We start from the raw sequence: 57,671 nt of genomic DNA, 5'->3' as shown, positions 1-57,671 counted from the left end.
AGACCCATTTTTAGTCCTCAACTTATTGTTTATAGTAAAGTCATTAAACTGACCCTTATTGTTATACTTGAAAAAAGAGACAGCTCTGCTATCAATTGAGGTTGATCTTGTAAAAATATGTATCTCTTCTTTTATTTTGCTCAAATAAAAAAAAGCCACCTTCCGGTGGCCTTCTTTTTATTCAGCAATATGCGAATTAACCAAGTTTTTTAGTTACATAGTCAATTGCAGATTGAACTGTAGTGATTTCGTTAGAATCTTCATCAGGGATAGTGATGTCGAAGTCGTTTTCGAAAGACATTACAAGTTCAACTAGATCTAAAGAGTCAGCACCTAAGTCATCCATAAAAGATGCTTCGTTTTTAATCTCTTCAGCTTTAAGACCAAGTTGTTCTGCAACTGCTTGTTTAACGCGTAGTTCGATATCGCTCACAGGAATTCTCCTCATTGCTTGTGGCGTTTGATTTGCCACTAGTTTAATTGAATATAAAAAATTTTAAAAGTTTATACATCAGCCTTAGGCCATGTATAAACCACCATTTACATGTAATACCGTACCGGTAATGTAACCTGCTTTATCACTTGCAAGGAAACTCACCGCATTTGCGATATCTTGTGGCTCGCCTAAGCGATTTAAAGCCACTTGATCACTCATTTTTTTGCGAATGTCTTCACTAAGTGCATCTGTCATTTCTGTTGCAATGAAACCTGGTGCCACACTGTTCACAGTGATTTGGCGGCTACCCATCTCTTTTGCAAGACTACGGCTAAACGCTTCAATACCTGCTTTTGCAGCAGAGTAGTTCGCTTGACCTGGGTTTGCAAAGTGCGCAACAACAGAACTAATATTAATAATGCGGCCAAAGCGCGCTTTTGTCATACCTTTAAGCACACGTTTAGATAAACGATATACGGCTTTGAGGTGAATGTTGAGAATGTCATCCCAATCATCTTCTGACATGCGTAGCAATAAATTGTCTTTCGTGATACCCGCATTATTAACCAAAATAAGCACAGGGCCATAGTTTTGTTCAATATGAGAAACGACTGCTTCAATCTCATCGAGATTACGCACATCGAGAGCTAAACCTGCCCCTTGCTCACCAAAGCTTTCACTTAACTTTTGTGCGCCAGATTCAGATGTCGCAGTACCTACAACAAAATAACCGTCTTGAATAAGTTGCTGGGCAATAGCAGCGCCAATGCCCCGACTCGCGCCCGTTACTAATGCAACTTTGCGTTCTTGTGTCATGCAATTTTTCCTTCTGCCACTAAAACAGCATTTAGGGCATCTTCCATTTTACTCTTGCTATCGATAGCAAAAGCTTTTTCTATATTTGGTAAACGCTTCGCGAGATTACTCAATACTGTACCAGGTCCACACTCAACAACGTAGTGAATACCTTGGTCTTGTAAGAACTGCATCGTGTCTGTCCATTGTACAGATTGGTACAATTGAGCAGTTAACGCCTGACGCAATTGAGCAACATCGGTAGCTATTCCCGCGTTGACATTTTGTATTACAGGTATGGTAGGCAGCTCAATGGCAGTTTGTTCCAAAGCTTCTGCAAATTTTTCAGCAGCAGGTTTCATCAACGAACAATGCGAAGGAACTGACACAGGTAAAGCAATTGCCTTAGCAGACTGCTCTTTTGCCAAAGCCATTACTTGTTGTACAGATGCTGCACTTCCAGCAATTACGACTTGGCCTTGTGAATTATAGTTTGCAGCTTCTACTGAGCCTTGACCTTCTGCATTCACAATTTGACAAAGTTCAACTACTTTTTCATCAGCCAAACCAAGGATTGCAGCCATAGCTCCTTCACCTTGAGGAACAGCGCTTTGCATGAGTTTGCCACGCAAATTCACGAGTTTCACTGCATCTGCCAAGCTCATAGATCCTGCAGCAACCAAAGCGCTGTATTCACCTAGAGAATGTCCTGCAAGGTACTTAGGTGCCAGACCACCTAAATCAAGCCATACACGCCATAGAGCGATACTGGCAGTTAATAACACAGGTTGGGTATTTTCTGTTTGGTTGAGGCCTTCGCCACTTTGCGCAATATGCCACAGATCAAATCCAAGCGCATCTGAAGCTTCGGCAAAGGTTTGCCCAACCCCACTAAACTGTTCTGCTAGTTCAGCAAGCATACCGACTTTTTGTGAACCTTGACCAGGAAACACAAACGCAGTTTTTGTGGCTAAAGCTACTTGTTCAAGACGTTTAGCAGACATAAGAAATCCTTTTTTGGGTTTTCACTCATTTCTGGAGCGGAAATTTAACATGTTATTTATATTTTTATAATTGCGAAAAACAACAAAAAAAGGGAGCTTTCGCTCCCATTTTTTCTATACTTAAGCATCACGCTTAATGCATATCATACAATTATTCAGCATCAGCTGCTTTAGCGAATAATTGACGACCACGGTAGAAACCGTCTTTAGTAACGTGATGACGACGATGAGTCTCACCAGTTGCTTGGTCTACTGTTAATGCATTCTCGGTTAAAGCGTCATGTGAACGGCGCATGTCACGGCGAGAGCGACTTTTACGGTTTTGCTGAACGGCCATGATGGCTCCTTACAAAGATCGAAAAAATGGATCAGAACAAATTCAGTTGTCTTATCTCACAATTATATCACAAATTATGAGTTAAGTTTACCCTTCAAACCTGCCAAAACATCAAACGGATTATCCCGTTTTTCTTCAACAACATCTTGAACGGTAGGTTGATGTTTATTTTCACAAGCATCATGCTTGGGAGATAAAGGCACCAACAATAACAGTTCATCTTCTAGTAATGCGAGCAAGTTAATCGAGGCAGGCGTATCATAATCGCCTTTCGTCGAAGACTCACTTTCACCTAAAACGATGAAATCAGCATCCTCATCCAAGCGCTCTATCAGTGACTCATCATCTATTAATGCAATATGAAAGTCTAAGACAAGAGGTATTTCAACAGGTTCCAAACAACGTTGGCACTCCATTGGAACTATCGTGTCTATATGACCATCCATCCACACAATGCGATGATATGCATCCATTGATAGCTTACAGTCTATGTTGACCAATTGATTATCAATTGATCCAACAGCTTCACGAGCGATACGAGCAAAGCGAGACAAGGACAGTTGACCTGACCATGTAAAGCCTTGTTCAGCCCATTTAAACGGCTCAATCTGTGCCGGAAAGGTATTTGCTGACATAATTAAGGCGGCAATTCTACAAATTCATCGGTACTCTGTCAAAGATTAAGATACAATTTTGCACTTCTTTAGACAGAACTCGGGGTAAATTAAGCAATGCACCTGTTGCAGCCGCAACCTGAAGTTAACACTTCATTACTCGTTTGCACCCATTCAACTCATCAGAACACGCTTGTACCTGACATAGTGCAACTCTCACCATGGTCAAGCTCAAAATCAGAGTCTGAGCAAGTCGATTGGCTTATTTTACACTTTAATCACTGGTTTTCCCACCATAATGTGACATTAGTTCGTGGAGATTTTGAACCAGAATATTTCCCGGCAACAAATCAGGGTCCGGCTAAAATCCAATTCGCCCACGGTTTTTTGAACAGCGCCTTACATGAAATCAGTCATTGGACAATTGCTGGCGAAAAACGCCGCCTATTACCCGATCTAGGATATTGGTACGCTCCCGATGGCCGTACGCAAGAACAACAAAGTCTATTTGAACAAGTAGAAATTAAGCCGCAGGCAATTGAATGGTTATTTGCGCAGTCTTTTGGTAGGAAGTTTAGAGTCTCGCTTGATAACCTGACAGGTGATGGCGGAGACGGCAAAATATTTAAAGATAATGTTTATGCTCAAGTACAACGTTATTTTTCAGGTGAAGATAAGTTACCGTGTGATGCAGCAGCATTTATTGGTTTTATTTGCCAATGTACGCGTTCAGGCATAGCATTACAATCAAATGAATTTAAACGTGAACTCCTTGATTAATTGACAAAAAAACCACGTTAATCACTTGCATAGGTTATTTAAAAAGCCTAATAATTATTTTAACACTGGCGTGATGGAGTCTCTAAAATATGATGCATTTACATGTACATCCTGAAAATCCACAGCAACGCCTCATTAGCCAAGCGGTTGAACGCATTCGTGCCGGAGATGTTGTGGTTTACCCTACCGATGCTGCCTACGCAATTGGCTGTCAGATCGGTAATAAAAATGCTATGGAACGTATTGCGCAGATTCGTGGTTTAGGGCCAAAGCACCAATACGCAATTATGTGCTGTGATTTATCTGATATTGCAACTTATGCAAAAGTTGATAATGCAACTTATCGGTTATTGAAAGCGAACACCCCAGCCATTACGACTTTTATTTTACCGGCAACCAGCGAAGTTCCGCGTAGGTTAATGCATCCTAAAAAGAAAACCATTGGTTTACGTATTCCAAGCAACCCAATTTGTCAGGCTTTATTAAAAGAACTGGGTGAACCACTACTCACCAGTACATTAATTTTACCAGGCCAAGAAGATCCTCTAGATGATCCATACGATATTGAAAATCAGTTAGATAAACGAATTGATGTATTTATTGATGGCGGTTTCGGTACTTTAACAAGCACAAGTATTGTCGACTTATCGGGTGAACATCCTGAAATTATCCGCCGTGGTATTGGAGATGTAAGTGCTTTTGAATAAGCACTTACAATTTTTACCAACAGTTTTAAAAAAAGTATTATCACTCAAGAAAATACTCTTTATTTATTTTGGATTTTTTTTACACTTTAGTCGTTAAGTAATTTATTAAAAGGCACAATTCATTTAGAATGATTGCCACTATCTGCTGTTCTTCTATTTACAGCTCTCTTTGACTTGAATAACAAGTCTCATGCTTTTGAAAATTCGCGTGGCTTATAATCGTAATGAATCAATCACTTCATCAATCCATGGAAGACGCTCCACACATCCGTGTTTTAGATGAGTGGCATGACAAGATTCCAGAAGATCTCTATATTCCTCCTGCTGCATTTGAGATTTTGCTCGAACAGTTTGAAGGTCCGCTAGATTTTTTAATTTATCTGATTCAAAAAAACGGTTTTGATTTAATTCAAGTCGATATTGCTCCTATAGCAAGTCAATATTTAACCTATATGGATAGTATGAAGTCCTTAAATATTGAGCTAACAGCTGATTATATGGTGATGGCAGCCTTATTGGCTGATTTAAAGTCACGTTTACTTTTACCAAAGCCAACAACGATCAGTATTGAAAAAGATCCCAAGCAGGACCTGATTGATCGACTTGAAACCTATCTACGCATTAAGCAAGCGGCAGAACGTTTAGGTCAAATGCCAATTCTTGAGCGTGATACATTCAATGCAAATGTGAGCTTAGGTCATATCGCTCCTGTTTACGAAGGCTATGATATTTCAGCATTACATGATGCATTGTTCTGTATATTTAACCGCCCAGAACCTGTTGTTCATGTTGTAGCTCAAGAGCCTGTATTACTCGAAGAACGCATTGCATATATTGAAGAGAAATTAGAGTCTGGTGACGTGTTAAGTTTTAAAGAATTACTCAATCCTCTGCAAGGTCGCATGGGAATGGTTGTTACATTTATGGCTGTTTTAGAGTTAACCCGTCAACAGCGAGTTAAAATTATTGCCTCTGGTATTGAAGCTCCTTTAGCAATTCAAGGATCTTCAATATGAGTTTTGAACAAAATAATACTGATTTGTCATTAGCTGACATTCATCACGAAGTCTTATTACAACTTGAAGCAATTATTTTTGCCAGTGATGCGCCCGTTTCAATTGCCCGTTTAAAAGAAGCATTTAATAATCAATATAATAAACAACAGCTTCGTCAACTCTTACAACAGCTCGCGCTATTACAACACGGCCGATCTATTGAGTTAATTGAAACAGCGCAAGGGTTTCGCTTTCAGGTAAGATCTAAATATCGTAGTATTATTGCGCAAATTTGGCCAGAGCGACCAACTAAACTGTCGCCTTCATTACTAGAAACGCTGGCCGTCATTGCTTATCATCAACCCGTTACCCGCGCAGATATTGAACAAATTCGTGGTGTGTCTAATAATAGTCAGATTCTTAGAACACTATTTGACTGGAACTGGATTAAAGAAGCCGGTTTTAGAGATTTACCCGGAAGACCCGCGTTGTTAATTACAACGCCACAGTTTCTGAATGCTTTTGGTCTAGCTTCGATAGGCCAATTGCCTCCCCTACAGAACGCCAAGGAAGCCTTTATGGCTCTCGATGCAAATGCACCGAAATCATAAAGAGGTGGACTGTTGATCATTATGTCTAAGGTTGTGCTGTCATGAGTGAAAAATTGCAAAAAGTATTAGCGCGAATCGGATTAGGTTCCCGCCGATATATGGAAGAGGTTATTGCCGCAGGACGCGTGAGTGTAAACGGCCGTGTTGCCCAAGTGGGTGAACGTATTGAACCAGGCGATGAATTACGCATTGATGGCCGTAAAGTTCAGTTTCAAATTGAAGACGAAATTCGTCGTCGTGTATTGATTTACTATAAGCCAGAAGGCGAAATCTGTTCACGTAATGATCCTGAAAAACGCCCAACCGTATTTGATCATTTGCCACAAATTGCGAATGACCGCTGGGTAATGGTAGGTCGTCTAGATATTAACAGTACTGGTTTATTATTATTTACAAATGATGGTGAGCTTGCTAATCGCTTAATGCATCCATCAAATGAAGTTGAACGCGAATATGCTGTTCGAGTGATGGGTGAAGTAACGCCTAAAATACGCCAAAAAATGGTAACTGGTGTAGAGCTTGAAGATGGCCCAGCTAAATTTGAGTCTTTCTCGGAAATCGGTGGTGAAGGTATTAACCGCTGGTACCAAGTTGTCGTGAAAGAAGGTCGTAACCGTGAGGTTCGCCGTATTTTTGAATCACAAGAACTTAAAGTAAGCCGCTTATTACGTACGCGCTACGGTACTGTTATTTTACCACGCGAATTACGTACTGGTCGCTGGATGGAGCTCGATAAAACTGACATCGATAACCTAGCAAAATCTGTTGAGTTAAAACCACGTCAAGGTACAGGTCTATTTGGTATGGCAAAACGCCGTACTGACCGTATGACCGAAAAGCCAATGGCAGCTCGTCGTGGCGGTTACTTACGTCAACAACGTCGTGATGAAGAAAATGAAGCTCCTGTTAACACGGGTAACCAACGTAAATCGACTGGTTTTAACCGTGGTTCTAAGAAATTCTAAAATATTGAATAATATGTAAAAAAACCGCTCAAATTAGAGCGGTTTTTTTATAGCTTTTTTAAAATTAATTCATTTTTTCCAGCTCAATCCATTCAGCTTCAGGGAAATGAATTGCTAAATAGCCTTTCAAATAGTTTGAAGTATCTTGAGAAATTAATGGATCTTTTGATTCATCTTTTAAGTTATATACCAAGGCTTGCAATTTCAAACCACGAGACTTAAGTGCTTCAAGACTCAGTAAAGTATGGTTAATACTTCCTAAACGGCCCGATGTGACTAAAATAACTGGGAACTGGTGTTGAGCAACATAATCAATGCTAAGCAGACTGGTAGTTAGTGGCACCATTAAGCCTCCAGCACCTTCTAACAATACAATTTCAAAACGCTCTGCCAATGTTTGCGTCGCATTTTCAATTTTTTGAAAATCAATTTCTCGGTTATCTAGGCGTGTTGCAAGATGAGGCGAAGCAGGATAGCTAAAAATTTCAGGCATGGTGAGCTTGTCATAATCTTCTTGAAACCAGCCCTGCCCCATAATTTCACGATGCTTTTCAATATCTTCAGAAATATCAGTATTACCAGTCTGAATGAGTTTTTGGGTAATCACTTTTTTACCCTGCTCAGTCCATAATTTTGCTAAAAAGCCTGTAGCGTAAGTTTTACCAATGTCGGTATCAATCCCACTCACAAAATAGATCTGGCCACTCATTTACTTCACTCTCCGGGCAATACAATAAATCGGATGATATGTTAGGGAATATCCTTCAGCGTACTTAAACCGATCATAATCTTGATAAAATTGTTGTAAAGTTTGCTTTTTCCAACGATGCTGAGCAGTTGCCGTTACTCCTGTTGCTTTTAAATGCTGCAACACGGCTTTAGGCGAATCAAAATAGAGTTGAGTTTCTGACTCTGACAAATGCAAAATTTCAAAACCAGTATGAGTTAAGACACTATTCCAATTTTCAACTGACCAATAACTTAACCCCTGTCCTGTTAGCTCTTTAATTTCTCTTAAATTCTGAGAGCCGAATGTTGAAAAGCATAACCAGCCTTGATCAACTAAAGCCTCATTACAACGTTCGAGCAAACGCGGCAAATCCTGCATCCATTGCAAAGCAGAACCTGAAACAATCATATCGAGCTGCTGGGGAAACTCTAAAGTTTCAATGTCCCCAATTAAGCATTTCAAATCTTCTTGGTGAGTAAAATTTTCCTGCACATCTGCATACAGATCATTCAAAATTAATTCTTCAATCTGAAAATATGCAGTAATAAGCCGAGTTAAATTGCCAGAACCACATCCAATTTCAAAAACGCGTGACATCGTACTCGGGCAAAATTGCTGGAGTAACACCGTTAAATTTTGGCAAATTTGTTTTTGAACAATTGCATGCTCTGAATAGCTTTGCCCAGCTTTGGCAAAACGCTGGGCAACCAAGTTTTTATTCAAACTCACAGAAAACTCACCAATTCTTCAAGCTCATGTTGCTGCACCATTGACGTTAAAGAAATACGCAAACGGGAACTGTTTTTAGGGACTGTTGGTGGACGTACAGGCATCGCATAAAAGCCACTTTCTTGAACATGTTTCGCCTTATCGATCGCGGCCTGACTTTCTCCCACAATAACTGGAATGATATGACTGGTCGACGGGCTTACATAACCTTTTTCCACAACAGCTTGTTGAAGATATTGGCTAACATTTTTTAAGTGTTCACGCTGAGGTTGAGCAACCAATACTTTTTGAAATATAAAGTTTACCCAGGCTACAATAATAGGAGGTTGAGAGGTAGTAAAAATAAGCGGGCGCATTTTATTAATAAGATAGTCTTTAATAATTGGATCGCAAATAATGTAACCACCGACTGCTGCCAATGCTTTACCAAAGGTACCAACTAGAAAATCAATTTCCTGAATCACATTATATTGTTCAGCACATCCTAAGCCTTGCTGACCACGAACGCCAATTGAGTGTGCTTCATCGACATATAGCATGGTTTTAGCAAAACGTTTTTTAAGCTGGACTAATGCGGCTAAATCCGTTTCATCACCATCCATACTAAAAATACTTTCTGTGACCACAATGATTCGTTCAATTTTGTCATCATCATGATACTTTTGCAGAAGTTGTTCTAAATGCTGTAAATCGTTATGGCGATAACGCACATACTGTGCACCAGATAAACGTATACCGTCAATCATGCTCGCATGGACTAACTTATCTGCCAAAATTAAAGTTTTGCTATCAGAAACAGCGGGCAAAATACCAATATTCATGTGATAGCCACTATTAAATAGCAGAGCCGACCGGCCACCAAATGCATTACTTAGGCTATTTTCCAACTGCTCATATTCATCAAAGTTACCTGTCAATAAACGGGCCGATGAAGAACTAAAATAGCTCCGCTCTAACGGCAAGCTATCTAAAAACTCTTGGCGAAGATTAAGATCAGCCGCCAGTCCAAGATAGTCATTTGAAGCTAAGTTGAGCATTGTTTTATTCTGAATTGTAATGAAACGGCCATGCTGCACATTTTGGGTAAATTGTCTGAAATTACCTTGTTGTTTTAACTCATCTAACTCGGTAGCAAAATGATTAAGCAATGACATCTTAATGCGCTCCCTGCAACGTTTTAACAACTTCAACCAATTTTTCAAGCAAATCACTTAGCTCTTGTTGAGTGATGACATAAGGTGGCATCACATAAACCAGTTTGCCAAAAGGACGAATCCAGATTCCACGGTCTACAAACTCTTTCTGTAAAGTTTTCATATCAACATTAAAGGTAAATTCTACGACACCAATTGCCCCCAGCACTCGTACATCAGCAACATAATCAAGCTGATTCAAAGGCGTTAAATATTGGCTAAGCTGCTGCTCAATTCGCTTAATATTAGCTTGCCAATCTTGTTCAATTAACAATTGCGTACTTCTCAAGGCAACAGCACAAGCAAGCGGATTGGCCATAAAAGTTGGACCGTGCATAAATACCCCAGCCTGACCGCGACTAATCATTTCTGCAACATGCTTTGTGGTTAAGGTAGCCGACAAAGTCATATAGCCGCCTGTTAGTCCTTTACCTATGCACATAATGTCTGGCTCAACTTGTGCATGTTCCCACGCAAAGAGCTTACCAGTACGACCAAAACCAGTAGCTATTTCATCAAAAATTAATAACAGACAATATTTCTCACAAAGCGCTTTAGCCTGACGTAAATATTCTGGATGATAAAAACGCATGCCCCCTGCACCTTGAACAATTGGTTCGATAATGAGTGCAGCAAGGTTTTCATGATTTTGCTGAATAGCCTGTTCTAGCTCGGCAATATCTTGAGGATTCCACTCTTCATGAAATTTGGTTTGTGGTGCAGCCACAAAAAGACGGTTTGGTAAGCTTGTGCCAAAAATCTGATGCATACCTGTAACTGGATCACACACAGACATCGCATTCCATGTATCACCGTGATAACCCGAACGCGTAGTAATAAAATTTGTTTTTTGTGGTTGGCCTTGTGCTGTCCAAAATTGCACAGCCATTTTCAAAGCAACTTCAACGGCAACCGACCCTGAATCTGCATAGAAAATTTTGTCGAGACTTGGTGGTGTAATTTTTAAAAGAATTTTTCCAAGTTCAATCGCAGGATCATGAGTGAGTCCACCAAACATGATATGTGACATGTTCTGTAATTGGTCTGTCACTGCCTGATTGAGTTCAGGATGGTTATAGCCGTGAATCGCACACCACCAAGAAGACATACCATCAATTAAAGTTTTACCATCATCTAGTTCAATCGTTGCCCCATAGGCACGTTTCACTTTAAATGTCGGTAAAGGTTGGGTCATTGAAGTATAAGGATGCCAAATATGTTCCAAATCAAAATTATCGGTCATCCTATTTACCCTTTTACAGCGTTCAAATCTTTCATTGAACACATGTTAAACCTGTTAAGAATGAAAGAAAATTGCGATATCAATCAAAGCTTATTAACTTTGCTGATGAATTGTTAAAAATTGGCAGATTTCTTCAATTGTTCTTTCGACCTGTAGGTAAGGAAAAGCATGAGTAGCATCTTTTAATAGCTTATAACTCATGTTTTTTGTCGCTATATCTTTAAAATTTTCAATAATCTTGCAAGTAATGACGCCATCTAGCTCTGCGAATAAATGAAGCTGTGGACCAGAGTAATTTTTTAAGTTATCTACCAAGTTTAAATGCTCTAACATTTCTAAACCTTGTAATAACACCTCATAAGGAGGCGGGTTTGATATATTTTGCATGTTTAGCCAATCTTTTTTAGCTTGTGCTGAACCTTGAGTAATTAAATAATAAAAGCGTTTTAAAGTTGCTTGTTGGTTTTGCAAAAAAGAAGCCTTAAATTGACTGAACACATCAGCAGGCATTGCAGTTTGCCACGTGTTATTGGCAACAAAACATGGATTAGAAGCAAGCGTAATTAAAGTTTTAGTTAGACCAGTGCTGTTATAAAAAGAATCAACTAAGTGAGTCGCTAACTGACCTCCTAAGGACCAGCCCATTACAACATCAACCTCAGCCACTAAATCAAGCTGTTTCTGGAAACTACCAGTTAAAACATCAAATATATTAATAAGTTGTACATCACAACCCTTCTGTTGCAAATGTAATTTTAATGATTGCAGAGGTTCAATTCCTACACCCCAGCCTGTAATCAATAAAAGTTTATTTTGTAACTTCATATGCTTGCCCAGAGCTAGTTTTATAAAGATTATATATTAATATCAATTTAAAATATCTTTTAAAATCAACATAAAAAACAAATCCCAAAGTTTAAAATAAAGTATTTACACTTATTTAATATTCTGAAATATATTGATAAATAAGACCTGTATTATTAATAGGAAACATACAAAAAATTAATTATCTAAACATTGAAGCCACTCAAAAAACAACATAATCCACACTTCGCCTATAAATCCATTATGCAATGTAATTAATGTTAATACTTATGTTTTTTTATTAAAAGAAATGACTCATCAATTCATTTTAATGTTAGAAGATTAATTATTGAACAAAAAAATATTGGGAAGGCTAATATGAACAGTCAGAATACAATATCTGATGGGAGAGAAAAGAATACATATTTTGTTACACCAGACGATATTATAAATACTTTATCTTTAGATAAAAATTATTGCTTATTTTTGGATATTGATGGGACGTTAGCACCATTTCAAATTGATCCTGAGCAAAGTTTTATTCCAAACACTACATTAGAAATTATAAAAAAAATTATTAAATTAAATATACCCGTTATTGCTGTAACAGGTCGAGATGTAGATACAGCTTACAAGCTATTACAGCCTATTGAGATTCCTGTTGCTGGCTTGCATGGTTTAGATATTTATTTTGGTTCAGATCATTATATTCGACCAGATTTAAGTTCGATTAATTTTAAAAATTTAAAACAAGATATTATGAAATCTTGTGAGAAATATCCTGAATTATTAGTTGAGGATAAAGGATATTCTATTGCTTTACATTATCGAAAAAATCCTGAATTAGAAACTCATGCTATTAATATTATGCATCAAATTATTCCTAATTATCCCCAATTAAAAATAAATAATGGAAAATTTGTTGTCGAGTTAATTCCAAACCAAGCTAATAAAGGTAACGCAATTCAAACCATATTAAATCACCTTAATATATCTTCAGCTCACCCTATTTTTATAGGAGATGATTTAACAGATGAGTCTGGTTTTATTTGTATTAATCAGAAATTTGGAACTTCAATTAAAGTAGGTTCTGGTGAAACACAAGCTCAATATAGATTAAAAGATATAGATACCGTCGCTAATTTTCTTTTTTTATTTCAAGACAGAATAAAAAAATTATATGTCAAAAATAGTCAAAATCAGAATGGAGAAAAAATATGTCTAAATTAATCGTATTATCGAATCGAATAAGTATGCCTTCAGGTAAAGCTTCGGCAGGTGGTCTTGCTGTAGCTGTACAAGATGCATTGAATGATAGCAATGGTATTTGGTTAGGCTGGAATGGTCAGCAAATTACCGATAGCGAAGCACCAGAATTCGAACAAGCCTATTCTGAAGGAATTGACTACATTACCTGCCCTCTTACTCATCAACAATACGCTCAATATTACTGTGGTTTTGCCAACAAAGTTCTCTGGCCAGCAATGCATGCTCGAGAAGATCTGATTGAATATGATGCGCAAGAATATAATACCTATCAAAAGGTCAATCGCTTATTCGCTGAAAAATTAAAACAGCTTGCTCAGCCTGAAGATATGATCTGGGTACACGATTATCATTTTTTTAGTGTTGCTCGCTACTGTCGTGAATTAGGCATGCAAAATAAAATTGGTTTCTTCTTACATATTCCTTTTGCTAGCCTAAATATCTGGCGCAAAATTCCCGTGGCCCGCGAATTAATTCAAGACTTAAGCCAATATGATGTCATTGGTTTACAAACCCAGATTGATCAAAATGCATGTATACAAACATGTTTAAATTTACTTGAAGCTCAGAAAATTCGCCGCGATAGTATTAGCTACAAAAAACGTCAAATACTTATTAAATCTTACCCAATTGGCGTTCAACCAGAAATTATTCAAAAACAAGCACAACAAGATTTATCAAGCCCTTGTGTGTTTAATTTTGAAGAAATACCTCGTCAAAAAACAATCATTGGAGTTGACCGAATTGATTATTCAAAAGGTTTACTTGAACGTTTTAATGCATTTGCAACCTTTTTAGAAACTAATCCCGAATATCATGGTTTAGTTCGGCATTTGCAAGTTGCAACGCCATCACGTACGGATATTGCAGCTTATCAACGCTTATATGAACGTTTTAAAACCAAATTGGAACTGATTAATGAAGAGTTTGCACATGAAGATTGGAGACCTGTAGATTGCTGTTATGACACGGTTCAACATCACAATCTCATGCATATTTATCGTCATTCAGATATTTGCTGGATCAGTTCACTACGCGATGGGATGAACCTAGTCGCTAAAGAGTATATTGCAGCCCAAGATCCAGAAAATCCGGGTGTGCTTATTTTATCTAAATATGCAGGTGCTGCTGAGCAGATGTCTCAAGCCTTAATTGTCGACCCGCAAGATAGAGTGGCAATGATAGATACTTTAAAAATGGCTTTAGAAATGTCTAAAGCTGAGCGTATTAATCGTTATCAACAATTGATAGAGGGTTTATCAGCATCTGATCTTACTCATTGGAGAAACGATTTTTTAGATGATTTGGAAAAAACACCAACTTTACTGATGAAACCTCAGCGCTTATTACAAGATAATTATCAGTCTATCTATCAGGTTTTATAAATCTAAATAAAAGAACATCGAGAAATTAAATTCTCGATGTTCTTTAGATTGTTTCTATTATTTATAAATTAATTCGCCTTTGCGAGTGTAAAGCGATTAAGTAAAGCAATAATAAATAGCAATACAGCCACACCTGTTAAAACTGTACTTAAACCAGTCCATTCACCAATTAAACCAATTAAAGCTGGCCCACTTAAGGAACCTGTATAGGCAATCGTTGATACTAAAGAAAGTGCCGCTGCTTTAGGCATATCGTTTTGTCGACCTACGCGAGAAAACATAACGGGCACAATATTGGAACAGCCTAATCCTAAAAGTGCATAGCCTAATACAACCACTTGCCATACGGGTGCGGTCACAATAACAGCCATACCAATTGCTGCACCAATGGCACTATAAGTTACAACATTTTTTTCACCCCATTGCTTTAGCAAGATATGGCCCGTAAAACGTCCAGTCGTCATGCTCAGAGCAAAAAAGGTATAAGCAAGACCAGCAAAGGCTGGATTAAGCTGATACTTACTTGTTAAATAAATACCACCCCAATCCATTGCCGCACCTTCTGATAAAAAGGCAATAAAACACATCATGCCAATAAGTAAAATAATACCGTTAGGTCGATAGAATTTTTTAGGTATCTCAGTTTCTTGATGTGGCTTTTCATCTTGTTCATAAGACGTTAAACAAGGAGGAATAGCAACTGCACCAATGACAAGCAGAATCATGACAACTGATAAAGTACTCATTAATGGCGAAAGACCTACTGCCAATAATGCAGTCACAAGCATAGCGCCTGTTAAGCCACCAAGGCTGCACATTCCATGAAAACTAGACATGAGCGCTCGCAAGCTATGCTTTTCGACAACCACTGCTTGTAAATTTATAGCCACTCCAAGGCAGCCCGCTGCCGACCCAAATACAAATAATGCTACAGCCATCATCACGATACTGCTCCACATCGTGAGGCTTGGTAATAACACCATTAACAGCATCAATGCCAACCCAATTAATGGACGACATCCCCAGCGCTTGACTAAAGCACCAGTTGCAGGCATCGCAATCATTGAGCCAATCCCCATACAAAGCAAAAGCAAACCAAAATCGGCATGATTGAGGTTTAGGCGTTGCTGTGCAAAAGGAATGAGAGGTGCCCAAGCGGCGGTCGCAAAACCTAAGCTAAAAAAGCTGAGTCGTGTTGCAAGACGCTGTGTACTTAAGAGAGTAGCTGTATCTAAAACAGCAGGTTTGGTAAATAACATATTTCGCGAACTCACCATAAAATCATTGGCGATCCATACCAACCGATTTTCCATAGAAAAACCCTTGCCTCATTAGATTTCTAGGCAAGGGTTTTGTTGGCGAAATTATATCCAATTCCATAAAAAAAACAGGGGTGTGATACAATTTTTCTGACTTTTTTGTAACTACCAAAGCCTTATATAGTAAGGCTTTGAATATGTTCAATTTGAGAAAAATGTTTTCCTATCTATTTTATTAAAACTAAAAATCAGACAATAAAAAACCCAGCATTTGCTGGGTCATTTTATTAAATTTGAGATTGAATATAGTTTTGTAAACCAATCAATTCAATTAAACGTAATTGCTTTTCTAACCAGTATGTATGGTCTTCTTCGGTATCTGATAATTGTTGACGCAACATATCACGGCTAATGTAATCGCCTTTCTCTTCACAAAGTTTGATACCTGTCGCTAACTTTTCACGAACATGATATTCAAGCGCCAAATCAGCTTTTAAACAAGATACAACGTCTGTACCAACATTGATGTCTTCACGATGCATGTTTGGTTTAGCACCTAAGAACAATACACGGCGTATGATCGCATCAGCATGAGAAGCTTCTTCTTGCATCTCATGATCAATACGTTCATAAATTTTATTTAAGCCCCAATCTTCATACATACGAGAATGGATTAGATATTGATCACGGGCAGCCAATTCTCCGCCAATGAGCATATTTAAATAGTCTATGACTTCTGGATTGCCACGCATAATAAATCTCCTATCGTATGAAAACTATTATGGGCAATCTTAAAAATGATTGCAAAGTAAAAAATAGTTAAGTTTATGATTTTTATAAAATTAAAATGAGAAACATACGCATTTGCAGTTTAAGTTAATTAAATTTTCTCTGCAAAAAGAAACGCTTGTCTGATTTATAAGTTCAAACAAGCGTTAAAATATAACTAAAACCATCAATTTATAAATTTGTAACTAAAATCAATGGTTCTTATTTCGGTAGGGTTATTCGCTTAAGGTCTGCCCATAGCTTGCCATAAGTGATAAGAAATCAGTCTCATTCATAACAACAATACCGAGTTTTGCTGCTTTTTCTAGTTTCGAACCAGCCTTTTCACCCGCAACAACACATTTAGTTTTGCTCGACACGCTACCACTTACACGTGCACCTAATGCTTGTAGCATTTGAGTCGCTTGATCACGAGTCATTTGCTCTAATGTGCCTGTTAACACCCAACTTTCGCCATTTAATGGCTGACGCGTTGGAGCTGTTGGTGCATCCCAATGAATCCCTGCTGCAATTAAGCGATCAAGCACTTCAATGTTATGTGGCGCCAAGAAAAAGTCAGCAATCCATTCTGCAGTAATATCACCGACATCTGGGGTTTTCTTTAAAGCTTCAACATCAGCAGCTTTAAGCGCTTCTAAAGTTTGGAAAGTATTGGCTAACATTCTGGCAGTAGTTTCACCTACCCCACGTATTCCTAAAGCATAAATAAAACGTGCAAGCGTTGTCTTCTTACTGGCCTCAATGGCATCAATCAGATTTTGTACCGACTTCTCGCCCATTTTCTCAATACCGAGTAAAGTTTCTCGGTGCTCATGCAAATGGTAAATGTCGGCAACATCTTTAAGCAAATCGAGATGTAATAAAGACTCTACCCAACGATCGCCTAAACCTTCAATATCAAGCGCCTTACGTGACACGAAATGACGAATGGCTTCAATTCGCTGAGCAGCACAATAAAGACCACCAGAACAACGTGCTAAAGCTTCCCCTTCAGGCATTACAACGGGTGAGGCACAAACAGGACAGCTTTCAGGTAAATGTACAATTTCAGCGTCAGGTGAACGGAATTCTGGCCAAACTTTTTCTACTTTAGGAATAACATCTCCCGTACGATACACACTAACTGTATCGCCAACACGCACATCAAGACGATGGATTTCACCAATGTTGTGTAAAGTTACATTGGAAACTGTTACTCCCCCTACAAATACGGGGTTTAAACGTGCTACAGGCGTTAAAGTCCCTGTACGCCCTACTTGCCAATCAATCTGATCAACTGTAGTTAATGCAGCTTGTGCAGGGAATTTATAGGCCGTTGCCCAACGCGGCTCACGACTTAAGAAACCAAGTTGCTGCTGCTGTTTTAAGTCATCAACCTTTACGACCATTCCATCAATTTCAACTTGTAGATCTGGACGTTCTTTTTGAATTTGCTCATAGCGCTGCTGTACTTCTTGAATTGAATTACATAGATATTGACGCTCAGCAATTTCAAATCCAAGTTGTGTGAGCCATTGTAGGCTGTCGTGCATGGTCGTTAGGCTATGATTTGGTTCGCACTGGGCAATACCATACGCATAAAACGCTAAAGGTCTACTAGCAGCAATATTCGGGTCGAGCTGTCTTAAACTACCTGCTGCGGCATTACGCGGGTTGGCAAACGTTTTATCACCTTTTGCTTCCTGATCAGCATTAAGTTTCTCAAAGCCAGACTTTGGCATGAGTACTTCACCACGTACTTCAAGCAAACGTGGAATTTCAAAGTGATCTGAATGCAACACTTTAGGCAAGTTGCGAATCGTTTTGACGTTTTGAGTAATGTCTTCTCCGGTTTCGCCGTCACCACGTGTAACGCCACGTGTTAACACACCGTTTTCATACCAAAGCGAAATCGCAAGACCATCAAGTTTTAGTTCTACTTCATATTGTACTTTTTGGTTAGGCAAACGCTCTTCTACACGGCGAGCAAATGCAAACAAGTCTTCCTGATTAAAAACATTCCCCAAAGAAAGCATCGGAACGACATGAGTCACGCTTTGAAATTTAGAGAGTGCTTGGCCGCCTACTTTTGTTGTTGGAGAGTCTGGTTGAACCTGATCAGGATATTGCTCTTCTAAAGCTTTTAACTGGTGAAATAAATGATCGTATTCACTGTCCGAGATTGTCGGCTGATCCATTACATAATAGGCATGGTTATGCTTTGCAATCAGTTGAATAAGCTGACGCATCTGTTCGATCACGGAAGTTGTTGCCATTATGTTATTCACCATAAAAAAGGGTGGAAATTTCTCCACCCTGAGCTGCGACTAGATATGTTGCAATTATCGCAACGAACGTAAAAAATTAAAACTAGGCAGTCGCATGTGCCGGACGATAATCAATCACATGATGACGCCAGTGCTCTTTTAACTGTGGTGTAAATTCAAGATTATTTTCATCATAAACTTTGCCATCAATTTCACGAGCAATTAAACCTGCAATACTTGCCATCATGTCAAAACCAGTCACAGCTTTACTGTTTGGAAGCGCAAGGAAAAATGCTAACCCTTGAACTTGTTCACTAGATAAGGTTTCAAGATCAAACCCAGCTGGTCCATTGTCTGTCATACGCAGTACTGAAAACATGAGTACGCTCGGTTCATCCGTATTTTCATATCGATGGAAACATGACATTTCGCCATAACGTAAACCGTATTTTAATAATACTTTAAGTGCTTTATCGCCAGACAACGCGCGACGCGGATTCGGAAAGACATTTAATGCAATGATCTGTTCAGCGACCGCTAATGCACTTTCATCATCATAACGTTGCTGCTCATGCAAATGTACATCCAGAATATTACTCTCGCCTTCAAATTCAGCAATTTCGGTAGTTTCAATATTTGGGTTTAAACTCAACTCAGGCTCAGTTTTTTCGCTTTCAGATTTTAAGTTTTCTTCTGATAAAGCTTCAGCTTCTGATTTAACAGAAACGGTATTAACTAACTCAACTGAACTATCCGTGTTAATGGTAGAACTTTTTAGAGTTTCTTTAGATTTAATTTTATCTGAAGAGTTTTCAACAACTAGTTGAGTTGGTTCGCCTGAAATTGATTTAGCGGGTTCTACAGCCAGAGTTTCTGTTTGTTTTGTTTCACTGACTTGTACCGATGTAGATTCATTTAACGTCGGCTCTACTCGCTCTGCGCTAGTCGCAGATACACGCTCGGCTTCAACTTGCTCAAGCTGATCTCGCACATGTCTAGGTATAACTGGTTGATTACTATCAGGATTAATATGCAAATCACTATCTAATGAAGGTTCGGCATGGTTTGACTTTTTTAAAATCATTTTTAAGCCAATTAGCATAATAACAATGGCGACAACGATGCCAATAATCGTATTGATTTCCATTCTATGACTCCGAAACTAACCCGTATTCTTTTGCCTGTTCTAAATCGACAGTGACTAATTTTGATGTACCCGGTTCAGGCATGGTCACACCCAACAAATCAGTTGCCATGGTCATTGCCAGCTTATTATGTGTAATGTAAATGAATTGTACATGTTCAGAAAGCTCTTTTACCAAATTACAATATCTCTGAACATTCGCATCATCAAGTGGTGCGTCCACTTCATCTAACACACAGAACGGTGCCGGATTTAATCTAAAAATCGCAAATACTAATGCTAACGCTGTTAAAGCCTTTTCTCCACCGGAAAGTAATGCTAGAGAACTATTTTTCTTACCCGGTGGTCTTGCCATCAGTTTAACACCAGATTGCCAGTCATCTTCAAGACTTAAACTCGCTTCACCACCATTAAAGACCTTTGGAAACAGATTTTGCAACTCTTGATTAATCTGATCAAAGGTTGTCATAAACAACTTACGGGTTTCCTGGTCAATGCTTTTCATCGCATCTTTTAGTTGAGTTACCGTATTTTCCAAATCTTGGATCTGGTGACTCAACTCATCAAAACGCTGAGAAACCTCTTCAAACTCTTGTGAAGCCGCCAAGTTAACCGCACCGATTTTTTCAAACTGTTTCTGTACTTTTTCCAGTTTTTGCTGGTGCTCGGTTAAATCGATTTGTAAGCCTTTTTGGATTTCGGCATTTAGCTCTTTAAGCTGTTCTTGGTAATGTTCACGATCTGACTTAGCTGCTTGCCATGCCAAACGCTTCTCTTCAAGTTGTTCTCTGAGCTGTTCATCTTTTTGTTGATATTGATGACGCTGATCTGTCAGGGTTTGTTGTTTTTCCTGCACACTATTAAGTTCAAGCTGCCATTCATTCCAGTTCTTTTGCAACTTTTCAGTTTTGGCAAATTGTTGCTGAAATTCTGACTCAAGATTTGGTAACTCTAATTGAATAGGGTCAACAAATTTTTTCGCTTGTTCCATTTGAGCATTAATTTGCTGATATTGACTCTGCAAGAACGAAATATCTTTTTCAAGTAATTCGATCTGTTGGGTTGTTTGCGTGCTATTACGGCATAAAATTTCACGTTCTTGTTGCTGATGTTGCAAAGCTTGTTGCTGTTCTTCTAGCTGCTCTGTTAACTCTTCTACCCGAAATTGCAAAGTTTTATAATCAGGTAAAATGGTTTCAAGTTTGATTGCTAGAGCATGCAAATCAATTTCCAGATCATCTTTTTGCATTGCATCTTCTTCAAGCTGCATGTCTAACTGAGCTAACTGATCTTTCAATTGCTGTTTTTGCAGTAAAAATGCTTGTGCTGCGGTTTGCTGTTTAGCAATTTGCACATCAAGCTGTTGTAAGTCTTTTTGTTTTTGTTTAACAACTTGCTGTTTCTGCTGCAAATCAGACTGCAACTGCCCCAACTCATGTTTTTGCTGAACTAAAATTTGATCTAATGCTTGTAACTCAGGTTGCTGCTTTTCAAGAGCTTGTTCAATTTCATCTAGACGAATGCGATGGCTCAGCATACCTTGTGCACTTTGACTTTCGTCATCATACATAAGAGCAATCACCCAATCCTGCCCGACATGATAACCATCTAAAGTCAAAATAGACTGACCATGTTGTAGTTGCTTTTGCTCATTTAAAGCAGCAGTCAAATCTTGTGCAATCGCTACATTCGAAAAGATTGATAGCTGTGGCGAAGCAATCCAGTCATTTAGACAGGTTAAATTACCTTTAAATTGACTTGTTTGCTCTGAAGGTTTTAACTGGCGAGCAACGCCTTCTTGAAAAGTTTGTTCGGTCTCAAGAATATGAGCTTGTAACCATTTCGCTAAAAACTTTTCAACAATCTGCGCATGTGGTTTGCCTTGCTCAGTTAACTGTAAAGCCTGCATTAAACGTAGTGCATTTTGATGTTGCTTTGGGCTTTGCTTAGCAACAAGCTGGCTTAGATTTTTTTGCTCTGATAATAAAACCTGTATTTCTGTTTTTAGCGTTTGTTGCTGATTTTTTGTTGTCTGATGCGCTTGTTGAGACTGTTCAATCTGTTGCACATACTGCTCAATTTCAGCCTCTAACGTCGAGATTTCACGACAAAGCTGTTGTTGCTGTTGCTCAAATTCGCCCTGTTCATCTTCATGAACATGCGATTGAATCTGACTTGCTTGATGGTGCAACGTTTCTCTTTGCTGTTCAATGCGTTGAACATTTTTGCCTAACTGCTCAATTTGAGCAGACATCTGCATTTTTTGCTGCTGTTGTTTTTCAACCTGAGCTTTTACTTGTTCAAATTGTTGCTGTGCTTGTTTTTGCTGAGATTGTAAATCAGCAAAGTTTTGTTCAGCTTCCGTTGCAGTATGCTCAATTCCAGTTAATGATTCTGTTTGTTCATCTAGCTGATTATTGAGTGTTTCAAGTTGCAATTCAGAAAGCTTTAAACGTTCTTTAGTTTGGAATTTTTGCTGTTCTAACTGAACGAGAGTCATACTATTTTGCTGGTATAAACTCTGTTTTTGTTCCAGAGTCATTTTCAGTTCAGATAGTTTTTTCTCAGCTTGTTGCCACTCTTGTTGTAGTGGTGAAGATTGCTGAATAAGTCGCTGAAATAAAGCACTGGTTGCTTCTAAATCATGTTCAATCGTACTTAACTCTGAGCGAACCAATTTAAAAGTTTCACCCAGTTCATTCATTTGAACTGTATATTCTTCTTGTAAGCGTACGCTTTTATCTGCCTGAAAAGACAGAATTTCAATTTTCAGGGTACGAATCTGGCTTTCCAGAGTTTTATATTGAACAGCTGCTTCTGATTGACGTTTAAGCGTCTTCAGCTGTGATTTTAATTCGAGAGCAATATCTTCTAAACGTGAAAGGTTTTGCTCAGTGTGTTCAAGATGTTGCAACGTTTCGCGTCGACGAGCTTGGTAGCGTGAAACACCTGCTGCCTCTTCAATAAAGATACGCATTTCTTCAGGTTTGGCATCAACCAAACGGTTAATCATGCCTTGTTCAATCACCGCATATGAACGCGGCCCTAACCCTGTTCCTAAGAAAATATCGGTAATATCACGGCGGCGACAACGTGTGCCATTTAAGAAATATTCGGATTTACCTTCACGGGTGACCTGACGACGAACGGCGAGCTCATTATAGGCATTATAAGACCCGCCCAATTTGCCATAGGTATTATCAAAATATAGCTCAACACTCGCCACACCCACTGGCTTACGCTTGGAGGTTCCTGTAAAAATAACATCTTGCATGCTACCACCACGTAGCTGACGAGCATTTGATTCACCCATCACCCAACGAATGGCATCAATTACATTTGACTTGCCACAACCATTTGGACCAACCACTGCTGTGCGGTTAGCCTTGAAATTTAAAGTTGTACTATCTGCAAAAGATTTAAAGCCGGAAAGTTTTAAACTGCTTAAACGCATAATGCCCTAACTAGCGGCGTGAGCGTCTTGCCCAGGCCAATTCAATCTGTTTCATTCGTGTCAGCGATTCCAACACAAGGTTACGTAAGTGTCGACAAAAATCTTCCATAAATAAAGCGGCTTGTTGTGATTTTCGGATCAAAATTGCATCAGTCACGAGTTTAAATAATTCAAATGCTTCTTGTAGTTCCCGCTTAGAGGTATTTAAGGTCAAAAAATAACTGCGACGTAGTGAAGGTAGTAACTCTTTATAAAACTTCATTAGGTAAGGGTTACCCACCATATCTTGCTGTTCAGCGAGATATTGAAAAACACCATCATAAAATTTTTCGATATCACCTGCTTTTACATGCTCAAATAATTGTTCTAATAAGAGCTGCAATTGATCTGCTTCATGTGCTCGCCATGTTTCACTGATGCGTTGAACAATATGTCCCAATAACATCATATTTGTGTCAAACAGTGCTTTAACCTGCTGTGCAGACATTTCTGAAACGATTGCCCCGCGGCGTGGAAATATCTCAATTAAATGAGTACGCTCTAATAATAACAATGCTTCACGAACTGACCCTCGGCTCACATCAAGCTCTTTGGCAATACGTAATTCTTGAATACGCTCGCCTTCAACCAGCTCACCACTAATGATCTGTTCGCTAATATATTTGACAATTTGCTCAGAAAGACTTTCTGTCTCTTCGAGATTCATAAATCACCCGCTACTTTTTATATGCATTAATCCATGCTTTTCTTTCGCATCCTTGTTTTTAACTGATCGTACCGATTAAAAACTATGTCATTGTCTGACAATTTTATTGCATTTTAAGCCAACCCATTTAAAAACAACACCAAAATCTGATGAATAAAAGCCCCGAATGTTCTTCTTTTATTGAATAAAAAAAGCTCGAATTTCTAAAAACTCAAGCTCTTAAATCATAATTCTAGCAAGATGAATATTTTATTATTTAATGCATAATCCCTTTATAAATAAAGTAACTACCCACCACAACCAACAAACAGGCAAAGCATTTTTTTAACATTTGTGGTGACAATGCATGAGCAACTTTTGCGCCAAACTTTGCTGTAACAAAACTCATGACACTAATGCCAATAAACGCATAGATGTGCACATAACCAATCGTGTTAGGTACAGAGATATGTTCTTTTGCACCAAACCACATAAAGCCAATTGCACCCGCAACAGCAATGGGTAAACCACAAGCGGCAGAAGTCGCGACTGCTTTTTGCATGACAACACCATGACGGTTTAAATACGGAACAGTTAAGCTACCGCCCCCAATACCAAAAATTGCAGAGGCAACACCAATGCCACCACCCGCCATAAATTGCATAGGTGTTGAAGGAAGCTGACGTGTTGGGTCAACAACCACATTTGCCCCTTTAAACATGCGATAGGCCATCACAACCGCAAAAACACCAATAAGGAGCTGTAAATGCTGACCAGACATCAAATCGGCAATACCTGCTCCTAAAAATGAGCCAATAATCAGCCCAGGTGCCAAGTTACGAAAAACAGGCCAAAGAACCGCACCCTTTTTATGATGGGCAGAAACTGAACTAAAGGACGTTACGATAATGGTTGCAAGCGATGTTCCGACTGCAATATGCATGATTACCGCGGGGTCATAGTGCAACTGGGTAAAAACCACATAGAGGATTGGTACAATAATTAGTCCACCACCAACTCCAAACAATCCGGCAGTAAAACCAGCAATTGCGCCAATGAGTAAATATATGATTAACTCCATAAATGTTTTACCACTCTGCTCATATTCAACATGGATTTAGAGACTCGCCAACTACAACAACTTTTAAGCGCAAAAAACCAGCTTCCAGAAGTGGTTTTATTAAAAGCAACCACAACTTCGACCAATGATGATATTCGTGAAATTGCCCAAAAAGGCATTACAACGGGCTTGGTTTGTAGTGCTCAACAAACTCAAGGGCGAGGTCAACATCAACGGCAATGGATTTCACCTGAAGGAAACATTTATTTAAGCACATTGGTGCAAACTCGAACACCCTTAGATGGTCGCTTAGCACTTGAAGTTGCTCTAAATATTCTGCAAATTCCGCAGTTACAAGCTCTGAATTTGCAAGTGAAATGGCCAAATGATTTGTATAGTGCTCAGGGCAAATGGGGTGGAATTCTGGTCGAACCGCTTTCCCAACATCAGGCTATTGTGGGCGTAGGTATTAATTTAAAAACACCACCAGTGACTGATAGTGATCAACCGATTACATCTCTAGAGGATTTAGGCCTAGAACAAATGAGTCGTCTTGAACTCATTTCAGAGCTTTATGTTGCAATTCAAAATGCAGCTCGCTGGTTTGATCATGGTTGCTACAATTTGGCTGGACGTTTTAACCACCACGCCGCATGGCTTAATCAGTTGGTGCAGTTCGAACATAGTCAGGGATTGGTACATGGTCGTTTCGTTGGAATTTCCAATGAAGGTGCAGTAATTCTTGAAACTCCGGAACCTCAGCAGTTTTATCAAGGTCGTTTAAGACCACAAGTGAATCAATAAACAGGTATTCTTCCATGAAAAGTTTATGGCTTGATATCGGGAACACCCGTTTAAAATATTGGATTACTGAAAATCAGCAAATTATTGAACATGCAGCTGAGCTACATTTACAGTCCCCTGCCGATTTATTACTGGGTTTAATTCAACACTTTAAACATCAAGGTCTGCATCGCATTGGGATTTCCTCAGTACTCGATACCGAGAACAACCAACGTATTCAGCAGATTTTAAAATGGCTAGAAATTCCTGTTGTTTTTGCCAAAGTTCATGCTGAATATGCTGAGTTAAAGTGCGGCTATGAAGTTCCAAGTCAGCTCGGAATTGACCGTTGGCTACAAGTACTCGCTGTGGCTCAAACAGATGAAAATTATTGCATTATTGGATGTGGAACAGCCTTAACGATTGATTTAACGCAAGGTAAACAGCATTTAGGCGGTTATATTCTGCCAAATCTTTATTTACAGCGCGATGCACTCATTCAAAATACTAAAGGTATTAAAATTCCAGACTCAGCTTTTGATAATTTAAACCCAGGCAATAACACAGTCGATGCAGTGCATCACGGTATTTTGTTAGGCCTTATTAGTACGATTGAAAGCATCATGCAGCAATCTCCTAAAAAGTTGCTCCTTACAGGTGGAGATGCACTGGTTTTTGCTAAGTTCTTGAAAAAATATGATCCAGTCGTAGAAACTGATCTTTTGCTCAAAGGACTACAACAATATATTGCTCATTATCCTAAAGACTAAAACACAGAACAAAATAAAAGGCGCTATATGCGCCTTTTATTTTATAAGTTTATTTCTTTTGGTCGTTGTTGCCAAACAGTGGTCCCATTCCACCACCACCGCCGCCGCCAAATTGTTTTTGCATATTGCCTAATGAACGCATCATTTTGCTCATACCAGATGGATTCGCAAACTTCTTCATCATTTTAGCCATTTGTGCTTGTTGCTTAATGAGTTTATTCACTTCAGCAACATCCATACCACAACCAGCTGCAATACGTTTTTTACGGCTTGGGTTCATTAAGTCTGGATTACGGCGTTCTTTAACGGTCATCGACTGGATAATAGCTTCCATTTTCTTGACCTGTTTTTCAGGATTCGCTTGCTCAATCGCTTGCTGAATTCCTGCACCGCTCATGCCAGGCAACTTATCTAAGAAGCCCATCATGCCGCCCATACTTTTCATTTGCTCAAATTGCATCAGCATATCTTCAAAGTTGAAGCTGCCTCCTTTTTGCAATTTTTTAGCCATTTTTTCAGCTTTTTCTTTGTCGATTTTACGTTCAACTTCTTCGACTAAAGAAAGTACGTCACCCATGCCTAAAATACGTTGAGCAACACGATCTGGATGGAATGGTTCTAAAGCATCAAGCTTCTCACCCATACCCAAGAACTTGATTGGCTTACCCGTAATTGCACGTACAGAAAGCGCAGCACCACCACGTGCATCACCATCAGTTTTAGTAAGAATCACGCCTGTAAGTGCCAATGCATCATTAAAGGCTTTAGCTGTATTTGCAGCATCCTGACCTGTCATGGCATCAACCACAAACAAGGTTTCAGTTGGCTTAACGGCAGCATGTAATTCTTTAATTTCGTCCATCATGTCTTCATCGACATGTAAACGACCTGCGGTATCGACAATTAACACATCAGCAAATTGGATTTTTGCTTGTTCAATTGCACGATTAACGATATCAATTGGCTTTTCAGAAGCATCTGATGCAATAAAACCTGCACCAACTTCTGCTGACACAGTTTCTAACTGTTTAATTGCTGCTGGACGGTAAACGTCGGCAGAAACCGTCATTACTTTTTTCTTTTGACGTTCTTTTAAGAAACGTGCCAACTTAGCGGCAGTTGTCGTTTTACCCGCACCTTGTAAACCAGCAAGTAATACAACAACGGGAGGCTTAGCACTTAAATCAAGTGTTTCATTCGCCTCACCCATCATCTTGGTGAGTTCGTCATAGACAATTTTTACAAATGCCTGGCCTGGTGATAACTGAGTCATCACTTCTTGGCCCAATGCCTCTTCCTTAACTTTCGCGATAAATTCACGAGTTACAGGTAACGCGACATCGGCTTCAAGAAGTGCCATACGTACTTCACGTAAGGTATCTTTAATATTGTCTTCGGTCAGCTGCCCTGAGCCAGTAACATTTCTTAAACTCTGTGTGAGTCGTTCTGTTAAGGTATCAAACATTGCAAAATCCGCTTAAAATGGCTAGTTGCAAAAAAATCTTTCTCGAAATAGAAAATTTATGCATAGAATGCTATAGGATACTTTAGTTCGCAGCGAATTTATATCTTATATAGATGAATTAATCCTGAAAAAGGTTTGACATGATTAGCCTCCCCTTGGTTTACACAATTTTGGCACTCATCGCATATACCACTTCTTTCTGGTATCTGTTTATTCGTTTAATGTCAAAACGTGAACCAAACCCATGGTTATTTGCTTTTATTGCAACTTTGGCACTTCTGTTGCACGGCACAGTTTTATGTCATGCCATGCTGACACCAGCCGGAATTAACTACGATGTTTTTAACTTAGTATCGTTTACATCGTGGCTTATGCTGTTGTTAAGTTTAATTTTTAGTATTTTCCGTCCCATTGTACCGTTAAACTTGTTAGGCATTCCTGTAGCAGCTATTGGTCTAATTTTAGGTTTTGCATTCAGCCGGCCAGATCAATTTATTGAGCAGCATTCTTTAGGCTTAGATACTCATATTATTCTTTCACTTTCTGCCTATGCAGTTTTGCTGATGGCAACTATTCACGCTATTTTGCTATGGTTCCAAAATCGTGAACTCAAAAAGAAACAAAAAAAACGCTTTTGGGTCAATTTACTTCCGCCAATTCAGGCAATGGAATCTTTGTTATTTGACCTGATCATTACTGGGTTCATTTTATTAACGATTGCACTCACTTTTGGTTTCTTGACGATCGATAGCTTCTTTGCACAGCATCTCGCTCATAAAACTGTCTTTAGTATTATTTCATGGATTATTTATGGCTCACTCTTGATCGGCCATTACAAACTCGGATGGCGAGGTCAAAAAGCGATTCGTTTTACCTTAATCGGCTTTGTGCTTTTAGCCATTGGCTTTATTGGTAGTAAATTTGTGCTTGAAATGATCTTGGGTCGTTAAATAAATTAAAAGTTCTTCGATACTAGACAGCGTTATACATATCCCGTATAACGCTGTTTTCTTTTTGCTCAGGTGACACAGACTGTGAAACTCATACTCGCTCCAATGGAAGGTTTAACTGACCCGATCATGCGGGATACACTCACATCTGTTGGTCATTTCGACTGGTGTGTGACCGAATTTATTCGTGTTACAGACAGCATTTTGCCAGACCATATTTACTATAGTTTTTGTCCAGAATTGAAAAATGAAGGTAAAACCGTAGCTGGTACACCTGTTCATGTCCAGTTCTTAGGTAACAACCCAGATATGCTGGCAGCAAATGCTGCAAAAGTGGTTGAACTAGGTGCTCCTGCAATCGACCTTAATTTCGGCTGTCCTGCGAAAACTGTAAACCGACACCGAGGTGGCTCTGTTCTTCTTGATGAGCCTGATGTTGTACATATGCTCATTAAAGCAGTCAGAGATGCGGTACCTGCTCATATTCCTGTTTCAGCAAAAATGCGCTTAGGTTATCTCGATGAAAATCACACCATGGAAAATGCCCACGCTGTTGAAGACGCTGGTGCAAGTTGGTTAACGGTTCATGCACGCACTAAAGCAGACGGTTACACGCCACCGGCCTATTGGGAAAAGATTCTGCCTATTAAAGAAGCTTTAAAAATTAATGTCATTGCGAATGGTGAAATCTGGACCAATGCTGATGCTAGAGCTTGTCAGCAACAATCTGGTTGTGAAGACTTAATGATTGGCCGTGGTGCGGTAACGACTCCAGATTTAACCCAATGCATTCGCCAAAACATGGATGAAGCGTTATTCAGTTGGGAACAACTGGTTGATTTACAAATTCGCTTTTTAAACGGTCAAGCAAAGACAGAAATTGGTATGGTTGGTCGTTATAAGCAATGGTTAGGCATGATGACCAAAGCCTATCCACAAGCTAAAAACTTATGGGACCAAGTTAAACGGATTAAAGCTTTGGATGAAATTGTTCAACAGTTAGAACACACCAGATCAGAAAACATTTAACGCAATATAGTCAAAAAAAAGGGCGATTGTTTTTACAACCGCCCTCCTTCGTATTTCAGGTTAAGTTATTATTTTTTCTAAAAGCCACTTACTTTCATTTTTAAGTCAGTTACAGAAACACCTGTAACACCAAAACTCCCCATTGAGCCATTCGGTAAATTATTAAACGTTGTTGTATTTTGGGTACCCATATTTCCTAAAGTGACATTGTTAAGTGAAGCATCAAATTTACTAGATACGCCTGTATTCCCAAAAGTTAATCCAGTTGGATCAACACCTGCATAGAAACCATCAAGTACAAAACCTGTTGAGGTATTTGTGCCCGCAAATTTAAATCCAAATGTAGCACCCGTATTATCGGACACTAAAGTAATTGGACAACCCGCAGCAGCAGAACAAATAGATTGAATTGCCCCTCCAAATTTAACCATAACGGATTGAGCAGCATGGCCAAGCTGAATATTTAAACGAGGTTTATTGGTTTGTACAAAGTTAATATCTAAATTGCCAGTAGAACGGATCAGTTCTTTTACACCCGTATTCACTGTCGTTCCCGAACTAAAAATTGATTTTGGTGCATAACTTGTTAATGCATAATCGGATGGACTAGATAAAGATGTACTAGGCGCCATATAGACTGAAAATGGTAAAAGTCGAATACCGTTTACATCACTCCCCATCGATACCGCTAAATTTAAAAAGGGATTTCCACCACCTGCATCTGTATCCATTGCAATATTAAAAGAAGGATTACTCGATACTGTAGCTTTAATAAACTCTATGCCAGGAACCGGATTAGTAGAATTTCCTGCAATGACAAAGCCAGCCTTACTATTATACGAAGTTGAAGCAATACCATTTGTATCAATCACAGCGATTTGATTAAATTGAACTTTATCGGCCTGAATACCTAAAGTTAAACCATTTTGACCCGTTGTTGCCGCAAGACTTTGGTCATCTAAAGGCTGCATTGCAAAAACACTTGAACTACTGGCAAGTAACAGCCAGCACCCTATTTTTTTATTCTTCATGTCGCTCTAATCCTTAAGAGACAAACGCTTATTATTTATTCAGACTATCAGAATAATATTCAACTACAAAGCAATTATCCCTATAACCCGACGAATGCAAATCCAATCACACTAAAATAAATTTTATATAAAAAAGTGACGATTATCGTCACTTTTATTAATTAGTTAAAAGCGCCATTTCTAGGCACAATACTAAAACTACTATTTAAGCGACCGCCAGTAATTGCAAGCTCACCTAAACGTGCACCTGCACCAGTTGATGGCGGATAGAAGTTAATATCTTTAACACGTAATGCACCGTCAATACTCTTATCTGGATTAAAATAGACCGCTGTATTTACGCCGACTTTACCTAAACCACTTGCACTGTCTTTACCCACAACTAAAGCGGTATTAAACGCAAGCTTTCCAGTAATATTATCAAAGCCAATTGCAGAACCATCGATCGGATCACTAATTTGAACCGTATTTCCAGTTGCTGTGGCAGGCATCATGAAATCGCCGAGTACAGTTAGAGCACTACCATCTGCAATTGAACTGTTTGGCACGATCGATAAGTTAAGATCTCCGCCTAAACGCAGTTTTAGACCAAATAAGACATCATTATTTCTGGCAAAGTTATCAATTGGTGAGGTACATGAACCTGTGGCTGGACAAGTTTTATATTTTGCCCCAGGTAAATACCCTGCTGCAATTTCAGTTGATAAAGCAAGTAGCATCTCTTTTAAACTAATATTAAGACTGCCATTTTCTAAACCAATGCTTCCATTGCCTTTGACGAACATATCAATGTTACGTAACCCCATATAATAATCAGTCGGGTTACCCGCATTATTGGCATTTGGAGAACCATCGATCAATAATACAGAGGTTGTTTTCGTTCCAGTCGCATCACGCCCCGTAGTTCCAGCTGCAATACCAAAACCTAAACGTGAAGTTGTTCCAGATGTCGCAACAACATTCTGAACAGGTTTACCATTAGCATCTTTTGTATAGTAATAAGCACTATTTGCAGGGGCATCTAAACCATAAACAGCAGCATTAGCATTTAAGTTATAAAAAGGTAATGCTAAGCCCCACTGGTTATTTGCACCATTGTCTGCAAACTGATTGGCAGCAGCAACATTAGCACTTGTCGTAAAACGACCGCGTCTTGAAAATGCCTGAAACTCTGCTCCACGCATTGCAAGAATTAAGCTGAATGGATTAATAACCGTATCACGGTGAATATTATGCTGATAGTCAGCAACCGTTGTTAAGGTACCGCTACCTAAACGAATTGCATTTAAGGTTGCGTTGGTTGGCATTAATAAAGTTTTTGTATCTGCAAGATTTAGATAAATATTCCCACTATCGAAATAACCACGTGTAGCAGAATTAAGTCCTGTTAAGTTACCAAATTCGAAACCATAAGCATTAAGACCTGCCCCACCAATTTCTAAAGTGGTCGCTTTACCATCTGAGCCTAGCATCGAATCATTATCTTTGGTGAATTCACCTTTCATACGAAACGCAAGACCAGAATTACCTAAAATACTATTACTTGAACTTGTACCTGAAGCTGTATTCGCAGTGCCTAAAGTTGTTGTATCCGCCGTACCGTCTAATCCACGGAGTTGAAGGTAACTATTTACCATTCGTCCGCTAGCGCCTAAACGAATCAGACCTTTAGAATTCTGTGGACTATTATTTGCGTCTAAAGCATAAGGATTAGTTTTATCAACATTAGAACTAAGCATCACCTCAATATTCAGGCCTGAATTGGTTACTTTGCCATTACTATCAACATATGTACCTGCAGTTAAACCAGAAGCTGAATCGGCTACACGGTTAAAATCCACATAACCATAGGTACTGTTTGGAGTTTGCCCTACACTAGCAATGTTTGCGCCTGTATTTGTCTGTAAAACGACACCACGGGTCGGATCTACAAACATCACTCCTTTACCAACAAAATTAAAGTTAAAGTTTCTTAAAATTAACTGGTTTAACTGACTACGAGCATCCAATTGCCCCAGATAAATATTGGCATTATTAATACCAAGCGTCATGCTTGACTGACTATTAGAGTTGAATAAACCATCTTGGGTAGTGATTGCCAAATTTAAAGGAGAAGTCGTTTGAATCGCTAATTGCCCTAAAGTTGGCGAACATGTAGCTGAACTATTACAAACTTTAAAGCTATTTACAGTAATAAGAGAAGGATTACTCTGCATAGAAAAATCTATGCCTGCTTTACCTGTGGTTGTATTACTCCCCACATCTAAACGGTAATTTGTACTTAAGGGTTGATTAGATGCATTACTTTTTTGGACTTTTACACCACTTGCTTGAGCTCTTAAGACCTGATCAGCACTTGTTGGAGTGCCTGCATGGTCATCCCAATAAGCATTATCAATATTGATTTCGTTAAACGTAGTTTGAATAGAGATTCCATCTTGTCCATTAACGGCACTCAAATCAGCATCTGTTAAAGCTTCTAAAGCATAAATTTGTCCACTCACTAACAACATGCTGGTTGCTAATGTATTTAAAATAAACTTTGAGCTGTGATTTTCTTTATTTTTTTTCATCACTTCAGTTCCTTTGAAATCTACATTAACCCTTAACAGCGAGGATGGCTACCATCACAACTAAAGACCATGACTTTTCCTTGAATAGCCAAGTTTCCGTTCATCATCAAGCCCATAAAACCAGTTTCACGTCCATAGTCATAAGCCGATGGAGTTGCAGTTGCAACTTGCTGGTTCCCACTATTAGCAGTCGCAGCATATGTCGGTTTTTTGAAATATGCATAATCATACATATTTGCGCTTGAACCTTGCGTTGTTGTTGAGCTTGTGAAGTTATCTTGTTCAATCGATAAAGCATTGAAACCAAAATTACGGAATAAAATCGGTTGAGCTGAGCTAAAACTAAGTTGGATAGCAGGCTTAATGATCTCAGTATTACTTTTATCTAAATATTTTAAATCGGCACCATCAAGCCCCATTTTCTGAATATTTAATGTGCCTTGTATACCTTTAAAAACTAACCAAAGCTTATTACCACTATCGCTATTCTCAGCCCAACCGCTTGGTTTAGTCGCATCAGCTTGCACAAACCGTTTATTAATCGCCAAGCCTAAATGACAGAACTCTACACTTTCACAGACACCGCCACTACCATTATCAAATATACCGTTACTCGTCTGGTTTAAATTGAGCATTAAAGATAAATCAGCACCTGCCTGTCCATTAATCGCCTGCAGTGCTTCATTATCTAAAGTTTGTAGCTCCGCATGAGTAACCGTTGCACAAAGAGCAAGGATTAAAGTACTAAATTTTTTCATATCATTATCCTCCTCTTATAAGCCTTTAGTGGTGAGTTTCAAATGTTGGATTAATACACCATCAATGACAGCTGAACCCATATTATTGGTAATCGCAGAACTGATCTGTGCACCCGATAACTTATAAGTGTTTAAGTCCGCATTTGGAGTAGTGGTAGACCAACGTCCATTGTTATAAGCTGCATCTGGTAGAGGTGTGCCATTTGGCACAGCAAACTGAGCCCCATTTCCTGCATCAGTTAAGGTATATCCTGTATTATTTACAGTGGGATTATAATAGGCAGTGCTATCCACATTCGCCCAGTTAGCACTTTGAGAGTCAAATTTCAAACCTGAGCCTGCATTTCCAGTCCAGCCCGTTGCTGTACGGTACTGCCACGTATCATAACAAGTACTTAAGTTCAAAAATCCACAACTATAACTACCTGCTCGACGCTCCTGATTTTGCAATTGGTAGAAGTTATTAGTTTGCGTTATAGCCGCCACAGTGCCTGTAGGTAATTTACCAAATGAAATACCAACTGCATCTTGTGTACTATTCCCTTTAAATGCCTCTAAAGTATTGTTCGAAGAATTATAAACAGTTGAACCAATTGAAATACTGCTATGCGTTGCACTAGAGCCTTGGTAAGTTTTACCACCTAACGTTACATTCGTACCACATTGATAAATATTACAAGTAGAACCTAAATAACTCGTATCAGCACCACTATAGTCTGTATAAATTTTCTTATAGATTTCTGGTTTATTCGGAATACGAGCAAGTTCTAAACTAAAGTTTTTACCATCTGAGCTTAATACCAGTGGTTGATATAAAGAACCCAAAACAAGGTTAATGTTTGGGTTATAGAGATACAAACCTTCACTCGCATCAAAAGTTGGCGCAAGCCCACCATTAATTGCAGGTGTGAGCAGATTTCCGGTATCACTCGTTTCTCTAGTACTCAAACGTAATACGTTATTCATAGCGGTATCAGTTGGCGCGGTCCATGAACCTGTTGAAGTAACGGTCGTAGTTTGACTACGAATCCGATATAACCAATCCGAGCTTGGAGAGTTATTACTTGGCGCACCCGTATATTGAGTGCTATAGCGATTTACCCACGGACCTACCGAAGACGTTGGTGTATTTGAAGTAATTGTTGCTCTTAAATTAGATGCATCGCCGCTGTTTAAACGAATAACTCCTGCTAAACCCAAAGTATTATTATAAAAAGGACTCATTCCACCAGCTGATGTTGCGCCCCCTAATGTTTGGAAAAGCTGTAAACGACTGCCATTTAAGCTAAAGTTATTCCAAACCCCTTGTAAACGAAGACGGTTTGCACGGCTTGCATCGGTACTCGTACCAATTAAGCCATTTGAGTCGCCATAATTAAATTGATCTGCTGCACCATCTATTTTATTTGGATTCCGGACAAAAATATCTGACCACAAACCTAATTTCAGTTTATAAGCATCTATACCTGCAGAATCCTTCGTTCCGACCTCATATAAAGGTGCTTCCAAAGCTAAATAAGTTACTTGGCAAGTTGGATCAGTCGCACCACTACAATTGGTCGCACTAAAGTTCGGTACTGAATTTTCTGTCGCGACTTTAAAGATCCACGGGTTAACGGCAGTACCCCAACTTGAGATTGCAGCGGTCGCATCAGTAGAAGCAATACGGGTATTTGTATCATTATCAGATTTGGAAAGCGCTAAACCATAAAGAAAAATATCTGCTTTACCAACCGCGCGGTCACCCGAATCAATCGAGCCATTTTTATTGGTATCTGCAGCTGTCATACTTAAAGGACCAACAGGTACATAATTGATATAACCTGTATCTTTCGTACGATCGCTTAATATCTGACTTGAAGTTTCATTAGCACCTGCACCCCGAAATACCATATAAGCATTCTGTGGCAAGATAGCAATACCTTCACCTGTAGTTTCGCTTAAGCCCGCATCAGAAAGTTCTTCGAGTGCGAAACTAGCTTGGCTTATACAAAGCCCGATTAAACTTGCCAAAACGGTTTTTTGAAACCTTACCGTATAATTAAGTGTAGTCATCTTGACCTTCCTGTTTTATACGATGCCGCGCACCATATTTATTTTTCTTTAACAATCCTTGATGTCAGGTGAATCTATCCTTTTCACCTTAGACGAAGGGGCAAATCCAAAAGATAATGCCAACCTTTCCACATTTCTATTATGCGGAATATTTGCACAAATGCAAAAAAAAGCATGTAAAAAATTACTTTTCCGATGAATGCAAAGCATCAACTATAACGTTCTTTTAAGATCAACAGAACTTTAAGTTTCCATAGCAGTTAGGAGCAAAACTCTGGTTTTTTAAGACTAAATTCGTCAAATTCATAGGAACATACTGACCAGATAAATCAATATTTCCTGTATTGATACTCCCTGCCAAACAAGAAATTGCGAACAAGCCGCAGTTGACTGCATTTTCATCTTTTCCTAAATATGCACTGACTTTACCTAGTGCGGCTTTAACAACATCATCGGTAATGACTACTTGTGACTGTGGGGTTACGTCACCAATATCAATTGGATTCGAAAGTTCTAACCACCACCCTGCCTGAGAAACTGACTTCGCACCTGTCCATTGTAAATTTTGCCCTTGTAAGGAAAGAGAAGCCGCCGTACCATTTAAATTGACTTTATGGAAATAGCCCAAATCTTCATTTACAGCAACATTTACACCTAAATTGTTAATCACGCCTGTTAAATTACCTGATAAAGGAATCGTTAAACCAAGATCGAGCTTCGCATCTGCTGCAATAGTTCCAGATAAATTAATACCACTTACATTAGCAGTACCTGTCAAATTTGCAGTAGTTATACGTTTTCCAGAGATGACTTGTGAGGGCAAAGTTAAGCCACCAGACGCACTACTTAAACCTAAATCATAAGCTGTAGATTTAAAATTAGCCCAAATTAAACCATCGGAACTTCGTGCTCGACCAGTAATCACAGTTCCCAAATTAGTTTGAGTTAAGCCAGAACCTGGTGAGCGAGCAAAAGTATTTACAGTTCCTCCAGTCGCTTGAGTCACCATATAACCACTAAAAGAGTTAATACCATTTTTTGTAGCCGTATTTTCCGAACCAAAAGTAAGTAAGCCTTGAATAGATTCAGCACTTAATCTCACCCCAGCCACAGAGCGAGTTGATGCACTGTTAGGATTTTTAATCGCAAACTCAATAAATGGGTTAGTTAGTTTTGCCGAAGAGCTCGCACGACCATCATTAGTATCTGAAAGACCACTTAGACTTAAGTTATCGATATCAATATCACATGCGCCCGCACCATTTGCTCCACCGCACCCAAGCTGCAATTTTTTAATGTTCGCGTTTAGTTCTAGATCAGCATCCAAGCCCAATTTATAAAAACCTACGTTACTACTGTTGTCGCGTAATTTTTCCAAATTTGCAGCATCTGTAGGTGCAATATAAGACATGCTCATCAAAGCCTGACCACGAGTTGCGGATAGTTCCGAATCTGACATAGGCACTAATGTAGAAGTAGCATAAGCTGAAGAAAAGCATAAGCTTCCGAGTGTCAAGAGCGCTACTCGAAGAGACGTAAACTGTCGCATGGCCGACCTCCGTATCCGTGGGGGCATAATCCTGTTTAATTTCTTTTTATTTGGCTTATCTGATTTTAATAAAGTTAACTACCCATTATCAAAGAGACAGCCTATATCCACTACATTTGCTTTTAAATTCTGTGATACACAACAAAAAAACAAATCAATTATTGATCATATTATATTATTTTTTACAAAAGGAAACTGTCATTTATCACTATTCCGATAAACGCACCTCGCATAAATTTTATTCATAAAATTGGGTCACCTAAGCGACCCATTATTTTAAAACTCTTCTTTATCTAAGAACAATTATGTTTTAGGAAGTGTAACGCCTGTTTGACCTTGGTATTTGCCACCACGATCTTTATAAGATGTTTCACACACTTCATCACTTTCAAAAAATAGCATTTGTGCTACCCCTTCGCCTGCATAAATACGTGCGGGTAAATTAGTCGTATTTGAAAATTCTAAAGTTACATGACCTTCCCATTCAGGTTCTAACGGGGTCACATTTACAATGATACCGCAGCGAGCATAGGTCGACTTGCCTAGACATACGGTCAACACATTACGAGGAATACGGAAATATTCAATTGTACGCGCTAAAGCAAATGAGTTTGGTGGAATAATACAAACATCAGACTCAATATCGATAAAACTTTTGTCATCAAAATTCTTTGGATCGACAATTGCAGAATGCACGTTAGTAAAAACCTTGAATTCACGGGCACAGCGTACATCATAACCATAGCTAGAGACCCCGTATGAAATCAACTTTTCACCATTTTTATCAAAACGGACTTGATTCTCTGCATAAGGTTCAATCATGCCGTGTTTTTCGCTCATCTCGCGAATCCAACGATCAGACTTAATAGCCATGTATTTTCTATCCAAAAGGTAATTTCATTGATTTCGACGTACTTTAACTTAAAAAAGCAATTATGAAAACAACGCAAAGCTACTCAAATAAATTAAGAATAGCTCAGCGACACCTTTAAAGGTTCAATAAAGCAGAATAGCTAATAGGAATTGAAAAGCTAACTAAAACAAGTGAAGCTGTTTTTTGTAAGTTAGTCTGATTTAACCACGCAACTTTCTTAGAGGCTAGAACTGATCCTAAGAAAATCCAGAATAAGGCAATTGGCGTAATAAGAGCTAAGTAAGCCATCATATGAATCAAATAAATATGAAAATCACTCCATGCAGCCACAGGAAAAATTGCTGAAGCAAAGAGCAAGGCTTTAGGATTTAATAAAGTTGCACAAAATAATTCACGAGTACGGATTGTAGGCTGATTTAATTCAACTTCTTGATTTGCCGTATGCCATAACTTAATGGCCAAGAACATAATATAGCAAGCACTCAAGAGCTTAAGAATAGGCGGCAGCAATGGCAATGTAGTGGATACTTTCCCAATCAGCATTCCCCATGCAGAAATAGAAATCACATAACCCAAAACTTCTGCTGGAATAAGTTTTACTGACTTCCGTAGTCCTACTTGCACGCCTGAAGAAGCGAGTAAAGTGTTAGTTGGACCAGGTGTAAGTAAAATTGTGGCTACTAAGCCAATAAAAAGCCATGAAATCATTGAATGACCTCACAATATAGTCATCTCAGATTAATAGATATCCTCTCGCATGGCAAAAGGTAATTGTAAGACAAAATTTTTAAAATCATTTAAAAATTTCAAATAAAAATATTAAAAACAAAAACTTATAAAATTAATATAAAAAGCGACGAAGAAAACTTTAGAGTCAGTTACTAAGCTTTGCGTACTAAATTGTATTAAGTAATATAGGTATTTTTATTTTAAATCTATTTCTGTGTCGAAAAGATCTATAATAAGTTGTCACCGCAGTAAGTTTAATTTTTAAGCTTTCAATAAGTTTCAATTAATATATTGTTTTTTTGTGTTTATATGAGTCTCCGCGCTCTACTATACTATGATTATGGCAAAGCAATTTTTTCAATCTTGGCTTCCCTCACCCGAGAAAGTTTCAAATATGAAATTTCTAAGGATTTTTGGTAAAAGAACCCTTAATCCTGTGCTTTGGTATGTCAATCGGAAATCAATTACCCGAGCTGTTTTTGTTGGAACTTTTTTTGGCTTACTACCTATTCCATTTCACAGCGTATTTATTGTGATGGCGGTCTTACTATTCGAAGTGAATTTGCCGATTAGTCTAATGCTTGCTTGGCTCAGCAACCCACTTACATTAGTTCCCATTTTGTATACTGGTTTTTGGTTTGGTGCACATATTTACCACGTACATATGATCAATAAAAAGATGCTTTTAGGAGTACTGCATCAGATTTCCCGCTGGATTACTCATTTCGGACATGGGCACATTGATTTTAGTCTTGCTAAAATTTTAATGTCAGGCCTTATTGTTGAAGCCTTTGTATTTGCAATCATATTATATATTGTGACTGAAATTTTTTGGCGCTGGATGGTTATCCGAAATTGGAAAAGCAGAGCTGGTTATAAAAAACAAGAAGAGGCTCTGTAAGAATCCATCTTCTTGCCTATATTTAAATTATTATTTTGGTAGTTTTGATTTCATATATTCTTCAGCCACATTAAGTACATATTCTTGGCAGGCTTCTCCCGTACCAGCGTCATACGTTCCATTATTCGTAATATTATTAGATAAGATTCGAATTCCTAGAAAAGGAACATTCAACTGACTTGCAATTTGTGCAACAGATGCAGCTTCCATTTCTTCAACAGAAGTTCCATAACGCTGATGGAAAAATTGAATACGATCAAGTTCATTATTCCAGACATCTGCTGAACCAATCGTTCCTTCAACTACCTCGCCTTTATCATAACGGACTTTATGCGCCGCCATTAATAATTCTTTATCCCCTTCAAATTTGCGTATTGCAATCGGTTCCGGATCGGACTCATCTGTTGGCAAAACATCAAAAGCTTCAACCCATGTAAGTGAATTTGACCCAGCACCCAATGGCTGTTTAGGAGTTCTAAATGCACCAATATTGGTCGCATATTTTCCTAAAACAATATCGTAAACGTGTAGATCTGGATCGTGCCCACCTGCTGTTCCCTGATTAATGATCGCAATCGGTTTATAACGCTCGATAGCTAAAGCAGTTGCCGCAGCTGAGTTACTCATCCCCATACGGGTTTTAGAAATAATCATTGGATAACCGTTATAGGTACCCTTCCAGAAGGTCCAGCTATTTCCTATAGTTTCAACTGTCACATTCTGCAATTTAGCAGCCATGTGTGCTGACTCTACTGGCAAAGCACCCTGAATAATAATCGGCTGTAATTTCTGTTTTTGTTCCTGCACTGTTGGTGTTTGTGAAACAGAAGAGTCGTCATTATTGCATCCGACTAAAAATAAGGCGCTACATAAACTGATTACGCCAAAAGCACATTTAAATTGCATTTTTTACCCTTTCTTTTTAAAAAGTGTAAAGTAGCAATCTACATGCCATTTTCAAGTTTAGCTTTGTTATTATAATTCAGTAATTTAATTTTTTATTTTAACCAGATAATAAAAAACCCGACTTAAAGTCGGGCTCTAATAAGTTAAAAAATCCGCTTGTCATCACGTGTACGTTGAGGAATTTTTTCAATTTGTTCCCACATAACTTTAGCAATATCAATATAACTATCAGCTGCATCATCCATTGCTACAACACTTGGTTTACCCTGATCAGCATGCTCACGGATCTGAGCGTTTAAAGGTAAGCGACCTAACAATGGAATGTGGTACTGTTCAGAGAGCTTATCACCGCCACCAATACCAAAAATTTGTTCTTCATGACCACAGTTAGAGCAAATATGGGTCGACATGTTCTCAACAACACCTAATACCGGAATGCCAACTTTATTAAATAACTCAATCCCTTTAGTGGCATCTAGTAAGGCAACATTTTGCGGTGTAGTCACAATAATTGAACCAGTCACTGGAATACGCTGTGCAAGCGTGAGTTGAATATCACCAGTACCCGGCGGCATATCAATCATGAGTACATCTAGATCAGGCCAAAGCGTTTGATTAAACAATTGCATTAAAGCACCCGTTGCCTTTGGCCCACGCCACGCGACAGGTGTGTTGTTATCACCAGTTAAATGTCCAATCGATAAAACTGCCATTCCATAGGCATCTAAAGGCACGAAATTTTCACTTTCTATAAGAGGTGTTTTGCCTGCATTGCCTAGCATTGTTGGAATACTTGGACCATAGATGTCAGCATCCAGCACTCCAACTTTAAGCCCCATTTTTTGCAAGGCAAGCGCTAAATTGACAGTAGTTGTCGATTTACCAACGCCACCCTTACCAGATGAAACTAAAATAACATGCTTAATGCGCGGATGAAGTGGAACATCTCTTTGTTGTGGAGCAGCTTTTTGAATAGGGGGATTATTCGGATCCGGTTCTGATTTAGGTGAAGCATCTAGCACAGGCGGTAAATTTGAACTTTCTTGTGCAGGGCGCTTCTGTTGCACCACATGCAGGTTTAGTTCTTCAATACCACACTTTTCTAAAGCACCCGCCAAATCATCATGAATTTGTTGCAAGTGCTCTTTTTCATCAGGAAAGGTATTAATGGTGAGTTGTAATACTCGAGCTTGAACTTGAAGCTGGCTAATGCGCTCTTTTAAAGCATCTTTTGAATGCGGTAGTAAATAATTTTGGAGTACGGTTTGGATTTCATCTTCTTTCACTTCTTGTGCGGGTGAAAAAACAGACTTCAATGAAGAAAGCCAAGACATATTGTTTACTCCAAAAACAGATCATTACAGCTTAATGGAGATAGTGTAACAGTATTGGTCCGCACTCGCTCACCTTGGGATGAATAATTACTCACTTCCAATATCATCTTTTAGGTGAGGAGTGCAGATTTTAGTTTAGATCAGCTTATTCAGCAGAATCATGGTTTTTCAATTTATTTAACTTATCAGTTGCTGTTTTCTTTAACTCGTCAAATTTTGCTGTTGCTTGAGTTTTTAACTCATCAAATTTTGTTGCAGCCTCATCTTTTAGCTCCGCTGCCTTAGCTTTGGCATCGTCAAGTTTATGGCTTGCCTCAGTACGTAAATGATCGAACTTGTCTTGCAGAGTGTGCTGAGCATCTTCAAGTTTGCCTTTCAAATCACTTGCTTTATCTTCAACGGCCTCTTTACCAGCAGCTTGTTTCTCTTTTACATTTTCCTTTAAATCATCCAAAGCTTTTTCGCCTTGAGCTTTTGCATCTGCCGCTTTTGCCTTTAATTCGTCTACTGTATTTTCAACAGCTTCTTTACCCGCAGCTTGTTTAGCTTTTACGGTTTCTTTTAAATCATCCAAAGCTTTTTCGCCTTGTACTTTTGCATCTGCTGCTTTTGCCTTTAAATCATCTAATTTATTTTCAGTAGTCATCGTTGTTATCCTCGTAGTTAATTAAAAAATTACCTGAATAAGTTATTAGTTATACATCGTTATGGCTTGTTTTCTGACCGTAACTGCAATTTGAAACAAAGACAATACAGGAAGATTCAAATATTTTTCGATTTGTTTATCTGTTCTAAAGAGAAATAACTTCGCAATTAAAACCGATTTTTACAAATACTCATTGTTACCCAACAAAGATTATTATCCTTCCACTTAAGCTTAGCTCTCGCCTTACGCTCGGGCAAAGATTATTAATCTTTGCTTATTCCACCACTCAAGCTTAGCTCTCGTCTTGCAGTCGGACAAAGCGTTGCTTTGTTTTTCCTCGCTCATCAGTTAAAATCTTCCACCTTATAAATACGAATGAGAGAATGAAATCCGTGCGTAAAATTTTAGTCACTAATGCCCTTCCTTACGCTAATGGTCCAATTCATATGGGTCATTTACTCGGTTACATCCAGGCAGATATCTGGGTTCGTGCCATGCGGGCAATGGGTCATGATGTGACTTATGTATGTGCGGATGATGCTCATGGTACTGCCATCATGCTACGTGCTGAGGCAAACGGTATTAGCCCAGAAGAGCAAATTGCGAATGTTCAAAAAGAACATATCCGTGATTTTGATGGCTTCGGTGTACATTTCGATCACTATGATTCAACTCATAGCGATGCCAATAAAGCACGTTCAACAGATATTTATATTAAAAACCGTGAAGCTGGAAATATTGCAGTTCGTCCTGTAACTCAATTATTTGACCCAGAAAAAGGCATGTTCTTGTCTGACCGTTTCATTAAGGGTACATGTCCGAAATGTAAGTCAGAAGACCAATACGGCGACTCATGTGAAGTTTGCGGTACAACTTATAATGCAACTGAGTTACTGAACCCGCGTTCAACGTTAAGCGGCGCAACACCAGTTGAAAAATCTTCAGATCACTATTTCTTTAAACTACCGAACTTTGCTGAGTATTTACAGAAATGGACCCGTGATGAAGGTCGCTTACCTGTTTCAATTGCAAATAAACTCGATGAATGGTTTGAATCGGGTTTAGCAGATTGGGATATTTCTCGTGACGCGCCATATTTTGGTTTTGAAATTCCAGATGCACCAAATAAATACTTCTATGTTTGGGTAGATGCACCGATCGGTTATATGTCGAGTTTTGAAAACTACATCAAAACTAAACGTCCAGATTTAAACTTTGATGATTTCTGGAAAAAAGACAGTCAAAATGATGTTTACCATTTTATTGGTAAAGACATTGTTTATTTCCATGCATTGTTCTGGCCTGCAATGTTAGATGGTGCAAACTATCGCACTCCAACAGGCTTATTTGTGAACGGTTTCTTGACTGTGAACGGACAAAAAATGTCTAAGTCTCGCGGTACTTTTATTAAAGCAGAGACTTATTTACAGCATTTGAATCCAGAATATTTACGTTACTACTTTGCATCTAAACTTTCAGATAAAGTTGAAGACTCTGATTTAAACCTTGATGATTTTATTCAAAAAGTAAATTCTGACTTAGTCGGTAAAGTCGTCAATATTGCTAGCCGTTGCGCTAAATTTATCAACAGTAACTTTAACAATACTTTATCTGCTGAATGCGCAGAACCTAAATTGGTACAAAGCTTTATTGATGCAGGCGATTCAATCGCTAGCGCATATGAAGCACGTGAATTCTCAATGGCTATTCGTGAAATTATGGCGCTTGCTGACCGTGCAAACCAATATATTGACGAGAAAAAACCTTGGGCTCTTGCTAAACAAGAAGGTCAAGAACAACAAGTTCTTGATGTATGCTCGGTTGGTATCAACTTATTCCGTCAATTAGCAGTGTACTTAGCTCCGGTTCTTCCAACTTTGGCTGAGCAAGTTCAATGTTTCTTAAAACTTGAAAGCTTTAATTTCGAGTCACGTAAACAAATTCTTGTAAGCCATGAAATTGCGCAGTTCCAACCGCTCATGCAACGTGTTGATCCAAAAGCTGTTGCTGCAATGGTGGATGCATCTAAAGAGTCTTTAGGTACTCCTGCTCCAGAAGCAACTAAAGCGACGGCGAAAAAGGACAAAGCTGCCGAGAAAAAAGCGGCTCCTGTTCCAGCAGTTGGTGAAGCAGAAATCATTGGTATTGAAGACTTCTTAAAGGTTGACTTACGTGTTGCTCAGATCGTTGAAGCAGGCACTGTTGAAGGTTCAGATAAATTACTTCAGCTTACTTTAGACGTTGGTGAAGCTGAAACACGTAATGTATTCAGTGGTATTCGTAGCCAATATGCTCCAGAAGATTTAAAAGGCAAACTGGTAGTCATGGTTGCTAATCTTGCACCACGAAAAATGCGTTTTGGTATTTCAAACGGAATGGTACTTGCTGCTGGAAATGGTGAAGGTATTTTCATTATTTCTCCAGATACAGGCGCAAAACCAGGCGATAAAGTTTCTTAATCAGCCTTAATAAAAAAGCTTCCTAAATTGGAAGCTTTTTTATTTTAGAAATATCAAAACTGAGTGAATCAAAGTATTAAATAAATTTAGAAAGCGAATGCTTTCAAATTATGACCACGGCCACCCTTCACAAGGGTTATTAAATAAAACATGTATGTTTCCTAACTCCTCATTTGTTAAATAACCATTCTTATTTTCATCTAAATAATGAAATAGCTCTGTTTGCTTGTTTTCACCTTGGAAACGTTTATCGCTCGGCTAGCTGTAAGAATAGAAATCTTCAACACGTTGAAATTCTTTTAGGCTGTACATCCCATCATGATTTAAATCATATTTTCCTGAAAAATCTCCCAATCCAATGAAGCAGGTTCACATGCATTTACCATATTCAAAATTCAGTAAGTCGCACATCCTGCAAGTAACTTAATAGTTGGATTGTTCATGATTATTCGCTTGTACATCGGAAATTTTGTAATCCTTTTCATGAACTGGAGTACCAACAATACTCATGCTCCGCTCATTTTCTGGCGGTTGCTTGCTCATCGTTCTCATCTCACATCCTGTAGTTAAGATGAGAAAAACTACAGAAATGCTCACCATTAGTTTTTTCATAACGTGATCCTCATTTCTTTTGTTTTATTTATTAAGTTACCACTTTTAAAGTGTTTAAGTGCTAAAAAAGATATTTCAATTTGTATATATTTTACTCAAAAATAAAGCCAAACTATAAATAGCTGGCTTAGGATTTTTTAGATATTTTAATTAAAGAGTTATTATTTGAAGAAAATTAACTTTAAACCCAATAGACTCACAATGCTTCCAGCAACTCGGTCAACGCCAGTTTTTGCTTTTAAGTACATTGTTCTAGGCTTCTCTGAAGATAACAGCATTGCCACACATGAGTACCAACCAGCATCAATCATAAAACAAATCACTGGTAATGCGACGTAGTAATAATTTGGGATTTCTTTTGGCAACAAAGCAGTAAATACACTCGCTAGAACGACTGCAATTTTCGGATTACTTAACTGAGTAATCAAACCATATCGATATGCCTGTTTATAAGTCATTTTCGATTTTGCATCGTTTTCAACTGCAATTGGTTCTTTGGCATGTTTAATAATTTTAAAAGCAAGCCATAGTAAATAAAGCCCACCACCGATTTTTAAAATCAAATATGCAGAAGGCACTGCCAATAAAACTGCTTGTAACCCCATAACAGCTAATAGGCCAAACAGAGCTGCGCCTGTACCCGTCCCCAAAGCTGTAAACAAACCATGTTTACGTGATTTAGAAATTGAATTTTGCGCTACATAAATAAAGCTTGGCCCAGGGCTTATTGCTCCAAGCATCAATGCCATCGCAATTGAAAAAAGAGGAATAAGGGACTCAAACATTGTATTGACCTAGCATCACGCAATTGCGCGGTATTCTAACAGCTTTTTATGACGCATATAAAAATGCAGAAGATATAAATGATGAAAATTGAATTTTCATGTTTTTACAATTTATATCTTCACAACGGACAAAAATGTCCGTTAAATATATAACCTTTAAAACTCCCCAATCGATGACATGAGTAAACGTCAAAAAATTGCTGCCCATAATCGGGATGAATTACTCAATGCAGCCGAAGAATGTTTTCGTATTCATGGCATTAATGTTCCATTACAAGTTGTGATTGACCACGCTGGTGTCGGCAGAGCAACGTTTTATCGTAACTTTGGTGATCGCAAAGCTTTAATTAGCGCGCTTTTAGAGCATGCGATTACACAGTTAGAGCAAAAAGCAGCTCATTTTCAACAATTCGAGGATGGTTTATTTCGTTTAATTGAAGGACATATTGGGCAACTTCCTAAACTCGCAATTTTGCAAGATTTTTGGAGAGTCATTGATCGACAAGACCCAATTATGTTAAAAATTTATGAACGGCGAAATAATGCACTTAACCCACTGATTGAAAATGCGATAGAACAAAAATTGTGCCGAGCTGATTTCACTGCTGATGACTATGCAATGGTCACTGCAATGTTGGGTTCTTCATTTCAAGGACATGAGCCAGAAGAACAGACTCGCTTAGCAAAACGAGCAATTGAATTACTATTTCATGGTATTCAAATACAAAAATTCGAGGGATAGAATGAGTAAAACGCCTCGTTATTTAGAAACACCACCTGACTGGACACCAGAAGAGCAACCGACTCTACCTGGTTCACCAGCTGCTATTGCGCATTCTATACCTAAGCGGTTTATTTACTTTTTTATCGGTTTATTCATCGCGCTATCGGCGAGCTTAAGTAATGGTTTTATTACGGCAAATTTACCTTTAATTCAAGGTGAATATGGACTAACTCCATCTGAAGCTGCTTGGCTCCCTGCGGCCTATGTGATGGCAAATGTCAGCTCAAATCTGATTTTATTTAAAGCCAGACAGCAATATGGCTTGAGAGTATTTTCAGAAATAGGGCTTGTCATTTTTATTGCCGTGCTGGTCTTACATATTTTTGTACACACCTATGAAATGGCCCTATTCGCTCGGGTGGTGGCTGGTTTAGCTGGCGCACCACTGAGCTCATTAGGTATGTATTACACCATGCAAGCCTTTAAAAAAGCAGACATGGCAAAAGGAATATATATCGCCTTTGGCTTTCAACAACTTGGCGTACCGTTGGCTTGGATTATTTCTCCATTTCTTGTCAGTACAGACAGTTGGTCTGTTCTTTACACCTTTGAGCTCGGTTTAGCACTTTGTTGTTTAGCCATGGTCGTTTCATTGAAATTACCACGTAGCTTAAGAATTTATGTTTTTGAGAAGCAAGATTTCTTCACCTTTGCTTTACTGGCTCCAGGTTTTGCCTGCTTGTGTATTGTGCTGACGCAAGGTCCAATTTTATGGTGGTTTAATAGCGAATGGCTTGCCTATATATTAATCGCAGGTTTTAGCTTAGTTGTTTTAGGTTTGCTCTATGAGCACTATCGTGCCAATCCATTAATTATGACGCGTTGGCTAGGCGCCTCTTCGACCCTACGTTTCATTTTTGGTGCTTTTGCAATACGTCTTTTAATGTCTGAACAAAGCTATGCTGCTGTTAACTTCTTAAAAACAATGGGAATGGGACCTGATCAATTTGTTCCACTCTATGTTGTGATATTCATAGGAATTTTAAGCGGAACACTTTTTAGTGCACTTACTTTTTCACGCGAACGAATTATCTTCCACTTACTTTTTGCAGAATTTTTGATTCTGGTCGCCTGTGGACTAGATTATCACTTAACCAGTGATGTCCGACCTGTGAACTTCTTTGCAAGTCAATTCTTAGTGGGTTTTGCTGGTGGTCTGTTTATTGGTCCATTACTTCTTATTGGCTTTGCACAAACACTTGCTAAGGGCCCATCTTATGTAGTGACCTTTATCGTATTATTTTCTGCTACCCAAACTTTCGGTGGTCTGGTCGGGTCATCTTTCTTTTCGACCTATCAACAACATCGGACACAAAACTATCAGGCAGAGATTATTAAAGATTTAGAACAAGCAGACCCATTAGTTGCTCAAAGGCTCTCTACCTATCAACGCAGTGCATCAATCACGACTACTGACCCAGCATTACAAACAGCCCAATCTGTGCGCTCACTTAATCAAGTGGTCACGCGTGAAGCTCAAGTGCGCGCCTACAATGATGTTATTGCTTTAAATGGTATTTTTGCTGTCGCACTGCTTTTATGGGGTGGATTTAATATTGCACGTAGCAAATATCTACAACGCAGAGGAATTAGCCGTCCTTAATGGCTTTCGTATTTGATGAAATAGAAATTGAGATTGATATATGTCAGATGATCAAAACAAACCAGAACAAACACCTGCTCAGGCACCTGCCAACGAGCCAACACCTGCACCTGCACCTGCACCTGCACCTGCACCTGCACCTGCAAGTAAACTGATTCCGACAGAACGCTCAACGCTGTTATGGATGTTCGGTGTTCTTATTGTCGGTATTTTAGTAATTCTATGGGCATGGAGAATCGGACCTTTTGCGACGAGTGTTCAGCAAACTGACAATAGTTATGTCAAAGGTAAAACCACAATTTTATCGTCACAAATTAATGGCTACGTTAAAGATGTAGTCGTTAAAGACTTTGACCACGTTAAAAAGGGTCAAGTGTTAATGCATATTGATGCGACCACTTACGACCAAAAAGTAACCCAAGCAGCTTCTGGCGTTGAACAAGCTAAAAATACGTTAGCCAATCAAACTCAGTCCATTGCCCAAAAACAAGCAGACATTGTGGCGGCACAAGCCAAAGTAGATCAAGCAAGAGCTCAATACGAACTTTCTTTAGCACAGCTTAAGCGCTATCAACAGCTAGGAAATAGTGGCGCAGCTTCTAAATCTGAGCAAGATAAAGCGGCAGCAGATGCTGAAAATAACCTTGCAGCGCTTAAACAGGCAGAAGCAAATGTGCTAGTTGCAAATGAAGCACTTAAAACAGCACAAGTTGCAGAAGCTGGCTTAGAAGCACAAGTTTCAAGTGCCAAGGCTCAATTAGACCAAGCACAAACCACCAAAGACTATAGCGTTATTGTTGCCCCGATGGATGGCCAACTTGGTGAAGTTAACCCTCGTGTTGGGCAATATGTAGCAGCAGGTTCGCAGTTACTCTACCTGATTCCACAGCAGACTTGGGTAATTGCCAATTTCAAAGAAACTCAAATTGCCAATATGCGAATTGGTCAGAAGGCGTGGTTTACAGTCGATGCGATGAATCACAAAAAATTTACAGGACATGTTGAGCAGATCTCACCTGCTGCGGGTTCCGAGTTTAGTGTGTTAAAACCTGACAATGCAACAGGAAACTTTACCAAAGTTGTTCAACGGATTGCCGTGCGTATTACTATTGATCCAAATCAGGAAGGAATGGAACACTTACGCCCTGGCATGTCAGTGGTTACTTCTGTCGATACAAATTCGTAAACAGCTTTTTAAAGTTCTATTTAAAAAGTTACAATGTGATCAATCATTATTTTCTCAATTTCTAATGTTTGATCACATTGCTCAATCGGTTCCTTATCAACATATTCAAATCCCCTATCCCTTGCATCTCGACATTAAGCGGTTAGATTTAATTCACCCCCAAATCTCGGGGAATAAATTTTTCAAACTAAAATACAATCTGCTTGCAGCAAAGCAACAAGGGTTATCGCGGGTTTTGACTTTTGGTGGGGCTTATTCAAATCACATTGCAGCAACTGCCTATGCAGCTCATCTTTTTGGCTTTAAAAGTGTAGGTATTATTCGTGGGGAAGAATTAGCCACCCAGCCTCTTAACCCAACCTTGGTAAAAGCTCAAAGTTTAGCAATGCATCTACATTTTGTCTCGCGCACTGAATATCGCTTGAGAGATGATGCAAACTATCTTCAACAATTACACAATCAATTTCCTGAAACTTTCATTATTCCTGAAGGCGGTTCTAATCAGCTAGCCGTGCAAGGTTGTCAGGAAATTCTCAGTCAAAGCGATTTGCAAAACTATGATGTCATTTGCTGTGCAGTCGGAACTGGTGGGACTATTTCAGGGCTGATTGAACGAAGCGCACTGCATCAAAAGGTTCTAGGATTTTCAGCATTAAAAGGCAACTTTCTACAACAAGATATTATGCAGTGGACTAAAAAACAGAATTGGGCACTGACAGATGCCTACTGCTGTGGGGGGTATGCAAAAACCTCACCTGAGTTATTGGCATTTATAGAAAATTTCGAAGAACAATACGCTGTACCCCTTGAACCGATCTATACGGGAAAAATGATGTTCGGTTTGTTTGACCTTATCAAAAACAATTACTTTCCTGAAGGAACACGTATTCTGGTAATTCATTCTGGTGGATTACAGGCAGATATAAGAAATAAATCACATCAATAACTTACTCGTTTTTAGGTTGCATTGTTCACTGCCTTGATAAATGTCTTTAGCATGACTAAGGCCCGGCATGATAGTATATGCCCCTTTTAAATTTTCAAGATTAATCGAGAATCTCTTATGTCTAACAGCCATGTCGATGTCATTGTCTTAGGTGCAGGTGCTTCTGGACTCATGTTGGCTGCACATGCTGCTAAGCGCGGGCGCTCGGTTTTAATTTTAGAAAAAGCCAATAAAATTGGTAAAAAAATTTTAATGTCAGGTGGCGGTAAGTGTAACTTTACCAATCTGTATGTCGAACCTGATAACTATATTTCTCATAATCCACACTTCGTTATTTCTGCCTTGTCACGCTATAGCAACTGGGACTTTATTGGCTTGGTGTGTGATTATAAAATTGCCTATGAAGAACGTAAACATGGGCAATTATTTACGCTAAACGGCGCTAAAGAAATTTTAGAAATGCTTGTGAGTGAGTGTAATAAAACTAAAAATGTAGATATTCAAACCCATTGCGAAGTTGGCCAAATTACACCCTTAGAGAAAGGTGGGTTTTCACTAAACACCAATCAAGGACATTACACTTGTGATTCTGTAGTGATTGCTACTGGGGGCTTATCGATTCCAACATTAGGCGGTTCTGGTTTTGGCTATGAACTGGCACAAAAATTTGGACATCAGGTTTTTCCAACTCGTGCAGGTCTAGTTCCATTTACTTTTTCAGATCACATTAAAGAAGTCACTACACGCTTAAGTGGTAATGCTTTGGATGTAACGTTAAGCAACTCAAAAAATAGCTTTACTGAAGCGTTATTATTTACCCACCGTGGCTTAAGTGGCCCAAGTTCTTTGCAGCTTTCAAACTATTGGAACTCAGGAGAAAGTTTTAAAATTGACTTCTTCCCTAGTCAAGATTTAGCGACCTATTTAAAAGATAAAAAGAAAGCACAGCCGAAAGTTTTATTACGTACCCTTCTTAATGAATTTACTGCGAAAAGTATTATCCAAGAGTTACAACAACTCATCTGGTCAGAGCAAAGCGAAATAGCGATTGGCAATATCAGTGATGCACAGCTAGATCATATTGCAGAGCAGTTACATGGCTTTGCAGTTAAACCGTCTGGAACAGAAGGATATCGTACCGCGGAAGTTACTTTAGGCGGAATAGATACAACAGAAGTATCTTCTAAGACCATGGAAAGTAAAAAGCAGAAAGGACTGTTTTTTGTTGGAGAAGTGCTCGATGTCACTGGCCATTTAGGGGGCTACAACTTCCAGTGGGCGTGGTCTTCTGCCTATGCTGCTGCGCAATACGTATAAGCTAATTTGATTTTTTTGAACTATTTGATGCAGTCTCGGCATCTCTTGGCTGAGAAGTTGCCTGTTTTGATGTCTCAGACTTACTAAATACAAATTTATAAGCACTTGCTAAAAAACCCACCGTAATTCCGGCAATGACAATCGGTGCTAAAAAACGACCTGGTTTCTTCATCGTATTTTCCTCACTTATTTGTTTTTATAACGGCTAAAAAAGAACGACCACTCAATATAGAGTGGTCGAACTTATCACAAAAATCAAAGATTTTTTGTACTGTTTATCTGAAATTTAATTTAACTCCCTTAAATTTCATCATTTTCGCCTGTAGAACCAAACGGTTTATTTACAGGAGGGTGCGCTGGGTTCACCTGTACAGAATCCGCTGGTTTTGCATCAGATGGAGCTACTGATGGTGGAGTTGTTGGCGTAGTTGTAGCTGGAGCCGCACTACTCGTACTAGAAGGTGGTTGATAAAGAGGATTTGGTTGATTCGCTTCTTTTTTCGCTTTATCGAGCAAATCTGTTAAAAGTCGTTCTGCTGGTTGGCGGCCACCTAAACCGAATGCAAGAGCGAAAGCTACTGCAACTGCGCCTAGAGTCAAACCAAATGCAAGATTAACAATTGAATCTGCAATACCCATCGCTCTTAAACCAAGCGCAAGTACCAAACCAATAATTAAGACACGAACTAAACTACCCAACCAACGCGAGCTATTATATTCACCACGTTGAACCACATTTGCCACAACGTTTGCTAGCCAGAATCCAATCACTAAAATTACAGCACCCAATAGAATGTTTGCACCGAAATGGATAAACATTGCAATTAGACCACTGATTTGGTCGAAACCAAGACGACCCGCTGCTTCAGATACTGCAAAAAGCATGGTAAAGAATACGATTAGGCAACCGACAGCACTAGAAACTTTAGTTTGACCTAAAAAGCGTTGCACATCTAATTTGGCAGGAATTTCATCAACCCCAGTTCCAGCAATTAACTCTGCTACCAAACGCCCAACAAAACGAGAAACAATATAAGCAACCAGTAAAATTAAACCAGCCGCAATAATATTTGGAATTGCTTGTAAGACTTCATTCAGCATTGCTGTTGCTGGCTGAGAAATTGTCTGAATGCCTAAAGCTTCGAACGCGACAATCAATGTAGTAATGATGATGATGGCAAAAACAAATGAACCTAAGAATTTGCCAACATTCGAGCTTTTGAAAAGACCAATTTTTTCCGCTTGAGCCTGTACACCTAAGCTATTAATTAGACCTTCAACAATACCACGTACAATTTTTGCCAAGATATAACCAACAAAAACAATAACGCCAGCAATAAAGATATTAGGCAAGAAGGCAATTGCCTCATTTACCATATTCTGAACTGGAATAAGTAAGCCTGTTAATCCTAATATTGAAAGAACAATCGGAAGGAAAAGTAACAATACAAGCCAGTAAAGAATTTCACCAATATTTTGACTAATTCCCCCTACGCCTACTTCACTACTGAGTTTGTCATCAAGTTGCGTTCTCGAGAGCACATTGGTAATTCCTGCCCGCACCAGTCGAGCAACGATCCAACCAATGAAACCCACCACCACAGCAGCAATAATATTTGGAATATAGACGAGGACCTGATTCACCATATTGCTGAACGGGCCACTCACTCCACTAATGTTGAGCACATTTAGAGCAGCGACAACAGCAAGAATCAGAATAAACCAGAATATGACTTTGGAGACGAGGCCTTCTATATTTGGAGCACGTCCTGTAGCCGAAGATAATTTGGCATTGGTATTTAATTTTTGCAGAAGTTTTTTTACACCTGCCGCAACCAATAAAGCGATTATCCAGCCCACCAGTAAGATGACAATTGCAGCTAAAATAGGATGAAACTGATCCCAGTAATACATCGCGTCAAACTGAGCGCCGCGAGGCCCATTAAAAAATTCATTCATATTGTTATGTCCTCAATTGTTATGTTCTTTTCAGTGTTATCAATAAATGAAAAACACCAGTTCGTTGTAAAAAATGACGATAAATGCGGTCTATGTCACCTTATGTTTTGAATATTTTTCAATCAACAGACTTCTGCATAAATACAACAAATTGATGCAAAAGATTGCAAAAAAAGCCTTTAGGTCACATCCCAAAGGCTTTCTATCGCGATATACTGCTGGGCTTACTATCCTTTGTAAGTTTTCAAATCAGAAGCACCCATCATGACATGTGGTGTGGTCTCATTTTGAAAAGCTCCCTCTTTTTTAGGAGTTGGGTTGTGGTCAGCAACCATATAGACAATAAGTGCAAGAAGAAAAAGCCCAACAATAACTAAAATATAAACTGGCAATCTTCTTTTTTTCGCAGTTTCTTCAGGACTCGTCACATGAGGTGGTTTTGAAAAGTCATGCATCTTCTTTCCCCTCTTCTATTATCATTAACTTTATATTCATCATAGCAATTTGCTTTGTTGCATTGTGTGAAAAAGCATTATGCTAAGGTGTCTGAGGTTGCAAAACTCCACTATTTAAAATAATAAAAATAGTATAAAATTTGCACACATTAATTTAGATGATTAAAAATAATTTCTAGTTTTTTATGAACTTCGTCTATGTCCCATTTGTAATACAATATGTTTTAGCGCTTACTTTTTAGAAAATAGGCTATAATAAGCCCCCATGTTTTAAAGCTACTCTATTTTATGATGTATCGTCAGCAAAACGTAACTCTTGATCTCGACACTGACGTCACACATCAATGTTATATACACCAGACTAGAGACGAACATCTCATTGGTATTATTGAATTTAATAAACCAAGTTATGAACTCAAATGGGGTGATCTAGAGTATTTTCGTCGTCGCACTGAAGAATTTTCAGTCATGCCATTTCCTGACTGCATTAACGCCATGATTGTTGATATTCGTAATATCAATATTTTTCTGGACAATGAAGTTCCAATTTTACCTTGGCGTTTACTTGAAGAAGACTGCCCTGTTCGCTTAGTTGTTCCTCAAGACCGTTTAGAACATTATGCAGGCCTTTTTGAACCGACTTGGCTTTCAAGCGATGTAGACAGTGCAATTTCCGAAATTCGTGAATTTATGGATATGTTTGTCCATTAATAAACATATCCATAAAAATAATTTTAAAGTTCTTTTAATTGTCGTTTGTTACCAGTAATTTTCTACTGCAATATTTCCTTCACCTCGACGATTCATCGTCAAAACACGGCGTTTTAAAGCCTCTTTCGTGTCATCAACCATTTGTGGGTTGCCACAAAGCATGACATGACTTGTTGTAGAGCTCAGTTCTATACCAGCAACTTTTTCTAACTCACCGTTTTCAATCAAAACCGGTAAACGGTCATGTAACTGTGCCGATGGGTCACGAGTGATAATTGAAATAAATTTAAAACCGACGTGCCCTTCTCCAAAAGTTTCAGCAATCTCTTGAATACGATCAACATAAGCTAACTCGGCTGCGGTACGTACACTGTAAACCAAATTGATCTTTTGATATTTCGACCATGTATCGAAGTCTTGTAGCATCGACAAAAACGGGGCTAAACCCGTACCCGTTGCTAACAACCATAAATCATGCGGTAAAGGCTGTTGATAGCGAGCTAAAGTCAAATAACCATAAGGTATTTTTTCTAAATAAAGCTCATCTCCTACCTTCAAATGTTGAAGATTAGAAGTAAATGCACCATCAGGCACCACAATCGAGAAAAATTCTAGCGTTTCATCAAATGGAGAAGACACCACCGAATAGGCACGAACAACAAGTTCTTCCCTAACTTTCAGTCCAATACGTGCAAATTGCCCAGCAGTAAATTTGAAATGTGCAGGGCGAGTCATGGTGAAACTAAAAAGAGTTGGGGTCCAGCGGTGTACAGATAAGACTTTTTCTACGCTAAATTTTTCAATTGACATGATTTCAACGTGGCATGAAATAGTGCGCTCATGTTAGCATGACAGTCGAAATAATGAATACTTTTAAACGTTAAGGCTTTTTAAACATGCGCATGACATTACGCCAGTTGGCTGTTTTTGTAGCAGTCGCTCAAGAAGGAACTGTCACCAAAGCCAGTGATGCGGTCAGACTGACGCAAAGTGCAGCAAGTATGGCTTTAGCCGATTTAGAGGATGGTCTTGGTGCCCCTCTATTTGATCGTTTAGGTAAACGACTACAACTTAATGATCTTGGTCGCTTTCTATTGCCACAAGCACTAGAAATATTAGGTCGCTGTGAAGCTTTTGAGCAAGCTGCAAAAGGTGAGTTACAAAGCATTGATTTACGTATTGGGGCAACTCTAACGATCAGTGATTATCTCATGCCAGATTTAATGGCGAACTTTTTACAGCATCATCCTAAAGCGCACTTGCAATTACA

The 57,671-nt window shown here is 38.8% G+C and carries 55 protein-coding genes and 1 pseudogene (2 of these 56 cut by a window edge); 20 read left to right on the top strand and 36 right to left on the bottom strand.

Going from position 1 to position 57,671, the window contains the following annotated elements:
• The 6 genes from lysM to WA249_RS13065 form a co-directional block, all read right to left on the bottom strand.
• A protein-coding gene (gene lysM, locus WA249_RS13090; protein ID WP_016139078.1) for a peptidoglycan-binding protein LysM crosses the window boundary here: on the bottom strand, positions 1-8 show its start. The gene continues 466 nt to the left of window position 1, outside the view; only the first 8 of its 474 coding nucleotides appear in the window; it begins with the start codon at positions 6-8; the stop codon falls past the left edge of the window.
• 188 nt (positions 9-196) lie between these two features.
• Positions 197-433: an acyl carrier protein gene (gene acpP, locus WA249_RS13085; RefSeq protein ID WP_004641570.1), complete on the bottom strand. Its 237-nt coding sequence runs from the start codon at positions 431-433 to the stop codon at positions 197-199.
• Positions 434-517: 84 nt separating this feature from the next.
• Entirely contained in the window at positions 518-1,252 is a 735-nt protein-coding gene (fabG, locus tag WA249_RS13080) for a 3-oxoacyl-ACP reductase FabG (protein ID WP_016139079.1), read from the bottom strand.
• A complete protein-coding gene (fabD, locus tag WA249_RS13075) occupies positions 1,249-2,235 on the bottom strand; it encodes an ACP S-malonyltransferase (RefSeq protein WP_250374724.1) in 987 nt (328 codons plus the stop codon). The genes fabG and fabD overlap by 4 nt, the downstream gene beginning before the upstream one ends.
• 151 nt (positions 2,236-2,386) lie before the next feature.
• Positions 2,387-2,572 carry a 50S ribosomal protein L32 gene (gene rpmF, locus WA249_RS13070; RefSeq protein WP_000290730.1) on the bottom strand — a complete coding sequence of 62 codons (186 nt, stop codon included), beginning with the start codon at positions 2,570-2,572 and terminating at the stop codon, positions 2,387-2,389.
• 74 nt (positions 2,573-2,646) lie between these two features.
• Positions 2,647-3,207, bottom strand: coding sequence for a YceD family protein (locus WA249_RS13065; RefSeq protein ID WP_336169287.1), 561 nt, complete (start codon positions 3,205-3,207; stop codon positions 2,647-2,649).
• Positions 3,208-3,303: 96 nt separating this feature from the next.
• On the opposite strand from WA249_RS13065, the gene WA249_RS13060 reads away from it, so the two are divergent.
• From WA249_RS13060 to rluB, 5 genes are all read left to right on the top strand, one after another.
• Complete coding sequence (locus WA249_RS13060) at positions 3,304-3,966, top strand: elongation factor P hydroxylase (RefSeq protein ID WP_336169285.1); 663 nt, start codon at positions 3,304-3,306, stop codon at positions 3,964-3,966.
• An 89-nt stretch (positions 3,967-4,055) separates the two neighbouring features.
• The gene (locus tag WA249_RS13055) at positions 4,056-4,673 is read left to right on the top strand and encodes an L-threonylcarbamoyladenylate synthase (protein WP_003653356.1); all 618 of its coding nucleotides are present in this window, start codon (positions 4,056-4,058) and stop codon (positions 4,671-4,673) included.
• A 224-nt stretch (positions 4,674-4,897) separates the two neighbouring features.
• A complete protein-coding gene (locus WA249_RS13050; RefSeq protein ID WP_035366239.1) occupies positions 4,898-5,689 on the top strand; it encodes a segregation and condensation protein A in 792 nt (263 codons plus the stop codon).
• Positions 5,686-6,279, top strand: a complete 594-nt coding sequence (scpB, locus tag WA249_RS13045; protein ID WP_016139084.1) for an SMC-Scp complex subunit ScpB — start codon at positions 5,686-5,688, stop codon at positions 6,277-6,279. The genes WA249_RS13050 and scpB overlap by 4 nt, the downstream gene beginning before the upstream one ends.
• 41 nt (positions 6,280-6,320) lie before the next feature.
• A complete protein-coding gene (gene rluB / locus WA249_RS13040; RefSeq protein ID WP_336169281.1) occupies positions 6,321-7,244 on the top strand; it encodes a 23S rRNA pseudouridine(2605) synthase RluB in 924 nt (307 codons plus the stop codon).
• A gap of 64 nt (positions 7,245-7,308) precedes the next feature.
• Here rluB and bioD read toward each other — a convergent pair whose 3' ends face one another.
• The 5 genes from bioD to WA249_RS13015 form a co-directional block, all read right to left on the bottom strand.
• Positions 7,309-7,953 carry a dethiobiotin synthase gene (gene bioD, locus WA249_RS13035; protein WP_336169279.1) on the bottom strand — a complete coding sequence of 215 codons (645 nt, stop codon included), beginning with the start codon at positions 7,951-7,953 and terminating at the stop codon, positions 7,309-7,311.
• Positions 7,954-8,703: a malonyl-ACP O-methyltransferase BioC gene (gene bioC / locus WA249_RS13030; protein ID WP_336169277.1), complete on the bottom strand. Its 750-nt coding sequence runs from the start codon at positions 8,701-8,703 to the stop codon at positions 7,954-7,956.
• On the bottom strand, positions 8,700-9,857 hold the full coding sequence (locus WA249_RS13025; RefSeq protein WP_336169275.1) for an 8-amino-7-oxononanoate synthase: 1,158 nt from the start codon (positions 9,855-9,857) through the stop codon (positions 8,700-8,702). The genes bioC and WA249_RS13025 overlap by 4 nt, the downstream gene beginning before the upstream one ends.
• A gap of 1 nt (position 9,858) precedes the next feature.
• Positions 9,859-11,139 carry an adenosylmethionine--8-amino-7-oxononanoate transaminase gene (bioA, locus tag WA249_RS13020; RefSeq protein WP_336169273.1) on the bottom strand — a complete coding sequence of 427 codons (1,281 nt, stop codon included), beginning with the start codon at positions 11,137-11,139 and terminating at the stop codon, positions 9,859-9,861.
• Positions 11,140-11,232: 93 nt separating this feature from the next.
• On the bottom strand, positions 11,233-11,964 hold the full coding sequence (locus tag WA249_RS13015) for a hydrolase (RefSeq protein WP_336169271.1): 732 nt from the start codon (positions 11,962-11,964) through the stop codon (positions 11,233-11,235).
• 357 nt (positions 11,965-12,321) lie between these two features.
• Here WA249_RS13015 and otsB point away from each other — a divergent pair, with 357 nt between their 5' ends.
• Together otsB and WA249_RS13005 are read left to right on the top strand one after the other, a co-directional pair.
• Positions 12,322-13,173, top strand: coding sequence for a trehalose-phosphatase (gene otsB, locus WA249_RS13010; protein ID WP_336169269.1), 852 nt, complete (start codon positions 12,322-12,324; stop codon positions 13,171-13,173).
• Positions 13,161-14,594, top strand: coding sequence for an alpha,alpha-trehalose-phosphate synthase (UDP-forming) (locus WA249_RS13005; protein ID WP_336169267.1), 1,434 nt, complete (start codon positions 13,161-13,163; stop codon positions 14,592-14,594). Before otsB ends, WA249_RS13005 begins: the two co-directional genes overlap by 13 nt.
• 68 nt (positions 14,595-14,662) lie before the next feature.
• Here WA249_RS13005 and WA249_RS13000 read toward each other — a convergent pair whose 3' ends face one another.
• The 7 genes from WA249_RS13000 to WA249_RS12970 form a co-directional block, all read right to left on the bottom strand.
• On the bottom strand, positions 14,663-15,853 hold the full coding sequence (locus WA249_RS13000; RefSeq protein WP_336169351.1) for an MFS transporter: 1,191 nt from the start codon (positions 15,851-15,853) through the stop codon (positions 14,663-14,665).
• A gap of 287 nt (positions 15,854-16,140) precedes the next feature.
• On the bottom strand, positions 16,141-16,605 hold the full coding sequence (ftn, locus tag WA249_RS12995; RefSeq protein WP_001214863.1) for a heteropolymeric bacterioferritin subunit Ftn: 465 nt from the start codon (positions 16,603-16,605) through the stop codon (positions 16,141-16,143).
• Positions 16,606-16,857: 252 nt separating this feature from the next.
• Positions 16,858-18,897: an NAD-dependent DNA ligase LigA gene (ligA, locus tag WA249_RS12990; RefSeq protein ID WP_336169265.1), complete on the bottom strand. Its 2,040-nt coding sequence runs from the start codon at positions 18,895-18,897 to the stop codon at positions 16,858-16,860.
• Between the two features lie 94 nt (positions 18,898-18,991).
• Positions 18,992-20,035, bottom strand: coding sequence for a cell division protein ZipA C-terminal FtsZ-binding domain-containing protein (locus WA249_RS12985; protein ID WP_336169263.1), 1,044 nt, complete (start codon positions 20,033-20,035; stop codon positions 18,992-18,994).
• A gap of 1 nt (position 20,036) precedes the next feature.
• The gene (gene smc / locus WA249_RS12980; protein WP_336169261.1) at positions 20,037-23,486 is read right to left on the bottom strand and encodes a chromosome segregation protein SMC; all 3,450 of its coding nucleotides are present in this window, start codon (positions 23,484-23,486) and stop codon (positions 20,037-20,039) included.
• 10 nt (positions 23,487-23,496) lie between these two features.
• The gene (locus WA249_RS12975; protein WP_016139097.1) at positions 23,497-24,192 is read right to left on the bottom strand and encodes a GntR family transcriptional regulator; all 696 of its coding nucleotides are present in this window, start codon (positions 24,190-24,192) and stop codon (positions 23,497-23,499) included.
• 256 nt (positions 24,193-24,448) lie between these two features.
• Positions 24,449-25,252 carry a sulfite exporter TauE/SafE family protein gene (locus tag WA249_RS12970; protein WP_336169259.1) on the bottom strand — a complete coding sequence of 268 codons (804 nt, stop codon included), beginning with the start codon at positions 25,250-25,252 and terminating at the stop codon, positions 24,449-24,451.
• 30 nt (positions 25,253-25,282) lie between these two features.
• Here WA249_RS12970 and WA249_RS12965 point away from each other — a divergent pair, with 30 nt between their 5' ends.
• Both WA249_RS12965 and WA249_RS12960 read left to right on the top strand, forming a co-directional pair.
• Positions 25,283-26,035 carry a biotin--[acetyl-CoA-carboxylase] ligase gene (locus tag WA249_RS12965; RefSeq protein WP_151822262.1) on the top strand — a complete coding sequence of 251 codons (753 nt, stop codon included), beginning with the start codon at positions 25,283-25,285 and terminating at the stop codon, positions 26,033-26,035.
• Between the two features lie 14 nt (positions 26,036-26,049).
• On the top strand, positions 26,050-26,784 hold the full coding sequence (locus tag WA249_RS12960) for a pantothenate kinase (protein ID WP_336169256.1): 735 nt from the start codon (positions 26,050-26,052) through the stop codon (positions 26,782-26,784).
• A gap of 49 nt (positions 26,785-26,833) precedes the next feature.
• On the opposite strand, the gene ffh is transcribed toward WA249_RS12960, so the two are convergent.
• Positions 26,834-28,249, bottom strand: a complete 1,416-nt coding sequence (gene ffh / locus WA249_RS12955; RefSeq protein ID WP_004794257.1) for a signal recognition particle protein — start codon at positions 28,247-28,249, stop codon at positions 26,834-26,836.
• A gap of 140 nt (positions 28,250-28,389) precedes the next feature.
• Between ffh and WA249_RS12950 the strand changes: the two genes are divergently transcribed.
• A complete protein-coding gene (locus tag WA249_RS12950; RefSeq protein WP_336169255.1) occupies positions 28,390-29,199 on the top strand; it encodes a cytochrome C assembly family protein in 810 nt (269 codons plus the stop codon).
• An 84-nt stretch (positions 29,200-29,283) separates the two neighbouring features.
• A complete protein-coding gene (locus tag WA249_RS12945; RefSeq protein WP_336169254.1) occupies positions 29,284-30,228 on the top strand; it encodes a tRNA dihydrouridine synthase in 945 nt (314 codons plus the stop codon).
• A 77-nt stretch (positions 30,229-30,305) separates the two neighbouring features.
• Here the strand turns inward: WA249_RS12945 and WA249_RS12940 are convergent, their stop codons facing one another.
• The 7 genes from WA249_RS12940 to WA249_RS12910 all read right to left on the bottom strand — a co-directional run bounded on the left by WA249_RS12940 (position 30,306) and on the right by WA249_RS12910 (position 39,776).
• Positions 30,306-31,259 (bottom strand): DUF6160 family protein, encoded by a 954-nt coding sequence (locus WA249_RS12940; RefSeq protein ID WP_336169252.1) that lies wholly within the window; start codon positions 31,257-31,259, stop codon positions 30,306-30,308.
• A 161-nt stretch (positions 31,260-31,420) separates the two neighbouring features.
• Positions 31,421-33,832, bottom strand: a complete 2,412-nt coding sequence (locus tag WA249_RS12935) for a DUF6160 family protein (RefSeq protein WP_336169251.1) — start codon at positions 33,830-33,832, stop codon at positions 31,421-31,423.
• A 32-nt stretch (positions 33,833-33,864) separates the two neighbouring features.
• Positions 33,865-34,590, bottom strand: a complete 726-nt coding sequence (locus WA249_RS12930) for a DUF6160 family protein (RefSeq protein ID WP_336169249.1) — start codon at positions 34,588-34,590, stop codon at positions 33,865-33,867.
• Positions 34,591-34,605: 15 nt separating this feature from the next.
• On the bottom strand, positions 34,606-36,645 hold the full coding sequence (locus tag WA249_RS12925; RefSeq protein ID WP_336169247.1) for a hypothetical protein: 2,040 nt from the start codon (positions 36,643-36,645) through the stop codon (positions 34,606-34,608).
• Positions 36,646-36,877: 232 nt separating this feature from the next.
• Entirely contained in the window at positions 36,878-38,194 is a 1,317-nt protein-coding gene (locus WA249_RS12920) for a hypothetical protein (RefSeq protein ID WP_336169245.1), read from the bottom strand.
• A 303-nt stretch (positions 38,195-38,497) separates the two neighbouring features.
• Positions 38,498-39,067 (bottom strand): dCTP deaminase, encoded by a 570-nt coding sequence (gene dcd, locus WA249_RS12915; RefSeq protein ID WP_002120290.1) that lies wholly within the window; start codon positions 39,065-39,067, stop codon positions 38,498-38,500.
• A gap of 115 nt (positions 39,068-39,182) precedes the next feature.
• Complete coding sequence (locus WA249_RS12910; RefSeq protein ID WP_336169244.1) at positions 39,183-39,776, bottom strand: LysE family translocator; 594 nt, start codon at positions 39,774-39,776, stop codon at positions 39,183-39,185.
• A gap of 355 nt (positions 39,777-40,131) precedes the next feature.
• Here WA249_RS12910 and WA249_RS12905 point away from each other — a divergent pair, with 355 nt between their 5' ends.
• Positions 40,132-40,698 carry a DUF2062 domain-containing protein gene (locus WA249_RS12905; protein ID WP_336169243.1) on the top strand — a complete coding sequence of 189 codons (567 nt, stop codon included), beginning with the start codon at positions 40,132-40,134 and terminating at the stop codon, positions 40,696-40,698.
• Between the two features lie 30 nt (positions 40,699-40,728).
• On the opposite strand, the gene WA249_RS12900 is transcribed toward WA249_RS12905, so the two are convergent.
• From WA249_RS12900 to WA249_RS12890, 3 genes are all read right to left on the bottom strand, one after another.
• On the bottom strand, positions 40,729-41,604 hold the full coding sequence (locus tag WA249_RS12900) for a 5'-methylthioadenosine/S-adenosylhomocysteine nucleosidase (RefSeq protein WP_336169242.1): 876 nt from the start codon (positions 41,602-41,604) through the stop codon (positions 40,729-40,731).
• Between the two features lie 143 nt (positions 41,605-41,747).
• Positions 41,748-42,938 (bottom strand): iron-sulfur cluster carrier protein ApbC, encoded by a 1,191-nt coding sequence (gene apbC / locus WA249_RS12895; protein WP_336169241.1) that lies wholly within the window; start codon positions 42,936-42,938, stop codon positions 41,748-41,750.
• Between the two features lie 145 nt (positions 42,939-43,083).
• Positions 43,084-43,584, bottom strand: a complete 501-nt coding sequence (locus tag WA249_RS12890; RefSeq protein ID WP_336169239.1) for a hypothetical protein — start codon at positions 43,582-43,584, stop codon at positions 43,084-43,086.
• A gap of 392 nt (positions 43,585-43,976) precedes the next feature.
• On the opposite strand from WA249_RS12890, the gene metG reads away from it, so the two are divergent.
• Positions 43,977-46,043, top strand: a complete 2,067-nt coding sequence (metG, locus tag WA249_RS12885) for a methionine--tRNA ligase (protein WP_336169349.1) — start codon at positions 43,977-43,979, stop codon at positions 46,041-46,043.
• Positions 46,044-46,151: 108 nt separating this feature from the next.
• Here metG and WA249_RS12880 read toward each other — a convergent pair.
• The 3 genes and pseudogenes from WA249_RS12880 to WA249_RS12870 form a co-directional block, all read right to left on the bottom strand.
• Positions 46,152-46,429, bottom strand: a pseudogene (locus tag WA249_RS12880) (calcium-binding protein).
• Between the two features lie 37 nt (positions 46,430-46,466).
• Positions 46,467-46,655, bottom strand: a complete 189-nt coding sequence (locus tag WA249_RS12875) for an NF038215 family lipoprotein (protein WP_336169236.1) — start codon at positions 46,653-46,655, stop codon at positions 46,467-46,469.
• 161 nt (positions 46,656-46,816) lie between these two features.
• Complete coding sequence (locus WA249_RS12870) at positions 46,817-47,440, bottom strand: LysE family translocator (RefSeq protein ID WP_016139116.1); 624 nt, start codon at positions 47,438-47,440, stop codon at positions 46,817-46,819.
• A gap of 178 nt (positions 47,441-47,618) precedes the next feature.
• Here WA249_RS12870 and WA249_RS12865 point away from each other — a divergent pair, with 178 nt between their 5' ends.
• The 5 genes from WA249_RS12865 (at position 47,619) to WA249_RS12845 (ending at position 53,276) form a co-directional block, all read left to right on the top strand.
• Positions 47,619-48,182 (top strand): TetR/AcrR family transcriptional regulator, encoded by a 564-nt coding sequence (locus tag WA249_RS12865; RefSeq protein WP_336169234.1) that lies wholly within the window; start codon positions 47,619-47,621, stop codon positions 48,180-48,182.
• Position 48,183: 1 nt separating this feature from the next.
• Positions 48,184-49,827, top strand: a complete 1,644-nt coding sequence (locus WA249_RS12860) for an MFS transporter (protein WP_336169233.1) — start codon at positions 48,184-48,186, stop codon at positions 49,825-49,827.
• Positions 49,828-49,867: 40 nt separating this feature from the next.
• Positions 49,868-51,013 carry an HlyD family secretion protein gene (locus tag WA249_RS12855; RefSeq protein WP_336169232.1) on the top strand — a complete coding sequence of 382 codons (1,146 nt, stop codon included), beginning with the start codon at positions 49,868-49,870 and terminating at the stop codon, positions 51,011-51,013.
• Positions 51,014-51,077: 64 nt separating this feature from the next.
• Entirely contained in the window at positions 51,078-51,959 is an 882-nt protein-coding gene (locus tag WA249_RS12850) for a 1-aminocyclopropane-1-carboxylate deaminase/D-cysteine desulfhydrase (RefSeq protein WP_336169231.1), read from the top strand.
• A gap of 117 nt (positions 51,960-52,076) precedes the next feature.
• On the top strand, positions 52,077-53,276 hold the full coding sequence (locus WA249_RS12845) for an NAD(P)/FAD-dependent oxidoreductase (protein WP_336169229.1): 1,200 nt from the start codon (positions 52,077-52,079) through the stop codon (positions 53,274-53,276).
• Position 53,277: 1 nt separating this feature from the next.
• On the opposite strand, the gene WA249_RS12840 is transcribed toward WA249_RS12845, so the two are convergent.
• The 3 genes from WA249_RS12840 to WA249_RS12830 form a co-directional block, all read right to left on the bottom strand.
• Entirely contained in the window at positions 53,278-53,448 is a 171-nt protein-coding gene (locus WA249_RS12840) for a hypothetical protein (protein WP_336169227.1), read from the bottom strand.
• Positions 53,449-53,576: 128 nt separating this feature from the next.
• Positions 53,577-55,235: a mechanosensitive ion channel gene (locus tag WA249_RS12835; protein WP_336169225.1), complete on the bottom strand. Its 1,659-nt coding sequence runs from the start codon at positions 55,233-55,235 to the stop codon at positions 53,577-53,579.
• Positions 55,236-55,462: 227 nt separating this feature from the next.
• A complete protein-coding gene (locus WA249_RS12830) occupies positions 55,463-55,690 on the bottom strand; it encodes a hypothetical protein (RefSeq protein WP_336169223.1) in 228 nt (75 codons plus the stop codon).
• A 291-nt stretch (positions 55,691-55,981) separates the two neighbouring features.
• On the opposite strand from WA249_RS12830, the gene WA249_RS12825 reads away from it, so the two are divergent.
• On the top strand, positions 55,982-56,401 hold the full coding sequence (locus WA249_RS12825) for a hypothetical protein (RefSeq protein ID WP_171056780.1): 420 nt from the start codon (positions 55,982-55,984) through the stop codon (positions 56,399-56,401).
• 48 nt (positions 56,402-56,449) lie between these two features.
• Here WA249_RS12825 and WA249_RS12820 read toward each other — a convergent pair whose 3' ends face one another.
• A complete protein-coding gene (locus tag WA249_RS12820; RefSeq protein ID WP_336169221.1) occupies positions 56,450-57,211 on the bottom strand; it encodes a ferredoxin--NADP reductase in 762 nt (253 codons plus the stop codon).
• A gap of 86 nt (positions 57,212-57,297) precedes the next feature.
• Here WA249_RS12820 and gigC point away from each other — a divergent pair, with 86 nt between their 5' ends.
• Positions 57,298-57,671, top strand: the 5' portion of a protein-coding gene (gigC, locus tag WA249_RS12815; protein ID WP_336169219.1) for a LysR family transcriptional regulator GigC. It continues 511 nt past the right edge of the window; 374 of the gene's 885 nt are visible here — the first part of the coding sequence; the start codon lies at positions 57,298-57,300; its stop codon lies off the right edge, out of view.

The sequence above is a fragment of the Acinetobacter sp. 161(2023) genome (genome assembly GCF_037027805.1).
Classification (GTDB): Bacteria; Pseudomonadota; Gammaproteobacteria; order Pseudomonadales; family Moraxellaceae; genus Acinetobacter.
The sequence above is the reverse complement of the archived record's forward strand: the minus strand, read 5'-3'. Positions and strand labels throughout refer to the sequence as shown.

Bases quoted from the DNA above. Each gene is read 5' to 3' on its own strand.
- WA249_RS12835 (WP_336169225.1), bottom strand. From the start codon at position 55,235: ATGAATGAATTTTTTAATGGGCCTCGCGGCGCTCAGTTTGACGCGATG.
- bioA (WP_336169273.1), bottom strand. From the start codon at position 11,139: ATGACCGATAATTTTGATTTGGAACATATTTGGCATCCTTATACTTCA.
- WA249_RS12830 (WP_336169223.1), bottom strand. From the start codon at position 55,690: ATGCATGACTTTTCAAAACCACCTCATGTGACGAGTCCTGAAGAAACT.
- WA249_RS12975 (WP_016139097.1), bottom strand. From the start codon at position 24,192: ATGAATCTCGAAGAGACAGAAAGTCTTTCTGAGCAAATTGTCAAATAT.
- WA249_RS13055 (WP_003653356.1), top strand. From the start codon at position 4,056: ATGATGCATTTACATGTACATCCTGAAAATCCACAGCAACGCCTCATT.
- scpB (WP_016139084.1), top strand. From the start codon at position 5,686: ATGAGTTTTGAACAAAATAATACTGATTTGTCATTAGCTGACATTCAT.
- WA249_RS13005 (WP_336169267.1), top strand. From the start codon at position 13,161: ATGTCTAAATTAATCGTATTATCGAATCGAATAAGTATGCCTTCAGGT.
- WA249_RS12870 (WP_016139116.1), bottom strand. From the start codon at position 47,440: ATGTTTGAGTCCCTTATTCCTCTTTTTTCAATTGCGATGGCATTGATG.
- ligA (WP_336169265.1), bottom strand. From the start codon at position 18,897: ATGGCAACAACTTCCGTGATCGAACAGATGCGTCAGCTTATTCAACTG.
- rluB (WP_336169281.1), top strand. From the start codon at position 6,321: ATGAGTGAAAAATTGCAAAAAGTATTAGCGCGAATCGGATTAGGTTCC.
- WA249_RS13025 (WP_336169275.1), bottom strand. From the start codon at position 9,857: ATGTCATTGCTTAATCATTTTGCTACCGAGTTAGATGAGTTAAAACAA.
- dcd (WP_002120290.1), bottom strand. From the start codon at position 39,067: ATGGCTATTAAGTCTGATCGTTGGATTCGCGAGATGAGCGAAAAACAC.
- WA249_RS12900 (WP_336169242.1), bottom strand. From the start codon at position 41,604: ATGCAATTTAAATGTGCTTTTGGCGTAATCAGTTTATGTAGCGCCTTA.
- WA249_RS12860 (WP_336169233.1), top strand. From the start codon at position 48,184: ATGAGTAAAACGCCTCGTTATTTAGAAACACCACCTGACTGGACACCA.
- apbC (WP_336169241.1), bottom strand. From the start codon at position 42,938: ATGTCTTGGCTTTCTTCATTGAAGTCTGTTTTTTCACCCGCACAAGAA.
- ffh (WP_004794257.1), bottom strand. From the start codon at position 28,249: ATGTTTGATACCTTAACAGAACGACTCACACAGAGTTTAAGAAATGTT.
- WA249_RS13015 (WP_336169271.1), bottom strand. From the start codon at position 11,964: ATGAAGTTACAAAATAAACTTTTATTGATTACAGGCTGGGGTGTAGGA.
- WA249_RS12930 (WP_336169249.1), bottom strand. From the start codon at position 34,590: ATGAAAAAATTTAGTACTTTAATCCTTGCTCTTTGTGCAACGGTTACT.
- WA249_RS12920 (WP_336169245.1), bottom strand. From the start codon at position 38,194: ATGCGACAGTTTACGTCTCTTCGAGTAGCGCTCTTGACACTCGGAAGC.
- WA249_RS12850 (WP_336169231.1), top strand. From the start codon at position 51,078: ATGTTTGATCACATTGCTCAATCGGTTCCTTATCAACATATTCAAATC.
- WA249_RS12950 (WP_336169255.1), top strand. From the start codon at position 28,390: ATGATTAGCCTCCCCTTGGTTTACACAATTTTGGCACTCATCGCATAT.
- WA249_RS12840 (WP_336169227.1), bottom strand. From the start codon at position 53,448: ATGAAGAAACCAGGTCGTTTTTTAGCACCGATTGTCATTGCCGGAATT.
- fabD (WP_250374724.1), bottom strand. From the start codon at position 2,235: ATGTCTGCTAAACGTCTTGAACAAGTAGCTTTAGCCACAAAAACTGCG.
- WA249_RS12965 (WP_151822262.1), top strand. From the start codon at position 25,283: ATGGATTTAGAGACTCGCCAACTACAACAACTTTTAAGCGCAAAAAAC.
- WA249_RS13060 (WP_336169285.1), top strand. From the start codon at position 3,304: ATGCACCTGTTGCAGCCGCAACCTGAAGTTAACACTTCATTACTCGTT.
- rpmF (WP_000290730.1), bottom strand. From the start codon at position 2,572: ATGGCCGTTCAGCAAAACCGTAAAAGTCGCTCTCGCCGTGACATGCGC.
- WA249_RS13065 (WP_336169287.1), bottom strand. From the start codon at position 3,207: ATGTCAGCAAATACCTTTCCGGCACAGATTGAGCCGTTTAAATGGGCT.
- fabG (WP_016139079.1), bottom strand. From the start codon at position 1,252: ATGACACAAGAACGCAAAGTTGCATTAGTAACGGGCGCGAGTCGGGGC.
- WA249_RS13000 (WP_336169351.1), bottom strand. From the start codon at position 15,853: ATGTTATTTACCAAACCTGCTGTTTTAGATACAGCTACTCTCTTAAGT.
- WA249_RS12910 (WP_336169244.1), bottom strand. From the start codon at position 39,776: ATGATTTCATGGCTTTTTATTGGCTTAGTAGCCACAATTTTACTTACA.
- smc (WP_336169261.1), bottom strand. From the start codon at position 23,486: ATGCGTTTAAGCAGTTTAAAACTTTCCGGCTTTAAATCTTTTGCAGAT.
- WA249_RS12970 (WP_336169259.1), bottom strand. From the start codon at position 25,252: ATGGAGTTAATCATATATTTACTCATTGGCGCAATTGCTGGTTTTACT.
- WA249_RS12865 (WP_336169234.1), top strand. From the start codon at position 47,619: ATGAGTAAACGTCAAAAAATTGCTGCCCATAATCGGGATGAATTACTC.
- WA249_RS12820 (WP_336169221.1), bottom strand. From the start codon at position 57,211: ATGTCAATTGAAAAATTTAGCGTAGAAAAAGTCTTATCTGTACACCGC.
- WA249_RS12855 (WP_336169232.1), top strand. From the start codon at position 49,868: ATGTCAGATGATCAAAACAAACCAGAACAAACACCTGCTCAGGCACCT.
- WA249_RS13050 (WP_035366239.1), top strand. From the start codon at position 4,898: ATGAATCAATCACTTCATCAATCCATGGAAGACGCTCCACACATCCGT.
- WA249_RS12875 (WP_336169236.1), bottom strand. From the start codon at position 46,655: ATGAAAAAACTAATGGTGAGCATTTCTGTAGTTTTTCTCATCTTAACT.
- WA249_RS12940 (WP_336169252.1), bottom strand. From the start codon at position 31,259: ATGAAGAATAAAAAAATAGGGTGCTGGCTGTTACTTGCCAGTAGTTCA.
- WA249_RS12890 (WP_336169239.1), bottom strand. From the start codon at position 43,584: ATGACTACTGAAAATAAATTAGATGATTTAAAGGCAAAAGCAGCAGAT.
- otsB (WP_336169269.1), top strand. From the start codon at position 12,322: ATGAACAGTCAGAATACAATATCTGATGGGAGAGAAAAGAATACATAT.
- WA249_RS12935 (WP_336169251.1), bottom strand. From the start codon at position 33,832: ATGAAAAAAAATAAAGAAAATCACAGCTCAAAGTTTATTTTAAATACA.
- WA249_RS12845 (WP_336169229.1), top strand. From the start codon at position 52,077: ATGTCTAACAGCCATGTCGATGTCATTGTCTTAGGTGCAGGTGCTTCT.
- WA249_RS12985 (WP_336169263.1), bottom strand. From the start codon at position 20,035: ATGGAAATCAATACGATTATTGGCATCGTTGTCGCCATTGTTATTATG.
- ftn (WP_001214863.1), bottom strand. From the start codon at position 16,605: ATGCGTGGCAATCCAGAAGTCATAGACTATTTAAATATGCTCATTGGC.
- bioD (WP_336169279.1), bottom strand. From the start codon at position 7,953: ATGAGTGGCCAGATCTATTTTGTGAGTGGGATTGATACCGACATTGGT.
- WA249_RS12905 (WP_336169243.1), top strand. From the start codon at position 40,132: ATGATTATGGCAAAGCAATTTTTTCAATCTTGGCTTCCCTCACCCGAG.
- WA249_RS12960 (WP_336169256.1), top strand. From the start codon at position 26,050: ATGAAAAGTTTATGGCTTGATATCGGGAACACCCGTTTAAAATATTGG.
- WA249_RS12825 (WP_171056780.1), top strand. From the start codon at position 55,982: ATGTATCGTCAGCAAAACGTAACTCTTGATCTCGACACTGACGTCACA.
- WA249_RS12925 (WP_336169247.1), bottom strand. From the start codon at position 36,645: ATGACTACACTTAATTATACGGTAAGGTTTCAAAAAACCGTTTTGGCA.